The 44,273-nt window shown below is 57.1% G+C and carries 48 protein-coding genes and 1 pseudogene (1 of these 49 cut by a window edge); 26 read left to right on the top strand and 23 right to left on the bottom strand.

Going from position 1 to position 44,273, the window contains the following annotated elements:
* The first annotated feature begins 133 nt into the window (after window positions 1-133).
* The 3 genes from C438_RS02845 to C438_RS18885 all read left to right on the top strand — a co-directional run bounded on the left by C438_RS02845 (window position 134) and on the right by C438_RS18885 (window position 1,950).
* Window positions 134-472 (top strand): hypothetical protein, encoded by a 339-nt coding sequence (locus C438_RS02845; protein WP_004967747.1) that lies wholly within the window; start codon window positions 134-136, stop codon window positions 470-472.
* 74 nt (window positions 473-546) lie between these two features.
* Window positions 547-1,476, top strand: coding sequence for a hypothetical protein (locus C438_RS02840; RefSeq protein ID WP_004967746.1), 930 nt, complete (start codon window positions 547-549; stop codon window positions 1,474-1,476).
* Between the two features lie 66 nt (window positions 1,477-1,542).
* Window positions 1,543-1,950: an SWIM zinc finger family protein gene (locus C438_RS18885; RefSeq protein ID WP_004967745.1), complete on the top strand. Its 408-nt coding sequence runs from the start codon at window positions 1,543-1,545 to the stop codon at window positions 1,948-1,950.
* A 37-nt stretch (window positions 1,951-1,987) separates the two neighbouring features.
* On the opposite strand, the gene C438_RS02835 is transcribed toward C438_RS18885, so the two are convergent.
* Window positions 1,988-2,173: a hypothetical protein gene (locus tag C438_RS02835; protein ID WP_004967744.1), complete on the bottom strand. Its 186-nt coding sequence runs from the start codon at window positions 2,171-2,173 to the stop codon at window positions 1,988-1,990.
* 380 nt (window positions 2,174-2,553) lie between these two features.
* On the opposite strand from C438_RS02835, the gene C438_RS18880 reads away from it, so the two are divergent.
* The 3 genes and pseudogenes from C438_RS18880 (at window position 2,554) to C438_RS02830 (ending at window position 4,911) form a co-directional block, all read left to right on the top strand.
* Complete coding sequence (locus C438_RS18880; RefSeq protein WP_004967743.1) at window positions 2,554-3,492, top strand: transcription initiation factor IIB; 939 nt, start codon at window positions 2,554-2,556, stop codon at window positions 3,490-3,492.
* A gap of 161 nt (window positions 3,493-3,653) precedes the next feature.
* Window positions 3,654-3,959: pseudogene (locus tag C438_RS20225) on the top strand (AbrB/MazE/SpoVT family DNA-binding domain-containing protein).
* 385 nt (window positions 3,960-4,344) lie between these two features.
* A complete protein-coding gene (locus C438_RS02830; RefSeq protein WP_004967742.1) occupies window positions 4,345-4,911 on the top strand; it encodes a TATA-box-binding protein in 567 nt (188 codons plus the stop codon).
* Between the two features lie 400 nt (window positions 4,912-5,311).
* On the opposite strand, the gene C438_RS02825 is transcribed toward C438_RS02830, so the two are convergent.
* On the bottom strand, window positions 5,312-5,692 hold the full coding sequence (locus C438_RS02825) for a putative zinc-binding protein (RefSeq protein ID WP_004967741.1): 381 nt from the start codon (window positions 5,690-5,692) through the stop codon (window positions 5,312-5,314).
* A 157-nt stretch (window positions 5,693-5,849) separates the two neighbouring features.
* Here C438_RS02825 and C438_RS02820 point away from each other — a divergent pair, with 157 nt between their 5' ends.
* The 6 genes from C438_RS02820 to C438_RS02795 all read left to right on the top strand — a co-directional run bounded on the left by C438_RS02820 (window position 5,850) and on the right by C438_RS02795 (window position 11,044).
* A complete protein-coding gene (locus C438_RS02820; protein ID WP_049917694.1) occupies window positions 5,850-6,269 on the top strand; it encodes an SRPBCC family protein in 420 nt (139 codons plus the stop codon).
* Window positions 6,270-6,368: 99 nt separating this feature from the next.
* Window positions 6,369-6,650 carry an iron-sulfur cluster biogenesis protein NfuA gene (locus tag C438_RS02815; protein ID WP_049917700.1) on the top strand — a complete coding sequence of 94 codons (282 nt, stop codon included), beginning with the start codon at window positions 6,369-6,371 and terminating at the stop codon, window positions 6,648-6,650.
* A gap of 140 nt (window positions 6,651-6,790) precedes the next feature.
* Window positions 6,791-7,087 carry an Htur_1727 family rSAM-partnered candidate RiPP gene (locus tag C438_RS02810; protein ID WP_049917693.1) on the top strand — a complete coding sequence of 99 codons (297 nt, stop codon included), beginning with the start codon at window positions 6,791-6,793 and terminating at the stop codon, window positions 7,085-7,087.
* Window positions 7,087-8,295, top strand: coding sequence for a TIGR04347 family pseudo-SAM/SPASM protein (locus tag C438_RS02805; protein WP_049917692.1), 1,209 nt, complete (start codon window positions 7,087-7,089; stop codon window positions 8,293-8,295). The genes C438_RS02810 and C438_RS02805 overlap by 1 nt, the downstream gene beginning before the upstream one ends.
* Before the next feature lie 90 nt (window positions 8,296-8,385).
* Window positions 8,386-9,108, top strand: coding sequence for an iron-sulfur cluster repair di-iron protein (ric, locus tag C438_RS02800; RefSeq protein ID WP_049917691.1), 723 nt, complete (start codon window positions 8,386-8,388; stop codon window positions 9,106-9,108).
* Window positions 9,109-9,283: 175 nt separating this feature from the next.
* The gene (locus tag C438_RS02795; RefSeq protein ID WP_004967735.1) at window positions 9,284-11,044 is read left to right on the top strand and encodes a cbb3-type cytochrome c oxidase subunit I; all 1,761 of its coding nucleotides are present in this window, start codon (window positions 9,284-9,286) and stop codon (window positions 11,042-11,044) included.
* A gap of 418 nt (window positions 11,045-11,462) precedes the next feature.
* On the opposite strand, the gene C438_RS02790 is transcribed toward C438_RS02795, so the two are convergent.
* The 7 genes from C438_RS02790 to C438_RS20220 all read right to left on the bottom strand — a co-directional run bounded on the left by C438_RS02790 (window position 11,463) and on the right by C438_RS20220 (window position 18,649).
* A complete protein-coding gene (locus tag C438_RS02790) occupies window positions 11,463-11,996 on the bottom strand; it encodes a nitrous oxide reductase accessory protein NosL (RefSeq protein ID WP_193363622.1) in 534 nt (177 codons plus the stop codon).
* Window positions 11,997-12,112: 116 nt separating this feature from the next.
* Window positions 12,113-13,015: an ABC transporter permease gene (locus C438_RS02785; RefSeq protein WP_049917690.1), complete on the bottom strand. Its 903-nt coding sequence runs from the start codon at window positions 13,013-13,015 to the stop codon at window positions 12,113-12,115.
* Window positions 13,008-14,000, bottom strand: coding sequence for an ABC transporter ATP-binding protein (locus tag C438_RS02780; RefSeq protein WP_004967731.1), 993 nt, complete (start codon window positions 13,998-14,000; stop codon window positions 13,008-13,010). Before C438_RS02780 ends, C438_RS02785 begins: the two co-directional genes overlap by 8 nt.
* Entirely contained in the window at window positions 13,987-15,366 is a 1,380-nt protein-coding gene (gene nosD / locus C438_RS02775; protein WP_004967730.1) for a nitrous oxide reductase family maturation protein NosD, read from the bottom strand. The genes C438_RS02780 and nosD overlap by 14 nt, the downstream gene beginning before the upstream one ends.
* Before the next feature lie 7 nt (window positions 15,367-15,373).
* A complete protein-coding gene (locus tag C438_RS02770; RefSeq protein ID WP_004967729.1) occupies window positions 15,374-16,132 on the bottom strand; it encodes a hypothetical protein in 759 nt (252 codons plus the stop codon).
* 3 nt (window positions 16,133-16,135) lie between these two features.
* Window positions 16,136-18,136: a TAT-dependent nitrous-oxide reductase gene (gene nosZ / locus C438_RS02765; protein WP_004967728.1), complete on the bottom strand. Its 2,001-nt coding sequence runs from the start codon at window positions 18,134-18,136 to the stop codon at window positions 16,136-16,138.
* Complete coding sequence (locus tag C438_RS20220) at window positions 18,137-18,649, bottom strand: plastocyanin/azurin family copper-binding protein (RefSeq protein WP_049917689.1); 513 nt, start codon at window positions 18,647-18,649, stop codon at window positions 18,137-18,139. It lies immediately after the preceding gene.
* Window positions 18,650-18,947: 298 nt separating this feature from the next.
* Between C438_RS20220 and C438_RS02755 the strand changes: the two genes are divergently transcribed.
* Both C438_RS02755 and C438_RS02750 read left to right on the top strand, forming a co-directional pair.
* A complete protein-coding gene (locus C438_RS02755; RefSeq protein ID WP_004967726.1) occupies window positions 18,948-19,229 on the top strand; it encodes a DUF7521 family protein in 282 nt (93 codons plus the stop codon).
* 102 nt (window positions 19,230-19,331) lie between these two features.
* Window positions 19,332-19,568: a DUF2249 domain-containing protein gene (locus tag C438_RS02750; RefSeq protein WP_004967725.1), complete on the top strand. Its 237-nt coding sequence runs from the start codon at window positions 19,332-19,334 to the stop codon at window positions 19,566-19,568.
* Window positions 19,569-19,636: 68 nt separating this feature from the next.
* Here C438_RS02750 and C438_RS18870 read toward each other — a convergent pair whose 3' ends face one another.
* Window positions 19,637-20,851 carry a hypothetical protein gene (locus tag C438_RS18870; RefSeq protein ID WP_004967724.1) on the bottom strand — a complete coding sequence of 405 codons (1,215 nt, stop codon included), beginning with the start codon at window positions 20,849-20,851 and terminating at the stop codon, window positions 19,637-19,639.
* A gap of 195 nt (window positions 20,852-21,046) precedes the next feature.
* Here C438_RS18870 and C438_RS18865 point away from each other — a divergent pair, with 195 nt between their 5' ends.
* Window positions 21,047-21,433, top strand: a complete 387-nt coding sequence (locus C438_RS18865; RefSeq protein ID WP_004967723.1) for a cupin domain-containing protein — start codon at window positions 21,047-21,049, stop codon at window positions 21,431-21,433.
* Between the two features lie 23 nt (window positions 21,434-21,456).
* On the opposite strand, the gene C438_RS02745 is transcribed toward C438_RS18865, so the two are convergent.
* A complete protein-coding gene (locus C438_RS02745) occupies window positions 21,457-21,828 on the bottom strand; it encodes an ArsR/SmtB family transcription factor (protein ID WP_049917688.1) in 372 nt (123 codons plus the stop codon).
* 230 nt (window positions 21,829-22,058) lie between these two features.
* Between C438_RS02745 and C438_RS18860 the strand changes: the two genes are divergently transcribed.
* Together C438_RS18860 and C438_RS02735 are read left to right on the top strand one after the other, a co-directional pair.
* Window positions 22,059-22,787: an NAD(P)/FAD-dependent oxidoreductase gene (locus tag C438_RS18860; RefSeq protein WP_004967721.1), complete on the top strand. Its 729-nt coding sequence runs from the start codon at window positions 22,059-22,061 to the stop codon at window positions 22,785-22,787.
* Window positions 22,788-23,008: 221 nt separating this feature from the next.
* On the top strand, window positions 23,009-23,671 hold the full coding sequence (locus C438_RS02735; RefSeq protein WP_004967720.1) for a helix-turn-helix domain-containing protein: 663 nt from the start codon (window positions 23,009-23,011) through the stop codon (window positions 23,669-23,671).
* A gap of 48 nt (window positions 23,672-23,719) precedes the next feature.
* On the opposite strand, the gene C438_RS20300 is transcribed toward C438_RS02735, so the two are convergent.
* The gene (locus C438_RS20300; RefSeq protein WP_004967718.1) at window positions 23,720-24,028 is read right to left on the bottom strand and encodes a CGCGG family putative rSAM-modified RiPP protein; all 309 of its coding nucleotides are present in this window, start codon (window positions 24,026-24,028) and stop codon (window positions 23,720-23,722) included.
* A gap of 436 nt (window positions 24,029-24,464) precedes the next feature.
* Here C438_RS20300 and C438_RS18850 point away from each other — a divergent pair, with 436 nt between their 5' ends.
* Window positions 24,465-24,767, top strand: a complete 303-nt coding sequence (locus C438_RS18850; RefSeq protein ID WP_083899924.1) for a hypothetical protein — start codon at window positions 24,465-24,467, stop codon at window positions 24,765-24,767.
* 146 nt (window positions 24,768-24,913) lie between these two features.
* Here the strand turns inward: C438_RS18850 and C438_RS02725 are convergent, their stop codons facing one another.
* The 3 genes from C438_RS02725 to nirK all read right to left on the bottom strand — a co-directional run bounded on the left by C438_RS02725 (window position 24,914) and on the right by nirK (window position 27,293).
* On the bottom strand, window positions 24,914-25,414 hold the full coding sequence (locus C438_RS02725; protein ID WP_004967716.1) for a molybdopterin-dependent oxidoreductase: 501 nt from the start codon (window positions 25,412-25,414) through the stop codon (window positions 24,914-24,916).
* A 111-nt stretch (window positions 25,415-25,525) separates the two neighbouring features.
* Window positions 25,526-26,119 carry a hypothetical protein gene (locus C438_RS02720; RefSeq protein WP_004967715.1) on the bottom strand — a complete coding sequence of 198 codons (594 nt, stop codon included), beginning with the start codon at window positions 26,117-26,119 and terminating at the stop codon, window positions 25,526-25,528.
* 88 nt (window positions 26,120-26,207) lie between these two features.
* On the bottom strand, window positions 26,208-27,293 hold the full coding sequence (gene nirK / locus C438_RS02715) for a copper-containing nitrite reductase (protein ID WP_049917686.1): 1,086 nt from the start codon (window positions 27,291-27,293) through the stop codon (window positions 26,208-26,210).
* Between the two features lie 114 nt (window positions 27,294-27,407).
* On the opposite strand from nirK, the gene C438_RS02710 reads away from it, so the two are divergent.
* Together C438_RS02710 and C438_RS02705 are read left to right on the top strand one after the other, a co-directional pair.
* Window positions 27,408-28,409: a halocyanin domain-containing protein gene (locus C438_RS02710; protein ID WP_152421736.1), complete on the top strand. Its 1,002-nt coding sequence runs from the start codon at window positions 27,408-27,410 to the stop codon at window positions 28,407-28,409.
* A 1,231-nt stretch (window positions 28,410-29,640) separates the two neighbouring features.
* Window positions 29,641-30,945, top strand: a complete 1,305-nt coding sequence (locus C438_RS02705; RefSeq protein ID WP_049917685.1) for a dicarboxylate/amino acid:cation symporter — start codon at window positions 29,641-29,643, stop codon at window positions 30,943-30,945.
* 217 nt (window positions 30,946-31,162) lie between these two features.
* On the opposite strand, the gene C438_RS02700 is transcribed toward C438_RS02705, so the two are convergent.
* Together C438_RS02700 and C438_RS02695 are read right to left on the bottom strand one after the other, a co-directional pair.
* Window positions 31,163-32,530 carry a hypothetical protein gene (locus tag C438_RS02700; RefSeq protein WP_049917684.1) on the bottom strand — a complete coding sequence of 456 codons (1,368 nt, stop codon included), beginning with the start codon at window positions 32,528-32,530 and terminating at the stop codon, window positions 31,163-31,165.
* A 202-nt stretch (window positions 32,531-32,732) separates the two neighbouring features.
* Window positions 32,733-33,200 (bottom strand): metal-dependent transcriptional regulator, encoded by a 468-nt coding sequence (locus tag C438_RS02695; protein WP_004967709.1) that lies wholly within the window; start codon window positions 33,198-33,200, stop codon window positions 32,733-32,735.
* A gap of 256 nt (window positions 33,201-33,456) precedes the next feature.
* On the opposite strand from C438_RS02695, the gene C438_RS02690 reads away from it, so the two are divergent.
* Window positions 33,457-33,690 (top strand): DUF2249 domain-containing protein, encoded by a 234-nt coding sequence (locus C438_RS02690; RefSeq protein WP_049917699.1) that lies wholly within the window; start codon window positions 33,457-33,459, stop codon window positions 33,688-33,690.
* Window positions 33,691-33,925: 235 nt separating this feature from the next.
* On the top strand, window positions 33,926-35,101 hold the full coding sequence (locus C438_RS02685) for a trans-sulfuration enzyme family protein (RefSeq protein WP_049917683.1): 1,176 nt from the start codon (window positions 33,926-33,928) through the stop codon (window positions 35,099-35,101).
* Between the two features lie 42 nt (window positions 35,102-35,143).
* On the opposite strand, the gene C438_RS02680 is transcribed toward C438_RS02685, so the two are convergent.
* Entirely contained in the window at window positions 35,144-35,617 is a 474-nt protein-coding gene (locus C438_RS02680) for a redoxin domain-containing protein (protein WP_004967706.1), read from the bottom strand.
* A 56-nt stretch (window positions 35,618-35,673) separates the two neighbouring features.
* Window positions 35,674-36,858, bottom strand: coding sequence for a tellurite resistance/C4-dicarboxylate transporter family protein (locus tag C438_RS02675; RefSeq protein WP_004967705.1), 1,185 nt, complete (start codon window positions 36,856-36,858; stop codon window positions 35,674-35,676).
* A 251-nt stretch (window positions 36,859-37,109) separates the two neighbouring features.
* Here C438_RS02675 and C438_RS02670 point away from each other — a divergent pair, with 251 nt between their 5' ends.
* The gene (locus C438_RS02670; RefSeq protein WP_004967704.1) at window positions 37,110-37,436 is read left to right on the top strand and encodes a CGCGG family putative rSAM-modified RiPP protein; all 327 of its coding nucleotides are present in this window, start codon (window positions 37,110-37,112) and stop codon (window positions 37,434-37,436) included.
* Window positions 37,436-38,314, top strand: coding sequence for a succinate dehydrogenase/fumarate reductase iron-sulfur subunit (locus C438_RS02665; RefSeq protein ID WP_004967703.1), 879 nt, complete (start codon window positions 37,436-37,438; stop codon window positions 38,312-38,314). Before C438_RS02670 ends, C438_RS02665 begins: the two co-directional genes overlap by 1 nt.
* Before the next feature lie 116 nt (window positions 38,315-38,430).
* Here the strand turns inward: C438_RS02665 and C438_RS02660 are convergent, their stop codons facing one another.
* The 3 genes from C438_RS02660 to tnpA form a co-directional block, all read right to left on the bottom strand.
* Window positions 38,431-38,736, bottom strand: a complete 306-nt coding sequence (locus C438_RS02660; protein ID WP_004967702.1) for a cupin domain-containing protein — start codon at window positions 38,734-38,736, stop codon at window positions 38,431-38,433.
* 135 nt (window positions 38,737-38,871) lie between these two features.
* Window positions 38,872-40,146, bottom strand: a complete 1,275-nt coding sequence (locus C438_RS02655) for an IS200/IS605 family transposase (protein ID WP_004967701.1) — start codon at window positions 40,144-40,146, stop codon at window positions 38,872-38,874.
* Window positions 40,143-40,574, bottom strand: a complete 432-nt coding sequence (tnpA, locus tag C438_RS02650; protein WP_004967700.1) for an IS200/IS605 family transposase — start codon at window positions 40,572-40,574, stop codon at window positions 40,143-40,145. The genes C438_RS02655 and tnpA overlap by 4 nt, the downstream gene beginning before the upstream one ends.
* 401 nt (window positions 40,575-40,975) lie before the next feature.
* Here tnpA and C438_RS02645 point away from each other — a divergent pair, with 401 nt between their 5' ends.
* Window positions 40,976-41,494 (top strand): cyclodeaminase/cyclohydrolase family protein, encoded by a 519-nt coding sequence (locus C438_RS02645; RefSeq protein WP_049917682.1) that lies wholly within the window; start codon window positions 40,976-40,978, stop codon window positions 41,492-41,494.
* A 362-nt stretch (window positions 41,495-41,856) separates the two neighbouring features.
* Here C438_RS02645 and C438_RS02640 read toward each other — a convergent pair whose 3' ends face one another.
* On the bottom strand, window positions 41,857-42,915 hold the full coding sequence (locus C438_RS02640) for a DUF2249 domain-containing protein (RefSeq protein ID WP_049917698.1): 1,059 nt from the start codon (window positions 42,913-42,915) through the stop codon (window positions 41,857-41,859).
* Window positions 42,916-43,029: 114 nt separating this feature from the next.
* Between C438_RS02640 and C438_RS02635 the strand changes: the two genes are divergently transcribed.
* On the top strand, window positions 43,030-44,273 hold the 5' portion of the coding sequence (locus C438_RS02635) for a ribosome biogenesis/translation initiation ATPase RLI (RefSeq protein ID WP_004967696.1). It continues 547 nt past the right edge of the window; 1,244 of the gene's 1,791 nt are visible here — the first part of the coding sequence; it begins with the start codon at window positions 43,030-43,032; its stop codon lies beyond the right edge, outside the window.

Genomic DNA, 44,273 nt, shown 5'->3' with positions numbered 1-44,273 from the left:
GAATCCGAACCGGAGGAAGTGTCGCACCTCGCATAGCGTCGATCGAGAGACCCGTCGGGACTAGCGCGCCGTGGTTATTTTTGCGCCCGTGATGGGTGCGGGCTGAAGACACAGTCCGTGTAACGTGATTTCCATGAGTCACCAACAAACAGAGTCTGACGTCTCGATCGACGAGATTCCGGTTGACCTCGACCTCGTGCATCGTTCGGAGTTCACCCGAGCCGACATTCCCGATGAAATCGAGTCGATTTCGTGGGACCTTCTGAGCGAACGGCCGCCGACGAATTCGCTCGTTGTGCTCAAAGCCGCTCGCTGGTGGTACATCCACGGCACAGGTGAGTCCGATCCCATGTACTGCTGGGCGATTGAGTGGGTTCGCCACCTCACGACTGGCGAGGCGACTGCAAGCGGCCTGTTCGGCGAGTGTCGACAGTACCTTCGGAGCCTCGAGTGCGAGGACACCGACCAGTAGGTCGTCTCACCTGTTTTTTGTGCGCCCCAGAGGGGTGCGGCGCGTCCTAGAGAGACGTGTTAGAACTGAAACCAATGGCAACAACGAGTTCCCCGTCGGTGTCGTTCGACGAGACCGACACGCGACACGATGAGATGCATCGCACGATCGAGCAGTGGCTTGCGGACCTCGCTGCCGACGTTGACGACGCGCAGGCCAGCGAGCAGTTCCAAGCGTGGTTGGACGTCCAGAGCGAGTTCCACGACTACTCCCACCGCAACACACTCCTCATCACCCTCCAATGCCCCGAGGCGACGAAAGTCGCTGGCTACCGGACGTGGCAAGCAGAGTTCGACCGATACGTTGAGGAAGGCGAGTCGGCGATCTGGATTTGGGCGCCGATCATCACGACCCAATGCCCCGAGTGTGGGAACGCACCGAGCTATCACGAAAACAGCGAGTGTGAGTACGACGAGACGCCACCCGAAGAGTGGTCGGAGGGCCTCGTGGGCTTCAAGCCTGCACCGGTTTTCGACATTTCGCAGACTGAGGGCGAGCCACTCCCAAAGCTGGATACGGCGGCGACCGGTGAGCCTGATACGCTCGTCGAGGATCTCACTCACATCGCGTCGGACCTCGGCGTGACCGTCCGCATCGTCGATCCCGACGAGTGGCGACATGGGGAGGCAAAGGGCGTCTGCCAGTCACGGAGCGTCCAAGATCTCACTCCACTCGTGGAAGTGAAGAATCGGCCGAACCGTGCCGATCTCGCATCGACGATCATCCACGAGTACGCCCACGCGATTTTGCACTTCGACATCACCGACGCAACCGAGCGGGCGAAACGCGAGGTCGAAGCGGAGGCCGTTGCGTACGTGGTCGGTCGATATCTCGGCTTAGACACGAGTGGGTCGGCGTTCTATCTCGCGGCGTGGCAGGGCGAGGAGACAGACGTGCTGCAAGAGCGACTGGGTCGGATTAGCGGGACGGCTGAAGAGATTCTCTCGACACTCGACGCGGTCTAACACTTCTGCTGTCCGGCGTAGTTTTTCATGCGCCCGAAGGGGTGCGCGCATTGCGCGCTGGCTACCATGACTCCTGTACTACCAGAGTCCGATCCACCTACGCGCGTCCTCAGGCGGGCGCAGTACGAGGCCTTCGCGTTCGAACTCCTTGATGGCGATGTCCGTGTACGCAACGAGAGCTATGCCGATCCGGACGTGCACGAGTACCGCGTTCGAATTCGGGATGGTGTGCCCGACTCGTGTTCATGTCCGGCTGACGCAGGTAGTGACGGTCCGTGTAAACATCGGGTTGCGGTCGCGATTCGCCCACGAATACTCGACCTCGCCATCCAGATGCGCGTCGTCGCAGATGGTGGGTCAACATCACGCGGCGATGACGACACAGCAGACCTGCCCTGCGAGTGTGAACAGCTCTCTGAAGCTCTTCCTTGTTGGAACTGTATCGACGCTGGGCGGCGTGACCTGTCTGAGTAGTCGTTGGTGAGAGTTTCGTACGTCAACCAGTCACTCGTCAGTCGTCGGACTGCTGGGACATAGCGTACGCACCAGCAAACTGCTCGCGCATCTCCCGACGGAGCAGTTCACTCATGACCTCATAGACGACCGGCTGCGGGTACTTCTCGAGGAGGCGTTGGATGTCGGCTGCACATCTGCTTTTTTCAGTCGCAAAGTTCGCGGTCCATGGTGAGCTACTCATACAAGATAGTTATCTGTTGGTTCAGTTAATTGTTTGCCTGGTGAGAATTCCTACTCACGATGTCCACGGACCGTGGCCTGCAGAGATCGACTGATACGACTGTCGAGTGTGCGAAACGCGGTGGGCACGAGGCCCACGAGGGAGTTATCAAGGGGTGGGCGCAGATGGGTTGGTACGCGATTCCGCACCCGCTGCAGAACAGGGCGCGTCTTGTGTGACACGACGAGCCTGCAACGCTAATCGGCCTGCCATCATGTTTGGCCTTGTGGTTCAGTCAGTTAGTGACCTCCAGCCGAATCAAAATTGTTCGAGACAGTAACGGCGTTTTTCGGCCCCTGACGGGTGCGGGGCGCAGCGAGATGCGTCGCGTGGTGTTCGAGATGGCGACACGAGATGTCTACGAGCGACAGTTCGACGAATCGTGCGGGAAATCCTGTGGGGACGCCTCCTGTCCGGAGTGTGGTGGACAGGTCATTACGGACGCTGGTGAACGGCGGTGCCAGTCGTGTGGGCTCATCATCGACGGCCACGGCATCGACCGCGGTCCCGAGTGGCAGTCGTTCGAACGTGACGAGCGCAAGCGAGTGGGTGCGCCGCGAACGCCGACGCGACACGATCACGGCCTCGCGACCGAAATCGGCCGGCACGTCGACGCGAACGGGACGCCGATCCCGGGCGAGCGCCGACAGCAACTCTCCCGACTCCGTACCCAGCACAGTCGGAGTCGGTATCAATCGAGTCGTGAGCGACGGTTGGCTCACGGTTTGGACGAAGTCCGGCGGCTTGCCGGCGCGCTCGACCTCCCCGACAGCCTGCGTGACCAAGCATGCCGGTGCTTCCGGTCCGCTCAACAGGCGGATCTGTTGCCGGGGCGGTCGATCGAAGCAGTCGCGGCTGCGAGCGTCCACGCGGCCTGTCGATGTGCGGGGCTTTCGCGGACGCTCGGCGAAGTCGTCCCACTCGCACGGGTGGCTGAATCGCGTGTCCGGTCAGCGTACAACGCCCTTAATACAGAGTTGGGGCTGCCTGCGAAGCCCGTCACACCAGTCGAGTTCGTTCCGCGAGTGGCGGATGCGCTTGATGTGACGGACCAGATCCGGCGACGAGCACGGTCGTTAGCCGAGGCATCGAGTAGTGAGTGGGCTCATCGGGGCGCGAATCCGCATACAGTCGCTGCAGCGTGTGTGTATACTGCTGCGGCTGAACGAGACTGGCCGCTCACGCAGGCGCGTGTTGCGGCCGTGAGCGATGCCTCAGTTAAAACGATTCGAACGCACCACCAGACGTTGTGTGGGGAGGATTGGGAACGTCAACGCTGAGAGCAAAGATCACGCGTATCTGAGCGAAGATCGAGTCGCTTGGACTCCTCGGCTGAGTATCCGAGTTTTCTCCGGAAACGATGGGGTGTGTTGAGCACCAACTCGATTGTTATTCTGTAGTGTGACGACACACTAGAACTAAATGGTGCTAGTGGTTGGTCATGGGCAGCGAATCAGCAGACGCTGAGAGCAAGGTGTCTGGGAACCTAGTGATGATTCCAGCTCGGATTCGCCGAGAACTGGGAATCAACGATGGAGACCAGCTCTGCTGGCACCTCGAAGAAGACGGGTGTATCCGAGTCTGAGTTGCCCAACAACGAAGTGGAACGGTTGCAGATTTCGATGGGTATGACGGCGACAAAGCAATAGCGGGAACCGAAGACCACAACAGGTGGGCTGTCGGTAGATGCTACGGACCCGTACTCTCCGAACTAATCACCTGTTGCCTAAGTCAACTGTTCTCCTAGCGGGAAATCTCTACTAACACAGTCCGCGAACCGTGACTCGCAACAATCCAATAACACGGGTATCGGGGCACCAAACGCGGTGGGCGCGGTGCCCACGAGGGAGTTATCAAGGGGTGGATGCGGGTGGCTCGGTACGCGATTACACATCCATGACAGGCAGGTCACGTCCTGTGGAACATGACGGGCCTGTAGGACACACTTCATCCGCAATCGTGTTTGATGTTGTGGTTCATCTCTCAAACAGGCTACCAACCAGAGAAAAGACTGTCTGCTACAGAAGACCTCAGCAGGATTCAGTATGTATTTTTTGCTACGTTTGGCTGTCCTCTGAGAAAATCTTAATTCACACAGTTGTTTAAGTAGTAGTATTTAGAATATAAATATAATGTCTCACGAAACACGCCTTGAGTCTCTCGAGATTCAAAACGTGGTTGCATCAAGCGCCATCGGTCAGGAATTGGATTTGGAATCGCTCTCGAACGACGTCACCGGAGCGGAGTTCAATCCGGATAATTTCCCGGGACTCGTGTATCGAACACAGGAGCCAAAAGCAGCGAATCTGATTTTCCGGTCTGGCAAAATCGTGTGCACTGGTGCGAGTAGCATCGACGGGGTCAACCGTGCATTAGATCAGGTATTCGAAGAACTCGGTAGCCTTGGAATTCCAATCGATAACCGGGAAGAGGCGACTGTGCAGAACATCGTCTCGAGTGCAGACCTCGGAACAACTCTCAATCTGAACGCACTTGCGATTGGTCTCGGGCTCGAAAACGTCGAGTATGAACCCGAGCAATTCCCTGGCCTTGTCTATCGGATCGACGAGCCGAACGTAGTGGTCTTGCTGTTTGGATCGGGGAAGATAGTCATCACGGGTGCGAAGAAAGTGGAGTTTGCACGTGAGGCAATTCAGGTCGTGAGCGACGAGATTGACTCGCTTGGGCTACTCGGCTGAGCATCGGATTCTGTAGTCTCGACTGAATCCCCGTATTCGGTCCAAGGAGTGATATTGCATGAGTTCAAGCAGATCACGGTTGCACATGACTTCGATTGTCCCAGCCACCACCGTGTGATGTATCCATTGTTTATTCTTCTTAAGCAGAGCCCCGCGTCGTTTACCCTACACGAACTGGTTCGGACCAATATATTCTATCACGCATTTCGAGAGAGTACTTGTGCAAACAGTATCATCTACCGTCACCCACCTCGGGTTCTCAGTTCTTTGTGGTACCGTTGGGTTTGTGCTCCGGGGAACTGAAGGTGCGATCCTCGGAGTTCTTGTCGGATATCTCCTCGGAAAGTTACTGCAGAGTTTCTATTGGATGCTTACGGGTAACCACCCGACGTAACTCCGGTCATATCGTCGCGTTCATCTCTTCGACTGACTCAACGAGCACCTCGAACATCTTGTCTGCCTGCTCGTTGTCGTAATCGACGTGATATTCTTTTGGAACTCCCTCTTTAGCGAGGTTGACGTGCCGGTCTGGCGTGACGTCGTGGTGCCCAAGACTTTCTCGTGCACACTCAAGCGGGCATCCATCGATCACCAGCATCGGCCGCCCTGACGTCGCAGTATTCACGAGTGGGGCGACGTCACCGCCCACTCCGGCGATACAGGACATCTCTGCGAGTCGTTCACGGTCGAGTCTGACGGCGAGGTCGTTCGCCATCTGTGCCGCGCTTGAACACCCAGAACACGAATAGACTAACGGCAGATTGTCGTACTCTTCGGACATCACCACGACGTTTCGGGACTCCCTCTAAAAGCGTTCTCCCGAACGCCGTTCGCCCCGGCGAATCGTATAGTGTACTGTCGTCTAAAGCAGACATCGGGCAGGTCAGTCTGGCTCTGGTATCGTCGAAGGTATTAGTCTACTCATCCATGAGGAACGTATGCAGACAGTCACCGTCAGCCGAACGATAGCCGCATCACCCGAAGCGGTCAGTCGAGCGATGCACGACCTCGTCCCGTTCATACGGGCATCGGGATTCGACTCGGTCGACGTCGACGACCGAGATATTCGGGTGTCGAACAAGGTCGGGCCCGCCGAAATCACACTCCACTTGAAAGTCGTAGACGACGCGGATCCCGAGTTGGCCTACGAACAGCGAAAGGGAATCTTCGAAGAGATGCGAACGAGTTATCGACTCGAACCTGTCCCCGAGGGTGTAGAGGTGACAGCGACGACCGAGTTCGCACTTGATGTCGCTCTTATCGGTGAGTTCCTCGACTCGACTGTGATTTCTCGACAACGAAGGAAGGAACTAGAAGCGCAGTTCGATCACCTCGAAGAGGCAACTGACCACTCCTGACCTGATATCGAAACCAGTGGCCGGGTGATTTGGTCGCCGAGCGACTGACAGAATATGTTCGGCCAAACCTCCACCACCCCCTGCGGCGTTTTAGTCGGTATGTGTGCAGAAACGCTCGATACCCGAGACGGTGTCGAGTCCGACGACGAGTCCCTCGCCGATGAAGTCGTGACCTTCCTTCGAAAGAACTTCCCACAGATTGCGATGCACGGGGGGAACGCGGCGATACGAGACATCGATCCGGACACCGGCGAGGTGTGGATACAACTGTCGGGAGCGTGTGGGGGGTGCGGAATATCCCCGATGACGTCGCAAGCGATCCAACGCAACCTTCCGATGGACATCGACCGTATCGAGCGAGTTCACATCAAGGTCCTCTGACTCACAGACTCGACCGCGGTTTCTGGCGTCCGAACTAAGAGTCTCTTTGAAGCGAACTGTGGCCAACGTGCGTTTCGCCAACTGATTCACCGAACATCATCGGGGGAATCGTGTTCATCGTCTATCCCGCAGGCGTAGATATGGTAGAAAAGCCACAGCGTTTTCGCGTCGGCGACAAGCCACGTGATGCTGTCGAGACAGAGTGGGAGGTGTTCGTTCGTGATGAGGACGACTCTCCGCTTCGACACGCAGGGGGTATCACCGCGCCATCTCTCGAAATCGCCTACGAACAGGCCACGAAACTGTTCGCGTGGTACGCCGTCGACATCTGGCTCTGTCCCGCAGACGGTGTTGCGCGGTTCTCGACGCACGACCTTGACGACGACGCCGAACCCGTCCGTATCGAAACCGGTGGGGAAGACCGCTCTTTTGAGTGATGATATCGATTAGTAAACTTCTCTGTGACGTCGGTGCCGAAGGCGATGGTCTCCGATACGACGCAGCATCCGAGACCTCCAAACCACAAATAACTGAAGAAAAGCAGCGTCGTCCGGTCGTCGTCTGGAACCTCACGAAGCAGTGTAACCTCTACTGTGCACACTGCTACGCAGCGGCCGACACGGAAACTGCCGACGGCGAGCTCAGTACGAGCGAAGGAAAGCGACTGTTGGACGACCTCGCGTCGTACGGGATTCCAGTCGTCTTGTTCTCCGGCGGTGAACCCCTCGTCCGCGACGACCTCACGGAGTTGGTCGAGTACGCGGCCGAGAGCGGGATTCGGCCAGTTCTCTCGACGAACGGAACGCTCGTCACGCCCGAGAAAGCGCGAGAACTTCGTGATGCAGGCCTCCAGTACGCAGGAATTTCGGTCGACGGTCTGCGGGGACGGAACGACGACTTCCGGGGGAAAGACGGCGCGTTCGACGCTGCCCTCCGTGGAATCAGGGCCTTCCTCGATGCGGATGTCAAGACCGGGTTGCGGTATACGATCACCGAGCGAAACGCACCGGACCTCAGAGACGTCGTCGACCTCCTCTACGAAGAGGGAGTCAACCGGTTTTGTTTCTATCACCTCGACTACGGCGGCCGCGGGGCCGACATCTCGAACGTCGACCTCACGCCGGGGGAGAAACGAAAGGCGGTACGACGACTCTGCGATATGACTCGTGAGTACCACGACCGAGGTCACGATATCGAGACACTTCTCGTCGGGAACTACGCCGACGCGGGGTTCCTCGTCGAGTACGCCCGTGAACACGAAGGACGGGACGCGGCGAAACGCGTGTACGACTACCTCGAACAGAACGGCGGCGACCCGACTGGTGAACGAATTGCTGACGTAGATTATCAAGGGAACGTTCACATGACACAATTTTGGCAGGGATACAGTCTCGGGAACGTCCGGGACCGGTCGTTCGGCGACATCTGGGACGACCAGACCAACCCACTTCTCGACAGAGTTCGTGCACGAGATGACTACCTGACGGGTCGCTGCGCGGAGTGTTGCTACCGAGACATCTGTCGCGGGGGTTCACGTCTTCGAGCACTTTCTGCTCACGACGACCCGTTCGCACCCGATCCGCAGTGCTACCTTCACGACGACGAGATCGGTATCGCTCCCTCGTTCGAAGCGAGCGGAGACTGAGTTCGGTCACGCATCTCCCGGCCGAATTTGTTCGGGCGAACGTCTACCTAGTTCGTACGATGATATCGAGACATAGGGTCGGTAATCACGATGACGAAATCAAAAATCTCCCCCAACCGTCAGGTAAGTTCGTTGGTCGAAGAGACACTCGCGTTCGCACACGTGTTTGAAGAGGTCGGAATTGATTACTGTTGTGGAGGTGATATCCCACTCGAATCGGCCTGTGAAGAAGCAGGTATCGACGTCGATGACGTTCTCGACAGACTCGAATCGGAACAGACCGAAACAAAAGACGAATCTGACGGATGGAATTCGATGTCGGAGCTCACAGACCACATCGTCACGGCTCACCACGACCGATTACGGGACGAGCTCCCCGCTCTCGAGGCACTCGTCCACAAGGTTACAGAGGTTCACAGCGACGACCATCCAGAACTTCAGGAGGCCGAATCTGAGTTCGTCGAACTTGCTGACGAGATGCAGACACACATCTCAGAAGAAGAGGACGAACTCTTCCCTATCGTCCGAAAACTCGAACGAGGGATGCCGCTTTCGGATATCGAAACCGAAACCATCGAGAACGAAATCGAGGGGTTCGAAGACGACCACCAGGAGACTGCCGACCGCCTTGACCGTATTGCCGAGTTGACCGACGGGTATGCTGTTCCGTCTAGCGCCTGTGCAAGTTACCGGAGTATGCTCGACCGCCTCGAATCGTTGGAACGTGAGACTCACCTGCACGTCCACAAAGAGAACAACGTCCTGTTTCCCGCTATCGAGTCGCTGGTAGCGAAAACCGGTGTTGAACTATAGATACTCAACTCAGTTCGACTTTCTCTCGCTCCACAGTGTCAAAGAAGTATTCCCATTAGTTCGCCCACTCCGGTGAGTGGTCACGAACGGCAGCAACTACCGAGGTGTCCATTTCTCTATTCGAACATGTTCCCGATAATCACTATCTCTCCGTCTGAAAAACTGGCCGGGTAGTATGGAAGTCGAAACTGGCCAACTCGTGCTTACAGGTGTAATGGCCCTACTTTTGGCGGGGGTCGTCTGGTGGGTCTCGCACGTCAAGAGGCGGCAGTCTTACTCGGTGTCAGCCGGTGGGACAGCGACAGGTGTACAACCAGCCGAGCGGGTGGAGAAACCGAGCGGACTCATTCGCTGGTTGACGGCCGTCGACCACAAAGACATCGGTCTCATGTACGGGGTATTCGCTCTCTTTTCGTTCGCGTGGGGTGGTATCGCCGTCGTTTTAATGCGTACAGAACTGTTGACTCCGTCAGCGGACTTCCTCGGACTCGGCTTCTACAACGCACTGATGACGACACACGGGATTACGATGCTCTTTCTGTTCGGGACCCCGATGCTGGCCTCCTTCTCGAACTACTTGATTCCGCTTTTGATTGGAGCCGACGATATGGCGTTCCCGCGCGTCAACGCGATCGCGTTCTGGCTGTTACCACCGGGGGCGTTACTCATCTGGGGTGGATTAATACTCGAGCCATTGAACGTCGGAATTCAAGGGGCTCAGACCGCGTGGACGCTCTACACGCCGCTTTCAGTTCAGCAGACGAACCCCGGCGTCGATCTCATGATTCTCGGACTACACCTAACTGGAGTCAGTGCGACGATGGGTGCCATTAATTTCGTCGCGACGATATTCGCAGAACGCGACGAGAAGGTCACCTGGGCGAGTTTAGACATCTTCTCGTGGACGGTACTGGTCCAGTCCGGACAGATCATCTTCGCGTTTCCGCTCCTCGGGAGTGCACTCGTGATGTTGCTCTTGGACCGGAACTTCGAGACGTCTTTCTTCAGCGTTGAGGCCGGCGGCTCGATTCTCTGGCAACACCTCTTTTGGTTCTTTGGTCATCCCGAAGTATACATTCTCGTCCTCCCACCGATGGGCCTCATAAGCTATATCCTTCCGCGCTTTTCGGGCCGCCGCCTCTTCGGGTTCAAGTTCGTCGTCTACTCCACGCTCGCGTTGGGCGTGTTGAGTTTCGGCGTGTGGGCACACCATATGTTCGCGACGGGTATCGACCCGCGACTACGGGCGTCTTTCATGGCCGTGTCTATCGCAATCGCGATTCCGAGCGCGGTCAAGACGTTTAATTGGATTACGACGATGTGGAACGGGAGTCTCAGATTAAAGACGCCGATGCTCTTTTGTGTTGGCTTCATCGCCAACTTCATCATCGGAGGCGTGACAGGCGTGTTCGAGGCGTCTATCCCTGTCGACCTCGTACTCCACGATACGTACCACGTCATCGCTCACTTCCACTACGTCATCATGGGAGGTATTGCATTTGCTATCTTCGCAGCAGTCTACTACTGGTTCCCGCTTTTTACCCAAAAATGGTACCAGCAGACACTCGGCAAGTGGCACTTCTGGCTTACGATGGTCGGGACGAACCTCACGTTCTTCCCGATGATCTTCCTCGGCTACGGTGGTATGCCTCGTCGGTACGGCAGTTACGACCTCACCGTTGGTCCCGTGTCGTACTTCACGGACCTCCATCAAATCGCTACACTCGGTGTGTACATCTTGGCCATCGGTCAGTTAATTTTCGTGTGGAACATCGTCACGTCGTGGCTAGAGGGTCCGGACATTGAAGACGGTGACCCGTGGAATCTCGACGATTACGGAATGGTTACGAACGAATGGAAATGGCTCGAACGGAAACGTGAGACGGTACTCCTAGACGGGGGGAGCGAGGAAGATACTCTAAAAGGCGAAGAGTAAGCTACCACGCCCTGAAGGGCGTGGCATTCAGTGCGGACTCTCGTTCTAACTGCCCAAGGCAGTGGATGAATACTCACCATCCACGTTCAACATCTCACTGTTCAAACGCACGCCTACGGGTTCGACTGATAGACTGAGAAAGGTACCACTGTCAGTGACTCCGATGGTAGATCTCGGCACGTTGTGTATCCCAACACGCGTCGGTACTGCTCGTCGTCGAAAAATACCAGACACCGAATTTCGATTCTGGGTCTGTAATACCTGAGTGAATGTCTCACGCAACTGGGAAGTACCGTTGGCACGGGAAGCCGAACCGAGGCCGTCGATTCGTGCGGTACTTCCAGCTGGTTCTTCGCCTCCGAGGTGGGAAGACTTGTCGCCGAATATGTTCAGATAGCCGGCGCTACCAGGTTGAAAGTCACCGTGAAAAATACGACGAGAGCCACTCCGGAGTCACTTCCCCAAGCCTCATTGTTTCCCCGTTGTGTTCGGTGGCGAACGATGAAGCTTCGTCAGCAGATGAAAACGGGTGGAGCTCCTTTCCCATTCCCCCATGAACGTCACTGTCAGCGACGTAGGTCATTTCACTTGCATCACCGAACGTATCTGCAGCAGTGTACGACGAGATGTACGTCTCTCCTCTCTCGTCGATGAGTTCGTAGTCCACAGATGAATAGTCAGTCACGTAGATGACTACGACCTCCCATCCCCTTCGCTCCTGGTCGAAGTGATACGGGAAGAGGCCCATACTCAACGTGTGGAACCACGCCGGGTTGTCATGACTCTCGGGAGCGTGGTTACGGTAGAACACCTGTCCGTTCGGGCCGAAATGCTCACCGATTACCATTCCCCCCTGGTCGTCTCGCTTCCCACCCGAGAGGTCGATTGGATCCGGAGCCGGTTTCCCGACAGAGTCAGTCCCGCCGAGGCACCCAGCGACCCCGGCGACCATACTCCCACCGACTGCCTTGAGGAGCCTCCGCCTGGTACTGTCGTTGTTGGTCACTGTCGTACAGTCGTCTGTTCGTTCGGCTACCGGGGTTTCTGGATAGTTTCCAACTTTGTTCATTAGAGGCTCCGTCGATGAATCAATTGTGCAGCGACGCTCACTGGAAGGACGACCCACGCCATCGCACCGCCGAGGAGAACTGTCGTGGAGAGAGCTGTCCCGGTGACGACTGCGGCCATCCCGCTCCCGGTCATCTCGAGACCGGAGAGGACGAACACGCGGAAGATGTCGATGGGGTTCGCGAGCACCAGACCCGTGAGCATGACGTTCGGCAGGTCGAACGCGGCGACGAGACCGAGTGCGGCAAGGTCGTGGCCGAAGACCAACCAGGCCCACACGAGAAGTGCGATTCCGAGCGCATGAGTCTTCTCTGCGGCTACAGTAGAGACAAGGACGCCGAGAGCGAGGAACACGAGTCCCAGCGTGACGGCACCGAACAGAACGTCCGCGTACAAACCCCACGGGACGGTGTCCACGCGGACGAACAGCACGAGGCCACCAAGGCCGAATCCGATGGCCGTCGCTCCCGCGAGGGATGCCGCACGGCCGAGGAACGCCCCGACGACAACCCGTCCACGAGAAACCGGGAGCGCGAACACCATGTCGAGCCATCCAGTCTCTTCTGCGCCTACGATGGTGTCGTATCCGTAGACTAGCGCCGCGAGCGGGACGAGATACGTTGCCAGCGACGCGAGACTGACGACGACGGCATCGACTCGGAACGGTCCGGCCGACGACCCGCCGAACCCGACAACGAGTAGCGAGAGGAGACCGAACAACGCAGTGAGTGCGAGCGTCCACCGACTCCGGAGTGAGAGTCGGTACTCTAACTGCGCAATCGTCAGCGTCTGTCCAGCGAACGCCACCACGGTTTGACTCGACGTCTCGAACGAACGGTCGGCGGCTGTCACAGTGCCGCCGCCGGGTTCAGTCGAGGAGTGTGCTGTCTGGTCTTCACTCATCGTGGCTCACCGTCCGTAGCTGCTCGGAACTCTCGGCGTTCTGTCTCGGTTGACTGTCCTGTTCGGCCTCCGAGAGCACCTGCTCGAAGACGCGTTCGAGCCCCGGTTCTCGAACATCGTACCCATCGATAGTGACGGCCTCTGTGAGTTCCGTCAGTAACTGCGGCACGTCCTCGGGGTCGCAGTCGACGAAGACCACGTCGCCATCGTGGTCAGTCGAGTGAACCGATGCGTCGAAGGCCGAGACGATAGTCTGGATACTGTCGGCCGACGCAGCGTCACCGAGACGGAGGCGAACGCGGACGTCGTCGGTCACTTCTCGTCGCAACCCGTCGATGTCGCCGACGGTGCAGAGTTGCCCACCGTGGAGGATGGCAATCCGTTCACAGAGTGACTCGATTTCAGTGAGGACGTGCGAGGAGATAACCACCGTGAGATCCGACTGTGCGTCGAGACGTTCGATGACCCGGTGAAAGTCCGCAACACCTCGCGGGTCGAGTCCGGCGGTCGGTTCGTCCAACAACAGGATACGCGGCCGCGACAACAACGCGGCGGCTAACCCGAGTCGGCGAGTCATCCCGTTTGAGTACCCGCCGACGCATCGGTCCGCCGCATCGGAGAGGCCGACGACCGAGAGGACAGCATCGATTCGACTTGCTGCATCGGGGAGACTGTGCATTCGCGCGTGGAATTCGAGCACCTCTCGGCCGGTGAGCGACGGCGGGAACCCGGCGTGCTCTGGTAGATAGCCGACGATACTGCGAAGTTCTGGACCGGCGGTAGCCACGTCGGTTCCTGCAACCGACACCGTCCCGTCGTCCGGTCGGATGTGTCCGACGAGGAGTTTGAATAACGTCGACTTGCCCGCCCCGTTCGTCCCGAGGAGGCCGAACGTCGACCCCGACTCGATAGCGAGGGAGAGCCTATCGAGCGCTGTAATCTCGCTGTACTTCTTTGTCACGCCGGTGACCTCAATCGCGTTCATAGTATCGTCTCCATTCTTTGTGGGGTGGGGTGGTCAGTGGGTGGTGGTCGACGACGCCCGGAACCTCGATGACGGGGAGCGAACTCTCGGCCAGCCGCAAGGCGTCGAACGCTGGACTCGACGCGAAGACGGTCGCCTGCGGATGTTCGTACGTTAACCGCTCGACGAGGCCCGCAGGCCTGTGTCGGATGTCGTTGACGCCGTCACCGTCGACGTCCGAGTCGCGGGTGTCGGACCAGTAGTTGCCCCGCGTGGTCCCGTTCCACTCTTCGAGTTCGCCGACGAGCGCGCGGACCTGTTCGTCGTTGTTGATGAAACTGTTCTCCGAGACGGTCGGACTCGAACTGCCGGCGGTGAAGTAGACGCCGACCCGGTTTTCCAGCACGAGATTCCCAGTGAGCGTGTTGTTCACCGAGTTGAACACGTACAGACCGTTTCCGTTCCCGACGACTTCGTTCCCCTTGACCACCGAGTGGTCGATGCGCTTGAGGAAGATGCCGTGCGCGCTTGTCCCGCTGTTGTTCACTGCAACGTTGTCGACGACGCGGATGTACTCCGAGAGCATAATCGCGTAGCCCGCGTCGTTATCGAACGCGACGTTATCGACGAGCGTGCAGTCGTCGGAGTACATGTAGTGGACGCCGTACCGGAGGTCCCACAGCGTGTTGTTCCGCGCGGTCACCTCGGACGCCCACGAGTAGTAGATGCCGTCTCGAGTGTCCGTGATACGGTTGTCGACGATGGTCACGCCGTCGCTCTTGAAGACCTGGATGCCGTTCCCGCGGTACGACCGCGGTTCGACTGAGTCGCGTCCGACGATGGTTGTGTTCTCGATTCGGGCCCCCGAGACGCCGTCGAGCCAGATACCGAACGTCGTCTTGGTCACTCGACTGTCTCGTATCGTGGTGTTCGTCCCGTTGACCCAGATGCCTGCGTCGTTTCCGGACGTATCGTAGCCGCCGTTGTACACCCACACGCGTCTCAGCGTGATGTCGTCGCCGTTGAGGGTCAGTACGTCACCGGTCCCGTTCCCGTCGATTCGAGCGGTGCGCCCAGGCGTCCCGACCAGCGTGACGTTCGACGTGTTGACGACGACGCGCTCGTCGAACTCACCGTCGAGCCGGATTTGGTCCCCAGGTTCGGCGGCGTCGACGGCAGTCTGAAGCGACGTATACGTCTCTCCACCGACCGTCGCGCTGCCGGACTCTGATGGCCCCTCGAACGAGTACTCGTCCGGGACCGGTTGTTCGAAGTCGACTGGACTGTCGGTCTGTGCGTGGGTGGGTGCCGTCGCGACGCCGACGCCGGCAGTGACGATGACGAGACCGGCGACGACCGCGAACAATCGACTAGCCGGGACGTTCATAGAGTACTCACCCTTGCTTCGATTTCACGTTCGTTCCATCGTTTGTGCCGGACTGACCGCCTATCGAGGTATTCCGAACCGACTTAATTCGACGCCGAATCGAGTCGATGGCGGTGGTGGCCGTCGCGTCGGTGTCGCGGTAGTAGAACGCGACGACGAGCAGGCCGATGGCGATGATGGACATGTACGCACCCATCCCTAGACTGGAGAAACTCGTGATGTTTGCAACCTCGTACTTGCCGACCAGCGGCGGTGTGAACGGGTCGACGCCGACGACGGGTGCTTCCGGGTCGAGAGCGTGACCGGTCTGGTAGAGGCGGTACTGGATGTCGACGACCATGACCGTGAACACGGTAATCGTCCCGACGAGTTGGTACAGCAGTCCACGCTTTAGCTTCTTGATAGTCGGTGCGATTGCGACGAACGCACCGCCGGCGGCGACGGCGACGAACGCAAGTGGTCCTAGCGACCACTCGGGAACGTCGACGGCTGCCGGTTCCACCTCGAAGTTCGGTTGCCAGTAGACCGGGTCCGGGTAGTAGAAACCGATATACTTGTTGAGGCGAGCCATCTCGACGTAGTCGCCACTGATGCGCGGGTACGCATAGAGGTGGAGACGGAGTACTTCGTTCGGGTACTGCGCGGCGTGGACGTTGATCGACCACATCGGGAACAAAAGCGCAGTGACGAATAACACCGCGGCTAACACCGGCAACCCCCGGCGCAGTTGGGCGAACTCGTCGAGACTCGGTGGTCGGTAGCTCATGAGCTAGTCTCTCGGTTCGACGAGCATCCGCGAGCGCATCTCCAAGTGGAGCGCACTGCAGAAGTACGTACAGTACACCCAGTACACGCCCGGTTTGTCGGCCGTGAACGTGACCTCACGGGTGTCCTGCGGCGCGAGCGCGATGTTGATGTCGTACTCGGGCACCACGAGGCCGTGGACGATGTCCTGACTCCCTTCGACGTTCGTCGCGGTTATCGTCACCTCGTCGCCCTCTTTGACACGGAAGTCACGAAGTCCGTACTCACTCCGCTTGACCGATGTGTACACTTCGACGGTCTCGTCGTCGACGCGGTCAACCCGTGAGTTGCTCTCCGTAACGTACTCTTTTTCGCCCTTGTAGTCGGATTTGTCCCACGTCTTCGCGGGCTCTATCTTGTCTTTCGTCGCGAAAATCGCGTCGTGTGGCTCGGGATACACCGGGTGGTCCGAGACGAGTTCCATGCCGCCCTGCTCGTCGTCCTTGTCGTTGCCGATGTAGATGAGCTGGTCGTTGTCCGGGTAAATTGGGCCGACCGGGAGGAACCGGTCTTTCGAGAGCTTGTTTAAGACGACTAACCAGTCGCCCGTCGGTTCGGTCGACATCGCCTGGACCGCCTGGATGTGGCCGGGGTTATAGTGGACGTCTATCTTCCCGAGGATAGCCTCTTCGGACTGCTTCGGTGAGTTGACCGCCGTCTCGATGTCCCACTTGACGACCTGCGAGTCGATGAACAGCGACGTGTAGGCGTGTCCACGGTCGTCGTAGGTCGTGTGCAGCGGTCCGAGGCCAACTTTCGGCTGGCCGACGATGACCTTCGACGAGTCCGGTTCGGTCGAAAGTTTCTCGATATCGATGATGGACACCGTCGGCGAGAGCTTCCCGGCGACCATCCCGTACTTGCCGTCTGGCGTGACCTCGACACAGTGGGGCGACTTCGGCGTCGGGATATACCGGACAGCTGGTTCGTCGCCCTGATTCAGCGAACTACCTTTCGTCCCGTCGACGATGGGAACGCCGTTAACCTCGCGATAGTTTCCGGCATCGACCGCTTCCTGGATGGCCGGAACGTTGAATGCCTTGACGAAATCGCGGTCGTTCTTGGTCATCTCCTCGATTTCGACGCCCTCTTCGTCGTTGTAGGCGCTCGCGAGTGCCCACTTGCCGTCTTTGTCTGTGTCGAGGATGTCGAGGTTGCCGTCGACTTCGACCTGCCAGAGAACTTCCATCGACTCGGGGTCGAGTGCGGTGAACAGTGAGACGTACTTGTCTGGGTTGTCGATATCACGCCCGTCGTTCGGGAGGGGTGTCCTGAACTCACTGTTCGCGAAGATGTAGTCGGTGTCGGGGCTCTGAATACAACAGCCGTGGACCGACTGGACGTTCGGGACGTCGGTGATAGCGTCCGTCTCGAAGTACTTCAGGTTCACCCGTGCAACCCGGCCGTTGGCCTTGTCGTTGACGTATATGTATCGGCCGTCGTACTTGCCGTCGGTCTCCGAGAGACTCGGGTGGTGGGAGTCACCCCAGGTGTAGCCACCCGCGTCTTCGAGCATCTGGCTGCTCCCATCGTCGAAGCCGTAGCCTTTTGCGGGTTCTCGGTTGAAGACGGGAACCCGTGTGAGTTCGCGCATCGACGGCAGACCGTAGACGCGGATGTCGCCGGAGTGGCCGCCAGACCAGAAGCCGTAGTACTCGTCGTGTTCTCCCGGTGGGACGAAGTGTTCGGGGACGTCTCCTGAACCTGAGTGGTTTTGGCTTCCTCCGCTGTTACCCTCACCGTTATTCATGACGCCGGCACATCCGGCAAGTGAGCCGATAGTGCCGACTGCTGCCCCCGCTTTCATGAAGTCGCGGCGACTCAGGCCGAGCGACGGTAGTTGGAGCGAGACTTCGTCTTCTCCCGCTGCCGTTTCATCGGTGTCGGCCAACACCTTGTTGAGCTGTGCTTCGTATTCAGTGACCGACTCGTCGGTTTCGGTCGGTTCGGATGCGGTGTTGGTCATTTAGACGACCTCGATCGTGCCGACCATCCCGTTCAACTCGTGTGGGATGCAGTAGTACTCGTAGGTGCCTTTTGTCTCGAAGGTGTGTTCGTAGGACTCACCCGCTTCGAGGTTCCCCTTCTCTGGGTACCCATCCTTCGCGGCTTGCTCGGAGTCGAACCCGCCGGTCGCGAAGTAGGTCGCACCGTCGGGAATCTTGTCTTCGTAAGCAGTCACCGAGTGGCCGATAGAACTCGTGTTCTCGAAGGTGACCGTGGTCCCGACCGGGACTTGAATTGACTTGGGGTCGAATCCGAGTTCCTCAGTCATACCAACGGTGTCAGTTTCGACCGGACCTCCATTTCCTCCGTCTGACGCTTCGGTTGTTTCGGTCTTAGTGGATTCCTCGCCGTTAGATCCACCACTGTTTGAATTCGCTGAGGAAGAACAGCCAGCAAGTCCGACACTCGTCACCGTGATACCTGTCGCACCGAGGCGCTGTAACACGTCACGTCTGGTACTCTTTCGAGACATCGTACACCTGTACCTCTCTCACTATCGCTGTTATACGGTACAGCCGGTTCCAGACAGCGGAGATTAGAACGAATATGTTCGGCGCGGAGCTTAGTCGGCTTACGGTCTCACCACCATCCAGGAATGCGCCGCCGCTACGAGCTGGTGGCGCGACGTTAACGACAAGTAAGAACATGACACGAGACTCGTATTACGATACCCGAACCGTACCGGTCATTGCGACTACTAACTGGTACACCCATCATGTACGTTTCACTAGCGGTGGGTCACCGGTGTCCGGTGGAGGAGTAATACAACCATGAATGGACTTGCACTCGCCGTTGTCGGGATGAAGACGGCAACGTTACTCCTCGGCGGACTGGTGACTTTCGTGACGTTTCAGGCATTCAAGCAACGAGGAACACCGGCGCTTCGGTCGCTCTGTGTCGGGTTCGCGTTCGTCACGTTTGGGTCACTCCTCGCGGGTGTCGTCCACCAATTGACGCCCCTTTCCTTTGACCATGCACAGGCACTTGAAAGTGCACTCACCGTCACCGGATTTGCTGTTATTGCTCACTCGTTGTACATAGACGACGATTGAAGACGAGTACTGGTGCGATAGTCGATCAGATACTGAACACCGTCAGGGCGTCCGAACATCATCGGCATAACAGTAAGAGATATTGGTGATATATGTGTCAGTATGGGTTCCTTTGAAACCACCGGTGAGACGCAAAGACTCGATGTCAGAGATATAGACGGTGAACCGTTCGGCCATATCATGTCTGCAATCGGTGAGTTGAGCGCGGGTGACTCACTTCTTCTTGTCAATAGCTTCGAACCGGTCCCACTCTACGATGTCCTCAAACGGCGTGGGTGTGAGTTTCAGACGACTCAGGTCGAAGACGACGAGTGGCACATCACTATCTCTCTGAAATAGTAACGACTGAAGATGTGTGCGCCACCGCAACCGCTTGCAAAGACACAGATATCACACCGATATTCCGGTCACGGCGTGCGACGTGCACCAATCTCGATCAAGAGGCTTACTAGTAAATACCCATATCCGAGCGACCCCAGGAGTGCGACCACATTTCCGAGAGCACTTACAAGAGACATACCAGCGATTCGGCCGAGGACCGAGAGGACGAGCCCAGCGAGGAGTGCAGCGATTATGAGCTGGGCAGTCCGTTCGCTCGCCCCACGAAACCGACCCGCAGACGGAGGGTAAAACAGGAAGGTAAATCCGACAATGACGAGACCGAGGAAACCGAGGAGATTGAGTTGACGGTGTGCAGCCAGCGTCCCCGGTGGAAGCGCAGGTATTTCAAGTACGCTCCAAAGGGCCATCGTAAGACCGATAGCAACCCCCACAACACCAGCAATCACACCTGCGAGAACACTTTCTGTTCCGACCCGCCGGCGGTCTGACCGGAAGAACACACTGAGATACAACGCTGCAAAGCCGACGAACGCTATCGCTTCACTCACCGCCCCCGCGACAAAAAGTGGACCACCACCAAGACCGGCGGCAACGAATACTGGTCCAACTGCACCGGCGGGGAGGACGACTGCGGCGAGTTTTTTCGATACCGGAACACCAAGGAACCGAGGACTGAGACGAACCCCGAGCGTGAAAACGAGAAGGACTGCGAACCCCGCGGCTATCAAGTGTGTGATTCGCGGAAAATAGCCGTCCGTGAGCCCTGGTAGGATTGTCGTACGTGCAAGTAGTTCGTACGACCCAACCGCGAGATAGGCGAACGGGATGATGAGATACCGGTTTGCATACTGGTCTACCCACTCGTAGCTCTCCCTGTGAGAACTCGTTCCCGTTTCCCCGCGTCGGACCTCGTTTCGAACCGACCACAACAGCGCAGCGACGAACGCTGCAACACCACTCCCCCAAACGAGTGCCCCAAGAGTTTCTACAAACGTCGGACCGACCGAACCTGCAGAGAATGCAAGCAGTACAGTCCCCAACGTGGCTGCCACGAAATGGACTGGTGGGATAGTGTCGGTAGAGAGAGTCGTCCCGAAATACGAGGGAACTAACAGATAGGCCATACCGAAGACAACGTGGGAGACGAACCCGAAGAGAGCGAGGATGACCTCAACACGATGGGTGATGCCGACCGTTGCACCGAGTCGCCAGCAGACGAAAAACACGGCACTCGCGATGATGAATCGCCGCGACCACCGACTTCGGCTCGCTCCTGTCATCGGAGACCAGTCGAAACCTTCCGTTTCGAGTCGAAAACACGCTGCTTGTGGTCTCGAATATTAGCCTTTGGCTTTGTTGTCGACTGCGTGGGCACGTCGCTCATTACCTCGTTGTAGATAGTCGAGGGTAAAACAGTTCCACCCGAATGTATTCGGGGGAATTGTGAACGGTCGGACACGCGATAAGCCAATCGAATGCCACGAGTCGACTTTGACGCCGAACGGACGTACGACGAAGACCGATTTTTCGCCAGCGAGGCGTTCCTGACCGGCCGCACGAAAGTCATTTGTGGCTTTTTCAAACCCGGGCAGTTCATCCCCGTTCATGCACCGTCGAGCGACCTCGTCGTTAGTGTTCGGTCTGGAAGCGGACTCGTCCGCGAAGGAGAGACTGACCACCGCGTCACGCCCGGTGACATCGTGTCCATTCCGGCGGGGACGAAACGTGGGGTACGAGCGAACGAAGATTCGAGATTGGAGGTGTTGTTGGTGACGACGCCGCCACCGACCGATGCCGAACACGACCCGGTTCGCCGTGGATTGGCGGAAGGTGACTTCGAACCATCGCTCTCAAGTAAGTGACTCGTCGCCGACGAACTCTCTGATTAGTCGCTTTTGGTCTGTGCCGTGACGCCCGACCACAGCTCCGAGAGCTGCTCTGACGCTGAACGCCGCTTCGGGACGACATTCAGTTCGAGAGCGTTCCGCCCGCGTCTGACGACGACTTCGTCGAAGTCGATTGTGTATCTCGTCTCCGAGCTTCCGTCTTCGTGTTTGACCAAGAGACCGGCGTCAACCATCTGTTCGAGTTTGCGGTACACTGTCGAACGAGGGAGATCACACGTCGAGGCGAGTTCGCTCGCGGTCTTCGGTCGGTCGAGATTCTTGAGCATAGTTCGACACTGTTCGTTGGCTAATACTTCAAACACCGTCTGGAAGCCCGGCCCCAAGGCCTCGGAAAGCGGATTCGATGACATAGGTGAATATTCACAAGATATACCGGCTTTCACGCATCTGCTACACTCACATCTGGGGGTACACGATGGACGCGTATATATGGGTGGTTTGGAAATCTGGTCGACGTATCGGAGTCGAATACGAGCGTCACTTCACGCTCACACGGGAAGCTCAAAATAGTCGACGAGGACGGCACACCCCGAACTGATTCGTGGTAGTTGTTTTGTATCGGTGGGCGTACGGGTCTGTTGTGAGCGACTACGACGTTCTCGTAATTGGTGGCGGTATCGCCGGTCGGACCGCAGGTAGCTTCACAGCTCGCGCAGGTCTGAAAACAGCCGTGTTCGACGCCGGCGAGTCCATCCTGAGACGGAACGCGCACTTGGAGAACTTCCCCGGATTCCCGGTCGGTGTCAATCCTCGTCTGCTGCTCGATCTCATGCGAGAGCAGGCCGAACGGGCGGGCTGTGAGTGGGTCGATAACGAAGTTGTCGACGTGGACAGACATCCAAAGACCGGTTTCGTCGTCAAAACGGCCGACTCTGACGAATGGGCGTACCGAGGTGAGCGAGTTCTCGTCGCGACGCCCGGGCGATTCAACTATCTGCGAGAACTTCCGGTCGAAACGGTCACCGAAGAAGGAAAACAGTTTGTCGAGGCAACCTCCTCGGGTCGGACCAGTGTCGACGGTATCTATGTAGCCGGACGAATGGCTGGAAAACCATTGCAAGCCGCTATCGCTGCCGGCCACGGAGCAGAAGTTGCTGTCGGACTTCTCAAGGATTCCGACGCACCGTATGCGTTCGATTGGAGCGTTCCCGCCGGGTACTTTACAGAACGTGGTCGAGAAATCCCACCGGGTGTCGAGGAAGTATTTCCGGAGGACCGCCACGAACGGGAACGACGCTCGTTGGAAGTAATGCGTAACCATTTCTCGGAGCGACATCCCGAGGAGCCGGACTCGCATCCGGACATATAATACGCCGAGAGGGAGGCTGGAACTGTTCTCGCAGTACGTAGTATTCGGGATGTTTCCCGAGTTGAGCACCGTGTAAAATCGTGTCATCTGTTAAGTGGCTTAAACTCAACCCGAATATGTTCCTACAAACCTATTTTTAGGTGTGCCTAAAACAGTACGTGAAGTCGTTCGGTACGACTCGGTCGAAAACGCGACCAAACGCCTGAACGGCGGTTCAAATCATGCCCTACGTACAACTCACGATTACGGTACCGGAGTCAGTCTGGATCAGCGAAATATCTCGAGCCTATCCAAACACGCGGTTCCGCGTGCTCGCGGCTACTGCGAACGCGACGACTGGGGTCGCTCGAATCGAGATACTTGATGAAGATCCCAACACCGTCTGTGATGAGTTTCGAAAGTACGACTCTGTGACCGATCTGACGGTCTTCGAAACTACCCCAGAGATGTGCTGTATCCAGGTCGAAACAGACGCACCGTTGTTGCTGACTTCGTTACAGAACTCGGGAGTTCCCTTAGAGATGCCTTTCGAGGTTCGAGATGGAAAAATGTCACTCGAAGCAACAATCCCGCAAAAGACGCTATCTGACCTCGGAGAGACGCTCGACAAATTCGGGATTCAGTACACCGTCGAACGCATTCTACAAGAAGTCGAATCGGATTCTGTTTTGACCGACCGACAACAGTGGTTACTCAACGAGGCTATCGAACGCGGGTACTACGACACGCCACGGCGGACGACACTCGTGAACCTCGCCGATGACCTGAACATCGCGAAGTCGACCTGTAGCGAGATTCTGCACAGAGCCGAAGGGCAAGTTCTGAAAGAGTACCGTCGTAGTAACCGCGGACAGAGAACCGAAATTTCAGTGCTCTCTGACTGAAATACGTCTCCAAGGAAAGCGAGCGTACTGAGACCCACGGCGTGTCATTCAATCTGGTGAGCTAACCGTGATACGAGTCACGTATCCACCACAGGAACACCTCCCCTCGTCGATGATATCGACGTGTCTCTCTACTGAACGCACTGACTCATCGAGGTACGACGACGGGTGGCCGTGCCGTTCGTGTGTCACGAGGTCTACAAACTGACCGGGACTCGTCTGCTCGACCGCGTCCACTGCTTCTGCGACCGTCAGTTGCCGATTGTGAGCATGGTCTGGGGTTTCGAGATCGGCAACCCATGGTCGCTCGTGTCGATGTGTCGTGACGGGTTCCCGGCCGGCGTACGGATCAGACATACCTACTCTCGTGGTCCGTGGTAACGTCGTGATTCTCGCTTGGAGGGTTAGAGGGCTCACTATCTAACTCTGGCAGTGACGTAGTAATACCAAATTCTGCCCGTGTCTGCCGTTCGATCAGCCCACTGATTCGAAATGTCTCAGTACCGGCCGTGGGGGTCTCGAGCGGCGTTCCAGCCGTACGAACGACACGCCGTTGAAACCCGGTTGATGACGTCTCGAGCTCCATCGTCTCAACGTCTTGAGTGCGATGTCGTATGTTTTCGCCCGAATATCTCCACCACGGGACGTAGATGGTCAAAAAACCCGTTTTGACCAGCGAATCAGGGTGGTGAGAATTCATGCCGAATCTCAGCTGCGACCTGAACACGTAAATTCGGCGCACCGAAGACGTTCGCACACAAGTATTATACTCACCGATACGGACCATCACCCGATGGGCGACCGAACAACTGCGCTCCGCGAGTTAACAACCGAACTACGAACTCACGGCGACATCGACGACGCGTTCCTCGCGAAGAGCTTCACCGACCGCCTCGTGATCGTCGACGTCAGGGGTGACAGCGGAGTCCCGTCGGACGTCGCGGACCGACTCGTAGCACACGATCTCCGCGGTGCCGACGAGGTGTACGGCGATGATGAACACGGCTCTTTCGCTGGTACCGTCGGTGACGCGACGCGACATCACTTCGTGGACATGCAGACTCGCGGTGCTCACCAGTCGTACGTCGTTGACTGAACGAACGACGCCGCTCCGGGATACGTCCGCGATTGTATAGCGTTTTGACTGGTTGTACATCCGACTGTACGCGGTGGGACGGGCGGGTGTCCATTGACTTGCAAACGCTACTGTAGATATCTCCCCTCGACTGTGCCCAAAAGAACTCACTCGATGCGAGACAACGCGATTTCTTTGGCCGTGTCGGCCTCTGTCGGCACGTGTTCCAGCACTTCGATCTCGGAGACCCATTTGACACTCTCCCAGCAGTCGCGGTCGTCAGTGGTCGGAACCAACCGTGCCGGACCACCGTGTTCGGTGTCAAGTGGCTCACCACCGAGTTCGAACGCGAGCACCGACTCTGCAAGCCGATTCAGGGGAAACGAACAGGCGTATTCCCCATCCATCGAACGGACCAGTCCGTACCGGCTGGTCTCTGGGAGACCAGCGTGGTCGAAGAGTCGCTTGACGCGGACGCCGCGCCACGTGAGGTCTTCGGCGACCCATCCCTCGTCACAGACGAAGTCGCCTTCGAACGTTTCAGTGGGGTACGAATCGAAGCTGCGTCGAGAGAGTTCGAGTGGCGTGTCTACAGTTCCGGTTACGGCGAGCGTCCATCCGCCCGTTTTAACATTGTCTGGAATTCTGTGGCGTCTCAGGTCGGTCATACGTTGAACGAAGGGACCAGTGCCAAAAACGATTGGCCCGAATCTGTAAGGACCCGGACCCCGCGAGCAACCGACGTATCACCGTTCGACCGATCGGCTACGAGACCCTTCTCAGAAGGAGGCGTTTGGACCGCCACGGCTCGGCCGTTCGTTCTGCTTCGCGCGTTCCATCGGGGTAGAACCGACGTCTCCGTCGGGAACGTACGTGACAGACCCAGTCGAGAGAAACTTCTCTTCTAGTTCTTCGAGTTGATCGTTGATTGCATCGCTCTGGTGATGCATCCGTGCAGCCCGAACCCGAACGAGATCGTAGTCATGACGGTCTGAGAGGCCGTTCCACGCACGGAACGAACCAATCGTGAGTGTGTGCGTCTGCGGACAGAACGGGGTCGTGGGCGTGAATTCGGCCCGGAGCACGGACTGGTCGTCCGACTCTTCCGCATATCGGTAGCCGGCGCTTTTGTGGCGAGTATCGAGGTTCAAACGCGCCAAGTTGTAATTGAACGTCATGTCATAGACTTTTCGTTCCTCGAACAGTTCTTGCGTGAGTTTATGAAAGGTGACGTGTTCACCGTCGGTGAGTACACGGTGGCCTTTGAGGAACACCCCCGGCTGAGGAAGGTGTTCTGGAACGAACTCGTCGTATTCGTCGAACAGACCGCTGTCGTCGCTGGAACCACCAAAGGGGGATGGGAATCCGATCATACGATAGCGTACGGTGGGACCCGACCTATGGTTGTTCCCGGATATGTTCACGTAGACGGGGGTTCGGATCCACTGTGTCGCTCAACAGTTACCTAACTGGGTCGAACACATCGGTATCTTCTGGGCCCTCAGCGGTGATGATTGCGAGCGCTCCTTTCCGTGCGACCCGTGAGAGCGCGTGGTCGACCAGCTTGAAGTCACCCGGCACTGGGAACGACATCGTCGCGACACAGGCACTTCCCGGGAGGACAGGAGTCGTCTGAACGTAGCGCATCGGTTCGCTGGCAAGCGCACCCTGTTCCCAGACTTCGTCCCAGACGCTGCCGATCGGGTGGAAGCTCGAGAACAGATTCGGCCCTCCAACCCCGTAGAAAATGCGGGCAGTCTCGCCGGTCTTCACGTTCATCTCGGCGTAGTTGTCCGGCGTAATTGCGTACTTCTCACCGTTCATCAGGACGTACGTCGGGTCCTCCATCGCCATTCGTGTGAAGTCGAACTCGTGGTGGCCCTTCTGTCCCGTCTTCCCGTTCGTGTAGAGCTCGTGCTGTCCGAGGTAGAACTCGTGGTCTACCTCGGGAAGACCCTCTTCCGGTTCGACGAGGATGATACCGAACATCCCCGCGGAGATGTGGTAGTCGACGTTCGCGACGGCACAGTGGTAGACGAACGCTCCGGGATATGTCACCTTGAACCGGAGTTGTCTCTCCTCTCCCGGGGCGACGTTCGTCGCTTCTGCCCCGCCGCCGGGACCACGGCACGCATGGAAGTCGACGTTGTGAACCATCGAGTTGTCCTCGTGGTTGCGAATGATGAGGTCGACAGTGTCCCCTACGCGTGTTCGAATGAACGGGCCGGGGACCTGTCCGTTAAACGTCATGTACGTGAACGTGACGCCAGGTTCGACTTCGGCAACTTGCTCGAGTGTCTCCAGTTCCACCGATACTGTCTCCGGTGACGTTCGGGTGATCGGTGCAGGGATATCGCGGGGGTCAGCCGCGATACGGTTGGCATCTACGGGCTTTGCTGGCCCGAGTTCCGTGTCCATCTGGAGTTGGAGTGGACTTGCCTGTACGTTGTTGTCTGGTGGTGTGCCGACAGTACAACCGGCCAACGCCATCGTCCCACCGAGTCCTGCCGCTTGGAGTACCCGCCGTCGAGTCGTAGTGTACGTCATAAGTATCTCTCTCAGGCTAAACATAGCGAAGAGACAGTATATATCGATATTTTCTATCCCACGATTTGAGAACCGAGTTCTACGGTTATATCTCTCACACAACTACTGACGTACATGATATCTACCGATACCTGTACGAATGTCAACCGGAGATGGTTCCTGAAGGCAGCAGCAGTGGCCACTGTCGGGGGGGCGTCAATCGGTTCGATGCCTCCAGTTGCTGCACAACAGGAACCCTACCTCACGGGCTGGTTCAGTGACGTCTCGAATTACGATGGTATCACGGACGAACGCGGGAAAGCACGTGTGACAGTAGAAGTCGGTGCGGAGGGAAACGGCGGTGGCTTCGCCTTCGGTCCACCGGCAATCCGAATCGACCCAGGGGCGACAGTCGTCTGGGAGTGGACGGGAGACGGTGGAAGCCACAACGTCGTCGCAGAGGACGGCACCTACGGGAGCGAAATGGTCGCGACCACGGGTGCGACGTTCGAACACACATTCGATACCGGGGGTGTGTCTCTCTATGCGTGTACTCCGCACAAGGCGATGGGAATGAAGGGTGCAGTGCTCGTCGGTGACGTCGAAGTGTCTGTGGCGACACCGAAACCGACTCCAACCCCTGAACCGGACTACGAATACGTCCCTCGAGAACCAGATTACGAAGGCTGGTTCGACGATGTCGATAACTTCGACGGAACTGTCGACATGCGTGGACGCGAAGAGGTTCGTATTCAGGTCGGAGCAAACGGTAACAGCGGGGGCTTTGCACTCTCTCCGCCAGCTGTTACTATTGATCCGGGTACTCGCGTCATCTGGGAGTGGGTAGGTGACGACGGTCCCCACGGATTCACAGCTACCGATAGAGAATACACCAGTCCGTCACAATCCACCGGGGAGTGGGGGCTGGTCTTCGACGGCGTTGGTATCAGTAAATACGCCTGTGAGCCCCACATCACTAACGGGATGAAAGGGGCAATTGTCGTCGGTGACGTCTTCGAAGGCGTCTACGAGGTAACGACTAGCCAACTCGCAGTGTTCGGAAGTCTCGGTGCCGCATTCCTCTCGCCTCTCGCGTTCGGTTCGTTCCTGTGGGCACGCGACCGTCACGACGAGTGACCGTACTCGGCCAGTGATATACGGCATTCAACGAACATGTTTGTTCAGGTCTCGTTCGACAAGAACGAGCCTCACCCGATATTTGTAATTTTTCTCGGCTAATGTGGCCAATGAAAGACCGTTTTGGAGCACCTGGTACGGGCCTGTCGCGGCATGGATTCCTCGCGACGATCGCCGGCGTCGGAACAGCAGCACTTGCTGGATGTCAATCACTCTTGGCACAAGTGAACGTACGGTCGGGCTCAAAGGTCAATCACGTCATGAGCGGAAACGTCTACCCCGGTGAGATGTTCCCGGGGTTGTCTACAAAGGTGCGATGAAGACAGATACCTTCTCCCACCTGATGCAGTACTCTGGTTATCAGCAGTAATCACAAGTGAGACACATCGATGCTAAAATCAAATTCCAACCCAATCGTCAGTCGACGAACAGTCCTGCGCGGTGCCGCAAGTGCGGTGACAGCAGGTTCCGCCGTGAGTGCTGTGACTCCTGTGTCTGCAGCCGTCCGACGAACCGAATACGACAGTAGTCTGAAAATGGACTGGCGAGGGCGGGTCCCCACAACATCGTCAACGAAGCAGTAGGGTTCGAGCCAGAGAGACCGACGAATCCTATACTTCAAACACATGGCCAAACAGGAAGGAATCGTCAAGTACGCCTGTATCCCCCATGAAGCGGTGGGAATGAGGGGGCACTCGTTGTCGATGGGGTTCAGTCAGGCGGGTCATCCAATGGGAGTGGGGGATACACTCACCATCGGTGGTTGACTCGGACTTGTCGGCGTATTGGTTGATATATTCGTTTACGGGGTGCGCGACAAATCACAGAGAATACTGATAAGCTCCGCTTTTCAGACGGTTCTGAGCCGTTTGTCTCGTCTATCTGAGGTCTCTCAGAGATGGACCGAACGGAGCACTCGCAATCGTTCTGAAACGTTCGAACTGGCGGCCGGTGACACTACGTAATCAAAAAGACGAGAGTCCAGTCAACCGTCGCTGGAAACAAGAAAAAATTACCGCCGGCTACTGCCGATAGGGGAGTACTTTCTTGTGAATACTCGTGGCTCTGCTGCTTTTTCAAGTAGTTGTTCGAATTGTCTGCCCCGATTAACTACCAACTCCAACAAAAACCCGCACCCAATTGCTATCCAAGAAAGAGCGGGATATCACAGACACCTGCATGAACGGACGTTACGAACGCATCTTTAGGTTTCCAATAGGTTCCGTACAATATGGTAAATCTCGGAACCAGATTGTGGCATCGGTATCGTTCAATTCCACTCATTTGGCGCATCTTCACCGCTTTTATATTAGGATCAGTAGCTGGCATCGCGTTCGGCGACCGAATGACCGTCGTAAGGCCGTTGGGGGACCTTTTCCTTCGACTGCTCAACATGCTCGTCATCCCTATCATCGTTTTCACACTTCTCACCGGCATTCGGCAACTCTCGCCGGCAAAGCTCGGAAAGATTGGGGGGACGACAGTCGGGCTATACGCTATAACAACGACTATTGCAGGAGGTATTGGCCTTGTAGTTGCGAATGTACTCCAACCCGGACGGGGACTCGATCTCGTCGGCGGTGAAGCTCAATCGCAAGCACCGCCATCGTTGATGGACGTAATTCTCGGTATCGTGCCAAGCAACCCCGTATCGGCGCTTGCAGATGGTAATCTGCTTGCGACGGTGTTCTTCGTCATCGTGTTCGGTATCGCCCTGACCTACGTTCGAGACCAACAAGAACAACTTGCAGAGGGTGTCGACTCGGTATTTGAAGCGTTCGAGATTGGCACAGAGGCAATGTTCGTGGTCGTTCGAGGTGTCCTCGAGTTCGGCGTACTTGGTGTCTTCGCGTTGATGGCTTCTGGAATTGGTGCCGAAGGCATTGGGGTGTTCTCGTCGCTGGGTGAACTCGTATTGGCAGTCGCCATTGCAATCGTCATCCATATCGTCTTCACCTATCTCGTCTTCTTGATGTGGTTGATCGCTGACGTGTCCCCGATTGCATTCCTCAGTGGTGCGAAAGACGCGATGGTAACCGCCTTCGCCACTCGTTCGTCCAGCGGGACGCTTCCAGTCACGATGCGGAACGCGGACGAAGATCTGCGTATCTCCGAACGGGTATATTCGTTCACACTTCCAGTCGGTGCAACTGCAAACATGGACGGTGCTGCGATTCGGCAAGCGATCACCGTTATGTTCGCTGCGAACGTCGTCGGGCAACCACTCGCACTTACCGAACAGGCTTTCGTCTTGATCGTAGCCGTTCTCGTCAGTATTGGGACTGCTGGCGTTCCAGGTGCTGGAATCGTCATGCTCACCGTAATTCTCACACAGGTCGGGCTCCCACTAGCGGTTGTCGGGTTCGTCGCCGGAGTCGACCCGATACTCGGGCGGGTTGCGACGATGAACAACGTCACTGGTGATTTGGCTGTTTCGACTGTCGTCGGGAAATGGAACGATGAGCTCGATCTCCAGAGCGGTGTCTGGTCGCGAGACACGTGGAAGGCTACGAATCTCGTCCCCAGTGGCGATTAACGACGGTCAGTCGTAGTCACCAACCACCGCAGCTCACACTCTCGGAAATACAGAGTATAAGCGGATCCCCGAATATGTTCTAGGAAGTTTGAAAGAATTATATTAACCTTTCCATTACAGGGGTATGTCTGTCATAATTGAGTACAGTTCAACGAGCGTAAGCGGCCGCTCAGCGTTCGATTCGGATACTAAATACCCGTCAACTGACACGGAGTGGTCATTTTTGAGTATTCTGATGCCTGTTGATAGACTCTTCCTCCGGTTTCTCCACAATTTTTGGGACAACGATTTCCACAATCGAATGTGGACTATGTTCTCGGATGACCAGAAGCATACTCGTGATAAAAATCAGGAACCCGCTCACGACGAGTACACCGCCGGTGACCGTCACGAACCACGGAAGTGAGACCCATTCTGAAGCGACGAGTACACCACTCCCCAAGAGAACGAGTACAAAATCAATTGCTGCGAGTCGGTCGCTGTAGAGGTCGTCGATCATCGGGACGTCCTCGAGACCGAGCAGGTCGCTGTAGCGATGCACCCAGATAATGAACGGGACGATATGATACAGAGTACCGAGGACGACGAAGCCGATAACTCCCAAGAAGAGTAGGTGGACGAGCTCCGGAGAACCGAACAGCGTGCGAGGTGATATGGGGTCTTGAATCCACTTGAGAAAAGCGAGAACGGACCAGATAGCCATTGCACCGGCTACGATAGCATAACGCCTGAGCATCGGGGTCCAGTCGACACTCGTCTCGTAGAGTCGACGCGCGAGGATGATACTGAACGAGAAGAGACCAGCAACCACGAGTAGTGACCCGACCCGTCCAACGAAGGTGTGTTCGAACAACCGACCCGTCGCTAATACAACCACCCCGAGCGGATATCCGACCTCCTCGACGCGTCGGAGCGAGTGGTCGATTCCATGGAGGTCTGATTGAGTAAACATCGTCCCCAACTGATACAGCGCACCGAGAACAGTGATTAATACCGCTCCAAATACTGCGAGTGTCGCATGACTCATTCGGAGAGACCCTTGTGTGAATGGGGTGTTCGCATACAGCGGATGCGTGTACGAGACCGCAAGAACGACGCCGAGGAACGTCACGAGCACGAAGAATCCGAGCGCCATCGCGAAGTGTCGTTCCGTGACGTCCCACGGGCGAACCCCTCCCAGTGTTCGGGCGATATTGTAGACGAACACCCAGAAGCCAGTGAGCATAGTCCCGCCAAAAAGCGGGAACCAACCGTACTGGCCGAGCAGTAACGAAGTACCGAAGCCGATAAGTCCGGCTACGAGCAGCCAGAGTTGAACGGTCGATAACCGCTCCGAGTAGAGCGACGCCCCCGACCAGACCGGAACGAACTGCGTCATCGCACCCATAATCGTCACACAGACCCACCCGACCAGTGAGAGGTGGACGTGAGTTAACGTCGGTTGTCCGGGTAGCACATCCACCAGTACGAGCGTGCCGACGACCCCGCCCAGTAGTAGGAACCCCAGACCGATAACGAAGTGACGGAGAGGAACCGTCATCGGCGGTTGTTTGTTCGTCTCTACGTTCGCTGGAATCGTACCCATGCCATTAGGTTCCGATCGGGACTATCGTCGGTGTGTCTCCGAATATATTCACTTCGACGTTGACTCACAACATGTTGGCTGGCTCTCCTTGATTCAGGTAGTTGAGGACGGACAGCTCCATTGGTATCGACCAACGATTAAATTCGCTAAGCGCGGCCGTAACACCGCCGATGGCCTTCTCGGTGTACGGTAGTGTGCTCCACTACACCAAACAGGCAGCATCGGACCGTCTGGATTCAGGACAGGTTTCGAGACACGGTGTGTTCACCCGTTCCTGAAGGCGATACACACCCTTCTCTGGAAGTGTGAACCCGATGTCGAACGCCGTGCGGTCTTCGAGAGCCGTGTCTAAGACCGAGTCGAAAAAGCTGGTGACAACACAGAACCGCCACGCGATGCGTGATGCGAGTTCTTCGCTGTTGTCTGTGAGCCGAACACCCCGATACTTCTCGTAGTCGACAAACCCTCGCTCGTCGAGCTTGGCGAGCATCTCTGTCACGCTGGCGGGTGTGACGTCCAGATATTTTTGGACTTCACCGGTTGTGACGCGTTCCGCTGACCCCGTCGACAGCACCGAAATCGCGAAGAGGTAACGTGCATTCGACCGTTTGATCTCAGAGAGGCCGGGGAAGTGACTCGTAGCCGACCCTGTTGGGTAGTCCGACGACATACATCACGGTCCATCATAGTCAAAGTAAAGCTTGCCGCCGAACCTCTTCGCATCGAAACTAAAACAATCACCGAGTATCAAGGGGGGCAGACTTTCGAAAATTCCCTGAGGTGGGTTTTTGGAAATCAGTATCGAGTTTGCATTGAAACTCATTGAAGTACATACGATGTCGCCGTAACTATCAGGGGTCGTTTGCCGGCTTCCGAATATCTTCACAATAATGGTTTCGCTGAAAGGCTATCACGGTACCAACGTAATGGCCAAACAGCAACTCAACCTGCGCGAAATTCCGCCACCACAACGGCATCCGAAGATATTCGATGCGTTCGAGAAATTAGAGAGCGGTGAAGCCCTGACACTCATCAACGACCACGCTCCAACACCTCTGTATCACCAGATGGCCGCTGAAGTCGAATCGTTCGATGCCGAAGGATACACCGTTGACCGTGTCGGACCGCGCGAGTTCATCGCGACGCTCCCAAAAAAGTAATCTGAGTGTTCAGCAGAGTTTTTGGTAGAGTGACCCGCGACCGTACCGACAACAACGCTCTCCGTGATAACGAGACGCAAAGCACCTCAGGCTACTTGACCCGAGGCGGTGTACGCGACCGATTCGGTTAGTTAGTCTCACAGATTTCAAAAAACGACTGGTGTTCACGCTCGAATCCGGGACACGTCAACTCGGTTCGTTTTTGGGTGCGCGACCTGAGGGTCTGAATACTCGTATGAACGATTCGAATTACCACCTCGAAACGCTGGCCACCCGTTTCGATCGGACCGACGCCGGTGTCAACGACGCAGGTGACGTCGTCCCGCCGATACACCTCTCGACTACTCACGAGATGCACAGCCCTGGTGAATCAGAGCATGGATACAAGTACACCCGATTCGGAAACCCCACACGAGATGTCCTCGAAGAGAGGCTCACCGGACTCTGCGGTGCCGAACGCGCCGTCACCTGTGCTTCCGGAACCGCTGCGATTGCTGCGACCTGTCTATCGGTCGTCGAAGCGGGCGACCACGTCGTCGCCTTCGAGGGTATCTACGGTGGCACGCGCTTGCTCTTCGAAGATTTGCTCGTCGATTCGCTGGGCGCAACCGTCGAGTACGTCGACGCGACCGACGTAGACGCTGTCGACGCAGCAGTTACCGGCGAAACGGCTCTCGTCTGGATAGAGACACCGACGAACCCGTTGCTCCGACTCTGTGACCTCGCAGCCGTGGGAGAGATTGCGACGGCAGTCGACGCGACGTACGTCGTCGACAATACGTTCGCCACGCCGTACTTCCAGCGACCGCTCGAACGTGGGGCCGACATCGTCGTCCACAGTACGACGAAGTACCTGAACGGACACAGTGACTCGATGGGCGGAGCCGTTCTGACCGACGACCATTCTCTGGCCGACGCCGTAAAACACACCCAGTCCTACGTACTCGGCGGCACGCTCGGTCCGTTCGATTCGTATCTCACGCTCCGGGGTCTCCGGACGTTTCCGCTCCGGATGGACCGCCACGAGACCAACGCCGGCGAGCTCGCACGATACCTCGACGGCCACCTGTCGGTAGCCCACGTCAACTATCCCGGATTGCAACATCATCCACAGCACCACCTCGCTCGTGAGCAGATGGACGGATTCGGCGGAATCGTCTCCTTCGAACTGGACGCGACCGCGGCGGAAACACGGGCCGTTCTCGAAGCGCTCGACGTATTCACTCTCGCAGTGAGTCTCGGAGGGACCGAATCACTCGTCGACCACCCTGCCACGATGTCCGCGTCCTACCTCACAGATACCGAACGGGAGGCTGCCGGAATTTCGGATTCGCTCGTCCGGCTCGCCGTCGGCGTCGAACACGTAGACGACCTACTCACCGACCTCGATCAGGCCCTCGAGAACTTGTAGCTGTCAGTGGAACTCAGGACTTTCGTTGCTTGCAGCCGAAAACTACGTGGCTTTGACCGCCTCGAGTAGTTCGTCGTAGTCGGGTTGGTTCGTCGGGTCGTCGGCAACCCAGTTGTAGGTGACTGTCCCGTCTTCGTCGATGACGAACACCGCCCGATTCGCGACGTCGTAAAGCCCGAGGGGCTCGATGTCGATTCCGATATCGTATGCCTGGATAGCGTCGCCGGCCATATCGCTGACGAGGTCGAATTCGATTTCGTGTTCCTCGCGGAACGCGCCCTGGGTGAACGGCGAGTCAGCACTCACGCCGAAGACGGTTGCCTCAGCATCCTCGAACTCGCTGATTCGCTCTTGGAGAGCGACCATCTCGTTCGTACAGGGAGGAGTGAACGCGCCGGGGAAAAAGGCCAAGACGACTGGACCGGAACCGACGTGCTCGTCGATGTCGAACGATTCGTGGTCACTGGTACCGAGCGTGGCAGTGAAGTTCGGTGCGTTGTCACCGTTGGATATCATCACGACTATGTTCGACTCACTTACAGAAAAAGCGTCCCCCGAACATCACCGAAGAATCATGCCGATTCCGGAGTCGTCGACGACGAGCGTTCGCCTCGAAGTACCCGCACGACGGTACGTACCATTCCAACGAACGTCAGGGTCCACACTCCAAGCGCGAACCAGCCCCAATACGCTGGGACGACCGAGAGCAGGCCGAATGTACTAATTCCGGCGAGGTTTAGCGTACAGGCGGTGTACATACCCATCGGGAACACACGACCCCACGCAGTCGGTGCATAAGTGTGGAGCTGTCGGCCAAACCCGAGCCGAGACCATGGAACGACGATAACCCACGTCGGGACTCGCGTGTCGATATCGACGGTGAGGAATTTCCAGACGTCGAGAATCAACAGTAATGGAATCCACCACGAGGCAATCGCCCATGCGAGAAACGTCACACCGACGATTACAGGTGCGTACTGCGCCCACCCAACCATCGACTCCAACATCGGCCCGAGTGTCGTCCCGGCGAGTGTCGTGATAGCCGCTGCGCCCATTGTGATCCAGTACGGTCCAGTCCAGTCGTCAGGACGAACCGCACCCTCGAGCAGTCGATAGGTGACGACGGTGACGATAATAAAGTAAAGGACGTATCCCGATCCAAAGTAGCTCATACTCAGCAGAACGATCGCATCGACGTTCGCTGATAACGCGTCAGCCAACAGACCTCCGAGAATCGCAAGCGACTGCATGCAAACGATTACCAACAGGAACGCACCGTCGATACGTTCGCTCACGTCTGTTTTGCCTGTCCCGATGAATTCGGTCGCAAACAGGTAGTACAACAGTAGGGGAGTGGCGACTATCATCGTTCCCCAGAGTACGGTCGCCACCCATACGGCATCGAAAAAGACCAGCAGTTGCGTGCCAACTGTATTCGTTGCAACGACGAACGTCAACGTCCCCCAGTGACGCTCTCGATGCCGCAAGTCTGCCAACATACGGTCAGGGAACGCTGCCAGTCGCACCGCGAACAGAGTGAGGAGCAGCCCGTAACAACCAATCGTTAAAGTCGCCAACGACTGTGCGACTGCCGCGACGTCTAGCTCTCGGAACGCAATCGAGACGATTCCAGTGGACATAACGAACCCAAAGTACGCCGGATCAAGCGTTTCAACCGCGTTACCGATGCGGACAGCGAACGGCGCTCCGTCCTCAGTGGGACCGAGTTGGTCGTCTGTTTCAGAGGAATTAGTCATATATTGCCCTCGTAGTAGGAGATGAATCCCACCGTATCGTCCATTGGTGGTCGTTCCGACCATAAGTGAGTACCGTTGCGCAGAGAGTCAGCCGTAATAGCGTCATCCGCATCCGTTCACTCTTCAGCGTTGTGATATCCGGCGTTTTGTGATATGTGTCCAGACTCATTCGGGTCGAAGTCGAACGAGGCTGGCTGTCTGGAATCGGTTCCACCCAATCTATTATCTGAGTGGCTTTCCTACACATAGTTATGGCGAGCCATTCTCACGACCACGATCACGATCACGGTGAGACCGAACCGGTCACGGACCGCACACACGACAACTCGTGGTCCGCGAACCTCGAAAAACCGCAGTACGCAGACGACCAGTCGTTGTTAGTGCGGCACGCAATCGAAGCTATCGAACACACGACCAGCGGCCACCACGTCAACCTCGTCACGCACGAATCACACGGCCATCCCGAGTTGTACCTCTACGACGCACTCGCCACGGAGTTCGGTGATTCGGGTGTTCGATGGGAGTACGTCGAGCAATGCGGTTGTGGGGGCTACGTCATCCGCGCCCACGTCGAATAATGAAACCCACGGGCTCTCACGGGGCATCAACCCCGACGAGCGAATCAGATGACGAGATTACGCCCCAGCAGCGACGACTCGCACGGAAGCAAGAACGGGGAGAGGCTGCTCGGTCGCAAGCAGTAACCGACGCGTCTGCTGGATCAGACGCCGAAACGGCCCACCTCAAGGTGTTCCGGTACGACCCCGACGTCGAGAGCAAACGGGAACCCCGGTTCGACGACTTCTACGTCCCGTACAAACGGGGCATGACCGTCCTTGACGCACTCATCTACGCGCGCGACGAGTTCGACTCGTCGCTCACCTTCCGTCACTCCTGTCGTATGGCCGTGTGTGGCAGCGACGGCTTCTTCATCAACGGACGACAGCGGTTGGGTTGTCAGACGCAGATATCGGGCCTCGATGAACCGATTCGTGTCGAACCGCTCCCCCACCAGCCAGTGATCAAAGATCTGGTCGTCGACATGGACCACTTCTACGAGCGAATAGAGGAAGTCGAACCGTACTTCCAGCCCGACGAACTTCCCGACGACGACCTCGAAGAACAGCGCCAATCGCCCGAGAACCGTGAGAAAATCAAGATGGCTTCCCGCTGTATTCAGTGTGGTTGTTGTACCTCGTCGTGTAACCCCGCCCAGACCGACGACGAATACATCGGACCTGCGGCTATCGTCAAGGCATATCGATTTTACTTCGACGAACGGGAGGGAAAAGACATCAAAGAGCATCGACTGGAACTTCTCGATATGGAAGACGGCGTCTGGCAGTGCCACACGCAGTTTTCCTGTACGACCGTCTGTCCAAAAGATATCCCCATCACCGAGGAGATCCAGGAGCTAAAGCGCGAGTCGGTGAAGCGAGACCTCAAATTCTGGTGACCTCGTCTGTGAGATACCTACGTCGAGACCGGGTCACGGAACCACTCTCTCCTTGATGAAGATACGAGCGCATCCCCCGGTCTTTAGGAGCGGGGAGAGGGCAATCAGGTAGTTCTTCAGTCGTCGGTTCCCCGTGCCAGAATGATCAACGCGGTACTGTCCTCTACTGCCCGAGGTGAGATGTCTTGTGCCCCATCGAACCGGGCAACGTCACCAGCGTTCACGCTGTACGTTTCGTCACCCAGTTGTAACTCGAGCGCTCCCTCGACGAGGTAAAGCACGATGTCGCGCCCGGGATGTGTATGCGGTGCGACCTCCTCCCCCGCAGATAGTGTGAGACGGATCGTTTTCGGCTCCTCATCTGGGAAAACGTTCGCGTGAGGCTGTCCCTCCAGGTCGTCGGGTGTATGAATCGTTGTCATGAATTTCGTCGTTGTAGATCGAATTGGTCGGTTTGGAGTCCAGTTCGTACTGGTTCGTGTTCGATATCATTCGGTGGCGGCGCATTGACATCCTCCCCGCGCTAAAGCGCGAGGATTCCTCCGTTGGGGGTTCGGCTACCGACCCACGGAGGCAACTTGCGGGTTCGTGCGCACTTCTTTGGGACTTTCGTGAGGGTATGATCTCCCCGACCAGTCGTGGTCGTCCCACTCGAATCGCACGGGCCGTGCCATCGGCCTGATTTCGCAATTGCTGTTTTCCCGAAGGAACGTCTCTGACGCCGTGAGGTCGGCGTGCCCCTCGAAGCCACATGGACACGTCAGCGTATCCTCGTGGCGAACCGTCTTCTCGTAGTCGCCACACTCGGGACACGTCTGACTCGTCCACGCTTCCGACTCGGCTTCGAGGCTGATGCCGTACTCCTCACAGACGCACGCGAGACGGTGGATGAACTTCTTGAACGCCCAGAAGTTGTGCGTCTTCTCGTTCACCCTGACCGACCAGTGCGTTTCCAGCACGTCTGTCAGGTCGCCCACGTACACCGTCGCCACGCTCTCGTCGTACAGCCGTTCAACGAGGTCGCGCACCAGCGCGTTCTGTGCATGGTCACGACGCTTCGTCCGCTGTCGGTACAGCCGTCGAATCCGATTCGAGGAGTAGCGACCCTCTCGGAGTTTCGACTGTAGGCGGGCGATTTCGTCTGTCGTCTCGCGGAACCGTCCGAACAACTCACGACCGTCGTAGAGGTACTGGTTCCCAGTAGTCGTGGAACACGCGACGAGATTGTTCGCTCCAACGTCGAGGGCGGCTTCTTCCGAAGCCAGTGGTGAATCCAGTCGAGAATCAGGTACGGTGACTGGTTGAAAAGCCCTGAACGTGTCGCTAACCTCGTCGTACTCAAGTTCCAGACGACCCTGTTTGCCGTCCCACTTCGGGTTGCCTCGGACTTCGAGGCGGAGTCGTTCGTGGTAGCCGAGTCCGTATTCGTCTTTCAGTTCTTGCCCGACGGGGATTTCGAGACGGCTACGTTTCCTCCACTCAATCGTGTACTGGTTGCATCGGATGTAGGTACGGAGTTCGCGTCCGTCCTCCTCGTTGCCCCAGTACGACGGTGGGTTGGCGTACTCGCCTTTCTCCTTGAGGGCGAAGAACGACCGCCACGCTTCACTGTTCTTGCGCGTGACCTGTTGGACAGTCGCGCTTCCGACGACACCGTTGTAGCGTCCTCGGTACTCGGAAGTGTCCCACACGTCGCCGTCACCGAAGTAGTTCTGACGACGTTCGTAGGTCAGTTCGTTCCACAGAGAAGCGGATGCATCGAGTAGCCGTAGGAGGCACTCTTTGTCGTTCTCGGTCTGTGGCACGACCTCGAAGGTGTTGACGCGCTTCATGCGTCGCCACCCTCCTGTTCAGCGATGTAGCGTTCGACAGCGCCCTTCGAGGCACTACCCGCCGTACCGACGTAGTACGAACGAGTCCACTTCACGCGGTCGTCGTACCGCTGGTTGTACTTGCGGGCGGAGATGCCTTTCACCCAGTTGACGATGAGCGACGGGGCGTTCTTTGGTGGACTCCCGATGAACAGGTGTACGTGGTCGGGCATGACCTCGGACTCGGCCAGTTCGAGGCCCTTGTCCTCACAGATTTCCGCGAAGATGGATTCGAGACGTTCCTTCGTCTTCCCCGTCAGGTGCGAACGCCGATACTGAGCGGAACTCTGTTCCGCGAGGTCAGCGGAATCTTCGATTCCGCCAGATTTCGGCACGAACACTATGTGGTAGTAGAGTTCGTATTTCGCGTGACGGGTACTCTTCACCATCTATGCATACTATCACGGTCAGACAGCTTAAAGATTGCGTTGGAACCCCGTCTATGCCATCGTCGGCGGTTGAATACTGTTGGTCGGATTCATCCCCTCCCTGAAGGGCGAGGCTTTCGCCTCGAATTTTTCGTAAACGGCTACGTCACTCGAAGGGCCGTGAACGGGGACGAATTGTCCGGGTCCGAAGTATCCGCAACCGGTCTTCGTCCAGTCGTTCCGGAAGACTTCGAAGGTTGGGAATCGCTCGTCGTACTCTTGCTCTGTGTCGAAATTGGTCGCAGTCACACTGTTCCCTCCGTTCGACAGATGTCACACCCGATCGACCAGACGGCTATGATTTCAGCCGCCGAACACCGCTTCGAGACAACTGATAACATTGCGGGCTACGCTTCACTGGGATGGGACTCGAATCACAGTCAATCGGAGTGTTTCTTTCGGAAGTCGCCTCCGAGAGCGTGGCTCCCGCCGGTGGCTCGTGTGCTGCTGTCGTGGGAGCAATGGGTGCCTCGTTGTGCGAGATGGCGTGCATCCACACGGTCAACGACGAGGAGCACACCGACGGAAAACCAGACCTCGTCGACGCAGGCGAGGAACTGACCTCCCTGCGGGAGCAACTGCTGCACCTCGCTGAAGCAGATGCAGCGGTAGTAGCGGGCCTTTCCGCCGCCTTCGACGGCAATCAAACCCACGTGAAACGAGCGACTGGTATTCCGTTGGTGATTGCTGAATCGTGCCTGCACGTTCTCAAAGCGGCGACAGTAGTGACGGCAGAGGGAAAGAAAACCGTTCTTCCTGACGTCAAAAGTGGGATGTTTTTCACCGAGGCAGCACTCCGTGCTGCCCTCTTCACTGTTCGGACAAACATCGGGTATCTCGATAATCCGCCGTTCGTCGAAAAAAATGAACCAACAGACTGACGAGATCGAGGCCTCGGCAGAAAATATGTTAGACGAAATCAGGCCGAAGTTGACGATTTAGCAAAAGTCGACCATCGTGGTCGAGCTGTCGCAAACACACGATATCTGGGAGAAAATTCGTCTCCGTCAACATCCTCCACACGACTAAAGTCGTGGACGCTCATCTCGGGTCTTTGCAAGGACGACATCGACGGACTTGCTCTTATTTCCAACGATATTGTGGTATACCGCACATACCCCTCGTGGAAAGTAACGTCCCGAATTCCTCCGCACCCTGTTGGACAACACACCCTTTGTGTCCGATGCGACGACAGCAAAAAAGCAGTTACGTCCACTGTGAATATTCGCGAACGAACGCGCGGTCAGAACGGTGCTTCCGGTTCCTCGCTTGCCACGTCGCTGCCGTCGCGGTCAGCCTTGCCGATTATCACTCTGAACTCCCCGCGGTCCTTCTGGCGGTATTCCCACCGGAACTCCGGCCCGGCCTCGGCATCGAACTGGTGATACAGTGGCTTCGGGTCGTGGTCGTTGACGAGGATGAACCCCTCTCCCCTGTCGAGGCCAGCGTATCGCTCGTAGATCAGTTCGTGTCGTCTGGCCGGAGGCAGGTCACGGACGTCGAGTTCCTCAGTGATGTCGACAGCCTCGTCGGTCGACGACGAAGCTCGTGGCCCGGTATCTTCTGTCGAGTTCGTATCCTTGTCCGCCTCTTCCTTCGTGACTTGCACGCGGCAGCGACCCGGTTCGTCTTCGACGATATTCCAGGTGAACGAGTCGCCGTACCGCCGGCGGAACTCCTGCTTGAGTGGCCGCGGTTCGTGGGGAGCGATCAGCTCCATCGTCCCCCCTGCAGGAATCATACCGTATCGGTGGTGGATCGTCGGGTGGCGTTCCTGCTTTGGGATTTCACGGACGTCATATCGGGTGACGACGTCGTCATCGGTGTGCTTCGACTGAGCGGTCTTCTCGATCTTGACGCGCCAACCATCGGCTCCACGGCTCTCGTATTCCCAGTCGATTACCTCGCCGTGCATCGACTGGATCTCGTAGTACAGTGGCTTCGGGTCGTGGTCGTTGACGAGGACGAACCCCTCGTCCGGTGCCAGCTCGTCGAAGATATCGAGAAGCGCCTCATGTCGTCGCTGCGGTTTCAGGTCACGAACGTCTATCGTTCCGAGTTCTCCGTCGGCTAGCGGACCGCCTACGGTCACCTGAAGTTTTCTGGGCTCTTCGTTGGGGTGTTCGTACTCCCACTTCACGGCTCGGCCACGGTCGATCTGGTACCGGACCAGATGCGTGTCTACGTCCCGGTCGGCCACGACCTCGAGTTCGTCGCCGGGTTCTGCATCAGTCAATGCCTCGAACAGTACCTGTCGGTACTCGTCTTCTGGCCGACTCGTCAGGGTGAGTGATGGTGACATCTCGATAGTGTTTCTTCCCGCAGGGAGCATTTGTACTCTGGTGCGAATGTCTTCGGGACCGTATTCATTTACGACTGGGAAATAATTCATTATACGAGCGCGGTCTCATCCCTCATGCCACAGACCTCTAATTCACGAGATCAGACCTACGTCGCTACCATCGATCAAGACAAGGTTACCGATGAAGTGCGTAACATCGCGATCAAGTACGACCCATTGAATCGGTCGGGACACGAGGGATTCCACATCACCGACGACGGTGAACTTCACATCGACGACTCGAAGATGATTCGTGAGCACAAACTCATCGAAAAGAAGATTCCGAACGATGCCATCCGAATCGTTCCTCTTCCCGCTGAGACGGGACAGCTCGTCCACCAGTACGGTGGAAATGGGTTTCGACTGTACGAGTTGCCAAGCTTAGAAGAAGGGTCAGTCATCGGTCTACTGGGTCGCAACGGTGTTGGAAAAACCACTGCTCTTCGGATTTTGGCGGGCGACCTAGTACCGAACTTCGGTACTCCAGGTGAAGACGATTGGGAACACGCGATTACGTCATTTCGAGGGACGGTGGTCCAAACACACCTCGAATGGCTTGCCGCCGGTGAAATCGAGACCGCATACAAAGATCAGCGCGTCGACAGACTCCCCGGGAAAGGCGGGGAAACAGTAAGAGAATTGCTGTCGTCGGTGTCGGACGTTGCAGACCGACTGCTCACTACCCTCGATGTACGTTCGCTCCTCGACAGGTCGGTGTCCGATTTGTCAGGCGGGGAACGCCAGCGAATCGCGATTACTGCGACGCTCGCTACGAATGCGGACCTATACCTGTTCGACGAGCCGTCGTCATTTCTTGATGCCAACCAACGGTTCAAAATCGGACGGGTGATTCGTGAGCACGTTCGGGAGGCAAATGCGGCCGCGCTTGTCGTCGAACACGACCTCGCGTCACTTGACCTCCTGACTGATGGTATTCACGTACTGTACGGGGAACCGAACGGGTTCGGTGTCGTCTCCGACCGCCTGTCGACGCGCACCGGTATCAACCAGTTCCTTGATGGCTACCTGGCCGAAGAAAATGTCCGTATCCGTCGCGACACCATTGAATTCCCCTCGGCGAGTGGGCGGAAGCGCCAGCACACCCGGCCAGTACTCGAATACCCGCCACTCAGAACAAAATTCCCCGAATTTTCGCTGACGGTCGATGCGGGGACGATATACGCCGGCGAGTCTATCGGTGTAATCGGCGAGAACGCACTCGGTAAAACGACGTTTATCAAACTTCTCGCTGGACGTATCGACCCCGACGAGGGGACGGTATCTGAAGACGTGACCATCTCGTACAAGCCCCAGTATAT

Source organism: Haloferax denitrificans ATCC 35960, assembly GCF_000337795.1.
Classification (GTDB): domain Archaea; phylum Halobacteriota; class Halobacteria; order Halobacteriales; family Haloferacaceae; genus Haloferax; species Haloferax denitrificans.
This window is presented reverse-complemented; position numbering and strand designations above follow the sequence as displayed.

What these genes read in the sequence shown, in the direction of transcription:
- C438_RS02845 (WP_004967747.1), top strand. Translation starts at nt 134, where the DNA reads ATGAGTCACCAACAAACAGAGTCTGACGTCTCGATCGACGAGATTCCG.
- C438_RS02840 (WP_004967746.1), top strand. Translation starts at nt 547, where the DNA reads ATGGCAACAACGAGTTCCCCGTCGGTGTCGTTCGACGAGACCGACACG.
- C438_RS18885 (WP_004967745.1), top strand. Translation starts at nt 1,543, where the DNA reads ATGACTCCTGTACTACCAGAGTCCGATCCACCTACGCGCGTCCTCAGG.
- C438_RS02835 (WP_004967744.1), bottom strand. Translation starts at nt 2,173, where the DNA reads ATGAGTAGCTCACCATGGACCGCGAACTTTGCGACTGAAAAAAGCAGA.
- C438_RS18880 (WP_004967743.1), top strand. Translation starts at nt 2,554, where the DNA reads ATGGCGACACGAGATGTCTACGAGCGACAGTTCGACGAATCGTGCGGG.
- C438_RS02830 (WP_004967742.1), top strand. Translation starts at nt 4,345, where the DNA reads ATGTCTCACGAAACACGCCTTGAGTCTCTCGAGATTCAAAACGTGGTT.
- C438_RS02825 (WP_004967741.1), bottom strand. Translation starts at nt 5,692, where the DNA reads ATGTCCGAAGAGTACGACAATCTGCCGTTAGTCTATTCGTGTTCTGGG.
- C438_RS02820 (WP_049917694.1), top strand. Translation starts at nt 5,850, where the DNA reads ATGCAGACAGTCACCGTCAGCCGAACGATAGCCGCATCACCCGAAGCG.
- C438_RS02815 (WP_049917700.1), top strand. Translation starts at nt 6,369, where the DNA reads ATGTGTGCAGAAACGCTCGATACCCGAGACGGTGTCGAGTCCGACGAC.
- C438_RS02810 (WP_049917693.1), top strand. Translation starts at nt 6,791, where the DNA reads ATGGTAGAAAAGCCACAGCGTTTTCGCGTCGGCGACAAGCCACGTGAT.
- C438_RS02805 (WP_049917692.1), top strand. Translation starts at nt 7,087, where the DNA reads ATGATATCGATTAGTAAACTTCTCTGTGACGTCGGTGCCGAAGGCGAT.
- ric (WP_049917691.1), top strand. Translation starts at nt 8,386, where the DNA reads ATGACGAAATCAAAAATCTCCCCCAACCGTCAGGTAAGTTCGTTGGTC.
- C438_RS02795 (WP_004967735.1), top strand. Translation starts at nt 9,284, where the DNA reads ATGGAAGTCGAAACTGGCCAACTCGTGCTTACAGGTGTAATGGCCCTA.
- C438_RS02790 (WP_193363622.1), bottom strand. Translation starts at nt 11,996, where the DNA reads ATGGTCGCCGGGGTCGCTGGGTGCCTCGGCGGGACTGACTCTGTCGGG.
- C438_RS02785 (WP_049917690.1), bottom strand. Translation starts at nt 13,015, where the DNA reads ATGAGTGAAGACCAGACAGCACACTCCTCGACTGAACCCGGCGGCGGC.
- C438_RS02780 (WP_004967731.1), bottom strand. Translation starts at nt 14,000, where the DNA reads ATGAACGCGATTGAGGTCACCGGCGTGACAAAGAAGTACAGCGAGATT.
- nosD (WP_004967730.1), bottom strand. Translation starts at nt 15,366, where the DNA reads ATGAACGTCCCGGCTAGTCGATTGTTCGCGGTCGTCGCCGGTCTCGTC.
- C438_RS02770 (WP_004967729.1), bottom strand. Translation starts at nt 16,132, where the DNA reads ATGAGCTACCGACCACCGAGTCTCGACGAGTTCGCCCAACTGCGCCGG.
- nosZ (WP_004967728.1), bottom strand. Translation starts at nt 18,136, where the DNA reads ATGACCAACACCGCATCCGAACCGACCGAAACCGACGAGTCGGTCACT.
- C438_RS20220 (WP_049917689.1), bottom strand. Translation starts at nt 18,649, where the DNA reads ATGTCTCGAAAGAGTACCAGACGTGACGTGTTACAGCGCCTCGGTGCG.
- C438_RS02755 (WP_004967726.1), top strand. Translation starts at nt 18,948, where the DNA reads ATGAATGGACTTGCACTCGCCGTTGTCGGGATGAAGACGGCAACGTTA.
- C438_RS02750 (WP_004967725.1), top strand. Translation starts at nt 19,332, where the DNA reads ATGGGTTCCTTTGAAACCACCGGTGAGACGCAAAGACTCGATGTCAGA.
- C438_RS18870 (WP_004967724.1), bottom strand. Translation starts at nt 20,851, where the DNA reads ATGACAGGAGCGAGCCGAAGTCGGTGGTCGCGGCGATTCATCATCGCG.
- C438_RS18865 (WP_004967723.1), top strand. Translation starts at nt 21,047, where the DNA reads ATGCCACGAGTCGACTTTGACGCCGAACGGACGTACGACGAAGACCGA.
- C438_RS02745 (WP_049917688.1), bottom strand. Translation starts at nt 21,828, where the DNA reads ATGTCATCGAATCCGCTTTCCGAGGCCTTGGGGCCGGGCTTCCAGACG.
- C438_RS02735 (WP_004967720.1), top strand. Translation starts at nt 23,009, where the DNA reads ATGCCCTACGTACAACTCACGATTACGGTACCGGAGTCAGTCTGGATC.
- C438_RS20300 (WP_004967718.1), bottom strand. Translation starts at nt 24,028, where the DNA reads ATGTCTGATCCGTACGCCGGCCGGGAACCCGTCACGACACATCGACAC.
- C438_RS18850 (WP_083899924.1), top strand. Translation starts at nt 24,465, where the DNA reads ATGGGCGACCGAACAACTGCGCTCCGCGAGTTAACAACCGAACTACGA.
- C438_RS02725 (WP_004967716.1), bottom strand. Translation starts at nt 25,414, where the DNA reads ATGACCGACCTGAGACGCCACAGAATTCCAGACAATGTTAAAACGGGC.
- C438_RS02720 (WP_004967715.1), bottom strand. Translation starts at nt 26,119, where the DNA reads ATGATCGGATTCCCATCCCCCTTTGGTGGTTCCAGCGACGACAGCGGT.
- nirK (WP_049917686.1), bottom strand. Translation starts at nt 27,293, where the DNA reads ATGACGTACACTACGACTCGACGGCGGGTACTCCAAGCGGCAGGACTC.
- C438_RS02710 (WP_152421736.1), top strand. Translation starts at nt 27,408, where the DNA reads ATGATATCTACCGATACCTGTACGAATGTCAACCGGAGATGGTTCCTG.
- C438_RS02705 (WP_049917685.1), top strand. Translation starts at nt 29,641, where the DNA reads ATGGTAAATCTCGGAACCAGATTGTGGCATCGGTATCGTTCAATTCCA.
- C438_RS02700 (WP_049917684.1), bottom strand. Translation starts at nt 32,530, where the DNA reads ATGGGTACGATTCCAGCGAACGTAGAGACGAACAAACAACCGCCGATG.
- C438_RS02695 (WP_004967709.1), bottom strand. Translation starts at nt 33,200, where the DNA reads ATGTCGTCGGACTACCCAACAGGGTCGGCTACGAGTCACTTCCCCGGC.
- C438_RS02690 (WP_049917699.1), top strand. Translation starts at nt 33,457, where the DNA reads ATGGCCAAACAGCAACTCAACCTGCGCGAAATTCCGCCACCACAACGG.
- C438_RS02685 (WP_049917683.1), top strand. Translation starts at nt 33,926, where the DNA reads ATGAACGATTCGAATTACCACCTCGAAACGCTGGCCACCCGTTTCGAT.
- C438_RS02680 (WP_004967706.1), bottom strand. Translation starts at nt 35,617, where the DNA reads ATGATATCCAACGGTGACAACGCACCGAACTTCACTGCCACGCTCGGT.
- C438_RS02675 (WP_004967705.1), bottom strand. Translation starts at nt 36,858, where the DNA reads ATGACTAATTCCTCTGAAACAGACGACCAACTCGGTCCCACTGAGGAC.
- C438_RS02670 (WP_004967704.1), top strand. Translation starts at nt 37,110, where the DNA reads ATGGCGAGCCATTCTCACGACCACGATCACGATCACGGTGAGACCGAA.
- C438_RS02665 (WP_004967703.1), top strand. Translation starts at nt 37,436, where the DNA reads ATGAAACCCACGGGCTCTCACGGGGCATCAACCCCGACGAGCGAATCA.
- C438_RS02660 (WP_004967702.1), bottom strand. Translation starts at nt 38,736, where the DNA reads ATGACAACGATTCATACACCCGACGACCTGGAGGGACAGCCTCACGCG.
- C438_RS02655 (WP_004967701.1), bottom strand. Translation starts at nt 40,146, where the DNA reads ATGAAGCGCGTCAACACCTTCGAGGTCGTGCCACAGACCGAGAACGAC.
- tnpA (WP_004967700.1), bottom strand. Translation starts at nt 40,574, where the DNA reads ATGGTGAAGAGTACCCGTCACGCGAAATACGAACTCTACTACCACATA.
- C438_RS02645 (WP_049917682.1), top strand. Translation starts at nt 40,976, where the DNA reads ATGGGACTCGAATCACAGTCAATCGGAGTGTTTCTTTCGGAAGTCGCC.
- C438_RS02640 (WP_049917698.1), bottom strand. Translation starts at nt 42,915, where the DNA reads ATGTCACCATCACTCACCCTGACGAGTCGGCCAGAAGACGAGTACCGA.